Origin of the sequence: Pseudoflavonifractor capillosus (assembly GCF_016899775.1) — a bacterium.
Classification (GTDB): domain Bacteria; phylum Bacillota; class Clostridia; order Oscillospirales; family Oscillospiraceae; genus Lawsonibacter.
In genome coordinates this window covers 56,904-114,129 of record NZ_JACJJE010000004.1, presented here as the reverse complement: position 1 = coordinate 114,129, position 57,226 = coordinate 56,904, and the positions used below count along the sequence as shown (strand labels likewise).

52 protein-coding genes are annotated in these 57,226 nt (G+C 58.4%); 20 read left to right on the top strand and 32 right to left on the bottom strand.

Annotation, left to right across the window (positions count from 1 at the left end; translation table 11 throughout):
• The 3 genes from H6B31_RS02500 to H6B31_RS02490 form a co-directional block, all read right to left on the bottom strand.
• A partial coding sequence (locus tag H6B31_RS02500; RefSeq protein WP_204897047.1) for an IS1182 family transposase occupies window positions 1–1,121 on the bottom strand: 1,121 nt, incomplete at its 3' end.
• Window positions 1,122–1,234: 113 nt separating this feature from the next.
• On the bottom strand, window positions 1,235–1,678 hold the full coding sequence (locus H6B31_RS02495) for a serine proteinase (RefSeq protein ID WP_087287715.1): 444 nt from the start codon (window positions 1,676–1,678) through the stop codon (window positions 1,235–1,237).
• A 135-nt stretch (window positions 1,679–1,813) separates the two neighbouring features.
• On the bottom strand, window positions 1,814–3,190 hold the full coding sequence (locus tag H6B31_RS02490) for a uracil-xanthine permease family protein (RefSeq protein ID WP_191343049.1): 1,377 nt from the start codon (window positions 3,188–3,190) through the stop codon (window positions 1,814–1,816).
• 325 nt (window positions 3,191–3,515) lie between these two features.
• Between H6B31_RS02490 and H6B31_RS02485 the strand changes: the two genes are divergently transcribed.
• The 5 genes from H6B31_RS02485 to H6B31_RS02465 all read left to right on the top strand — a co-directional run bounded on the left by H6B31_RS02485 (window position 3,516) and on the right by H6B31_RS02465 (window position 8,350).
• Window positions 3,516–4,775 carry a diaminopimelate decarboxylase gene (locus tag H6B31_RS02485; RefSeq protein ID WP_204897045.1) on the top strand — a complete coding sequence of 420 codons (1,260 nt, stop codon included), beginning with the start codon at window positions 3,516–3,518 and terminating at the stop codon, window positions 4,773–4,775.
• A gap of 742 nt (window positions 4,776–5,517) precedes the next feature.
• Window positions 5,518–5,889, top strand: a complete 372-nt coding sequence (locus H6B31_RS02480; protein WP_204897044.1) for a CidA/LrgA family protein — start codon at window positions 5,518–5,520, stop codon at window positions 5,887–5,889.
• On the top strand, window positions 5,882–6,562 hold the full coding sequence (locus H6B31_RS02475) for an LrgB family protein (protein ID WP_204897043.1): 681 nt from the start codon (window positions 5,882–5,884) through the stop codon (window positions 6,560–6,562). The genes H6B31_RS02480 and H6B31_RS02475 overlap by 8 nt, the downstream gene beginning before the upstream one ends.
• A gap of 14 nt (window positions 6,563–6,576) precedes the next feature.
• Entirely contained in the window at window positions 6,577–7,626 is a 1,050-nt protein-coding gene (locus tag H6B31_RS02470) for a transglutaminase domain-containing protein (RefSeq protein WP_204897042.1), read from the top strand.
• A gap of 190 nt (window positions 7,627–7,816) precedes the next feature.
• Window positions 7,817–8,350: a putative ABC transporter permease gene (locus H6B31_RS02465; protein ID WP_204897041.1), complete on the top strand. Its 534-nt coding sequence runs from the start codon at window positions 7,817–7,819 to the stop codon at window positions 8,348–8,350.
• Between the two features lie 76 nt (window positions 8,351–8,426).
• Here the strand turns inward: H6B31_RS02465 and H6B31_RS02460 are convergent, their stop codons facing one another.
• The 7 genes from H6B31_RS02460 to H6B31_RS02430 form a co-directional block, all read right to left on the bottom strand.
• Window positions 8,427–8,597 (bottom strand): hypothetical protein, encoded by a 171-nt coding sequence (locus tag H6B31_RS02460; RefSeq protein ID WP_242972675.1) that lies wholly within the window; start codon window positions 8,595–8,597, stop codon window positions 8,427–8,429.
• A gap of 101 nt (window positions 8,598–8,698) precedes the next feature.
• Window positions 8,699–9,796 carry a redox-regulated ATPase YchF gene (ychF, locus tag H6B31_RS02455; RefSeq protein ID WP_204897040.1) on the bottom strand — a complete coding sequence of 366 codons (1,098 nt, stop codon included), beginning with the start codon at window positions 9,794–9,796 and terminating at the stop codon, window positions 8,699–8,701.
• A gap of 106 nt (window positions 9,797–9,902) precedes the next feature.
• Window positions 9,903–11,090 carry a tyrosine-type recombinase/integrase gene (locus H6B31_RS02450; RefSeq protein ID WP_204897039.1) on the bottom strand — a complete coding sequence of 396 codons (1,188 nt, stop codon included), beginning with the start codon at window positions 11,088–11,090 and terminating at the stop codon, window positions 9,903–9,905.
• 143 nt (window positions 11,091–11,233) lie between these two features.
• Window positions 11,234–11,446 carry an excisionase gene (locus H6B31_RS02445; protein WP_087366749.1) on the bottom strand — a complete coding sequence of 71 codons (213 nt, stop codon included), beginning with the start codon at window positions 11,444–11,446 and terminating at the stop codon, window positions 11,234–11,236.
• Between the two features lie 24 nt (window positions 11,447–11,470).
• The gene (locus tag H6B31_RS02440; RefSeq protein WP_204897038.1) at window positions 11,471–12,754 is read right to left on the bottom strand and encodes a plasmid recombination protein; all 1,284 of its coding nucleotides are present in this window, start codon (window positions 12,752–12,754) and stop codon (window positions 11,471–11,473) included.
• A gap of 347 nt (window positions 12,755–13,101) precedes the next feature.
• A complete protein-coding gene (locus H6B31_RS02435; protein WP_204897037.1) occupies window positions 13,102–14,466 on the bottom strand; it encodes a DNA primase family protein in 1,365 nt (454 codons plus the stop codon).
• Window positions 14,444–15,064 (bottom strand): CHC2 zinc finger domain-containing protein, encoded by a 621-nt coding sequence (locus H6B31_RS02430; RefSeq protein ID WP_087366691.1) that lies wholly within the window; start codon window positions 15,062–15,064, stop codon window positions 14,444–14,446. The genes H6B31_RS02435 and H6B31_RS02430 overlap by 23 nt, the downstream gene beginning before the upstream one ends.
• A 215-nt stretch (window positions 15,065–15,279) precedes the next feature.
• Between H6B31_RS02430 and H6B31_RS02425 the strand changes: the two genes are divergently transcribed.
• The 7 genes from H6B31_RS02425 to H6B31_RS02395 all read left to right on the top strand — a co-directional run bounded on the left by H6B31_RS02425 (window position 15,280) and on the right by H6B31_RS02395 (window position 24,766).
• A complete protein-coding gene (locus tag H6B31_RS02425; RefSeq protein ID WP_204897036.1) occupies window positions 15,280–16,125 on the top strand; it encodes a sigma-70 family RNA polymerase sigma factor in 846 nt (281 codons plus the stop codon).
• A 70-nt stretch (window positions 16,126–16,195) separates the two neighbouring features.
• Window positions 16,196–17,068, top strand: a complete 873-nt coding sequence (locus H6B31_RS02420) for a recombination protein NinG (protein ID WP_430691860.1) — start codon at window positions 16,196–16,198, stop codon at window positions 17,066–17,068.
• 593 nt (window positions 17,069–17,661) lie between these two features.
• A complete protein-coding gene (locus tag H6B31_RS02415) occupies window positions 17,662–17,871 on the top strand; it encodes a helix-turn-helix domain-containing protein (RefSeq protein WP_138303342.1) in 210 nt (69 codons plus the stop codon).
• Window positions 17,872–17,895: 24 nt separating this feature from the next.
• Entirely contained in the window at window positions 17,896–18,444 is a 549-nt protein-coding gene (locus H6B31_RS02410; protein ID WP_204897034.1) for a DUF6680 family protein, read from the top strand.
• Window positions 18,431–20,026 (top strand): site-specific DNA-methyltransferase, encoded by a 1,596-nt coding sequence (locus H6B31_RS02405; protein WP_204897033.1) that lies wholly within the window; start codon window positions 18,431–18,433, stop codon window positions 20,024–20,026. Before H6B31_RS02410 ends, H6B31_RS02405 begins: the two co-directional genes overlap by 14 nt.
• A gap of 14 nt (window positions 20,027–20,040) precedes the next feature.
• Window positions 20,041–22,665 (top strand): DEAD/DEAH box helicase, encoded by a 2,625-nt coding sequence (locus H6B31_RS02400; protein ID WP_204897032.1) that lies wholly within the window; start codon window positions 20,041–20,043, stop codon window positions 22,663–22,665.
• A gap of 31 nt (window positions 22,666–22,696) precedes the next feature.
• On the top strand, window positions 22,697–24,766 hold the full coding sequence (locus tag H6B31_RS02395; RefSeq protein ID WP_204897031.1) for an ATP-binding protein: 2,070 nt from the start codon (window positions 22,697–22,699) through the stop codon (window positions 24,764–24,766).
• A 73-nt stretch (window positions 24,767–24,839) separates the two neighbouring features.
• On the opposite strand, the gene H6B31_RS02390 is transcribed toward H6B31_RS02395, so the two are convergent.
• The 7 genes from H6B31_RS02390 to H6B31_RS02360 form a co-directional block, all read right to left on the bottom strand.
• Entirely contained in the window at window positions 24,840–25,085 is a 246-nt protein-coding gene (locus tag H6B31_RS02390; protein WP_346014026.1) for a 23S rRNA methyltransferase, read from the bottom strand.
• 219 nt (window positions 25,086–25,304) lie between these two features.
• On the bottom strand, window positions 25,305–25,553 hold the full coding sequence (locus tag H6B31_RS02385) for a DUF6061 family protein (protein WP_204897030.1): 249 nt from the start codon (window positions 25,551–25,553) through the stop codon (window positions 25,305–25,307).
• A gap of 630 nt (window positions 25,554–26,183) precedes the next feature.
• Complete coding sequence (locus H6B31_RS02380; RefSeq protein ID WP_204897029.1) at window positions 26,184–26,720, bottom strand: SMI1/KNR4 family protein; 537 nt, start codon at window positions 26,718–26,720, stop codon at window positions 26,184–26,186.
• 160 nt (window positions 26,721–26,880) lie between these two features.
• Entirely contained in the window at window positions 26,881–28,071 is a 1,191-nt protein-coding gene (locus tag H6B31_RS02375) for a M20 metallopeptidase family protein (RefSeq protein ID WP_204897028.1), read from the bottom strand.
• 434 nt (window positions 28,072–28,505) lie between these two features.
• Window positions 28,506–28,763, bottom strand: coding sequence for a spore coat protein (locus tag H6B31_RS02370; protein WP_191346274.1), 258 nt, complete (start codon window positions 28,761–28,763; stop codon window positions 28,506–28,508).
• A 13-nt stretch (window positions 28,764–28,776) separates the two neighbouring features.
• Window positions 28,777–28,962 (bottom strand): hypothetical protein, encoded by a 186-nt coding sequence (locus H6B31_RS02365; protein WP_087287636.1) that lies wholly within the window; start codon window positions 28,960–28,962, stop codon window positions 28,777–28,779.
• 35 nt (window positions 28,963–28,997) lie between these two features.
• A complete protein-coding gene (locus tag H6B31_RS02360; RefSeq protein ID WP_204897027.1) occupies window positions 28,998–29,576 on the bottom strand; it encodes a hypothetical protein in 579 nt (192 codons plus the stop codon).
• Window positions 29,577–29,739: 163 nt separating this feature from the next.
• On the opposite strand from H6B31_RS02360, the gene H6B31_RS02355 reads away from it, so the two are divergent.
• On the top strand, window positions 29,740–30,819 hold the full coding sequence (locus H6B31_RS02355) for a 6-phosphofructokinase (RefSeq protein WP_204897026.1): 1,080 nt from the start codon (window positions 29,740–29,742) through the stop codon (window positions 30,817–30,819).
• A 305-nt stretch (window positions 30,820–31,124) separates the two neighbouring features.
• Here H6B31_RS02355 and H6B31_RS02350 read toward each other — a convergent pair whose 3' ends face one another.
• The 6 genes from H6B31_RS02350 to H6B31_RS02325 all read right to left on the bottom strand — a co-directional run bounded on the left by H6B31_RS02350 (window position 31,125) and on the right by H6B31_RS02325 (window position 38,898).
• Window positions 31,125–32,216: a hypothetical protein gene (locus H6B31_RS02350; RefSeq protein WP_204897025.1), complete on the bottom strand. Its 1,092-nt coding sequence runs from the start codon at window positions 32,214–32,216 to the stop codon at window positions 31,125–31,127.
• A 57-nt stretch (window positions 32,217–32,273) separates the two neighbouring features.
• Window positions 32,274–33,155 (bottom strand): YitT family protein, encoded by an 882-nt coding sequence (locus tag H6B31_RS02345; RefSeq protein WP_191342695.1) that lies wholly within the window; start codon window positions 33,153–33,155, stop codon window positions 32,274–32,276.
• An 88-nt stretch (window positions 33,156–33,243) separates the two neighbouring features.
• A complete protein-coding gene (locus H6B31_RS02340) occupies window positions 33,244–35,490 on the bottom strand; it encodes a DNA gyrase subunit A (RefSeq protein ID WP_204897024.1) in 2,247 nt (748 codons plus the stop codon).
• Between the two features lie 485 nt (window positions 35,491–35,975).
• Window positions 35,976–36,449 (bottom strand): GNAT family N-acetyltransferase, encoded by a 474-nt coding sequence (locus H6B31_RS02335; protein ID WP_204897023.1) that lies wholly within the window; start codon window positions 36,447–36,449, stop codon window positions 35,976–35,978.
• Window positions 36,450–36,469: 20 nt separating this feature from the next.
• A complete protein-coding gene (locus H6B31_RS02330) occupies window positions 36,470–36,862 on the bottom strand; it encodes a hypothetical protein (protein ID WP_204897022.1) in 393 nt (130 codons plus the stop codon).
• A 50-nt stretch (window positions 36,863–36,912) separates the two neighbouring features.
• Window positions 36,913–38,898, bottom strand: coding sequence for a DNA gyrase/topoisomerase IV subunit B (locus H6B31_RS02325; protein ID WP_204897021.1), 1,986 nt, complete (start codon window positions 38,896–38,898; stop codon window positions 36,913–36,915).
• Window positions 38,899–39,051: 153 nt separating this feature from the next.
• On the opposite strand from H6B31_RS02325, the gene H6B31_RS02320 reads away from it, so the two are divergent.
• The 3 genes from H6B31_RS02320 to H6B31_RS02310 all read left to right on the top strand — a co-directional run bounded on the left by H6B31_RS02320 (window position 39,052) and on the right by H6B31_RS02310 (window position 43,544).
• On the top strand, window positions 39,052–39,525 hold the full coding sequence (locus H6B31_RS02320) for a hypothetical protein (RefSeq protein WP_204897020.1): 474 nt from the start codon (window positions 39,052–39,054) through the stop codon (window positions 39,523–39,525).
• 1,113 nt (window positions 39,526–40,638) lie between these two features.
• Window positions 40,639–43,284, top strand: coding sequence for a heavy metal translocating P-type ATPase (locus H6B31_RS02315; RefSeq protein ID WP_204897019.1), 2,646 nt, complete (start codon window positions 40,639–40,641; stop codon window positions 43,282–43,284).
• Window positions 43,281–43,544, top strand: coding sequence for a metal-sensing transcriptional repressor (locus H6B31_RS02310; protein ID WP_204897018.1), 264 nt, complete (start codon window positions 43,281–43,283; stop codon window positions 43,542–43,544). Before H6B31_RS02315 ends, H6B31_RS02310 begins: the two co-directional genes overlap by 4 nt.
• 522 nt (window positions 43,545–44,066) lie before the next feature.
• On the opposite strand, the gene tsaD is transcribed toward H6B31_RS02310, so the two are convergent.
• The 3 genes from tsaD to rimI all read right to left on the bottom strand — a co-directional run bounded on the left by tsaD (window position 44,067) and on the right by rimI (window position 46,216).
• Window positions 44,067–45,077 (bottom strand): tRNA (adenosine(37)-N6)-threonylcarbamoyltransferase complex transferase subunit TsaD, encoded by a 1,011-nt coding sequence (tsaD, locus tag H6B31_RS02305; RefSeq protein WP_204897017.1) that lies wholly within the window; start codon window positions 45,075–45,077, stop codon window positions 44,067–44,069.
• Window positions 45,078–45,180: 103 nt separating this feature from the next.
• Window positions 45,181–45,759, bottom strand: coding sequence for a GNAT family N-acetyltransferase (locus H6B31_RS02300; protein ID WP_204897016.1), 579 nt, complete (start codon window positions 45,757–45,759; stop codon window positions 45,181–45,183).
• Entirely contained in the window at window positions 45,752–46,216 is a 465-nt protein-coding gene (rimI, locus tag H6B31_RS02295) for a ribosomal protein S18-alanine N-acetyltransferase (RefSeq protein WP_346014025.1), read from the bottom strand. The genes H6B31_RS02300 and rimI overlap by 8 nt, the downstream gene beginning before the upstream one ends.
• 199 nt (window positions 46,217–46,415) lie before the next feature.
• Between rimI and H6B31_RS02290 the strand changes: the two genes are divergently transcribed.
• Window positions 46,416–47,375, top strand: a complete 960-nt coding sequence (locus H6B31_RS02290; RefSeq protein WP_204897015.1) for an S-layer homology domain-containing protein — start codon at window positions 46,416–46,418, stop codon at window positions 47,373–47,375.
• Window positions 47,376–47,477: 102 nt separating this feature from the next.
• On the opposite strand, the gene H6B31_RS02285 is transcribed toward H6B31_RS02290, so the two are convergent.
• The 5 genes from H6B31_RS02285 to H6B31_RS02265 all read right to left on the bottom strand — a co-directional run bounded on the left by H6B31_RS02285 (window position 47,478) and on the right by H6B31_RS02265 (window position 52,117).
• Complete coding sequence (locus H6B31_RS02285) at window positions 47,478–48,278, bottom strand: DUF368 domain-containing protein (protein WP_243418805.1); 801 nt, start codon at window positions 48,276–48,278, stop codon at window positions 47,478–47,480.
• Between the two features lie 42 nt (window positions 48,279–48,320).
• Complete coding sequence (locus H6B31_RS02280) at window positions 48,321–48,992, bottom strand: potassium channel family protein (protein ID WP_204897014.1); 672 nt, start codon at window positions 48,990–48,992, stop codon at window positions 48,321–48,323.
• Window positions 48,993–48,999: 7 nt separating this feature from the next.
• Complete coding sequence (locus H6B31_RS02275; RefSeq protein WP_204897013.1) at window positions 49,000–50,295, bottom strand: TrkH family potassium uptake protein; 1,296 nt, start codon at window positions 50,293–50,295, stop codon at window positions 49,000–49,002.
• A gap of 81 nt (window positions 50,296–50,376) precedes the next feature.
• On the bottom strand, window positions 50,377–51,000 hold the full coding sequence (locus tag H6B31_RS02270) for a DUF47 domain-containing protein (RefSeq protein ID WP_087291068.1): 624 nt from the start codon (window positions 50,998–51,000) through the stop codon (window positions 50,377–50,379).
• 64 nt (window positions 51,001–51,064) lie between these two features.
• Window positions 51,065–52,117, bottom strand: coding sequence for an inorganic phosphate transporter (locus H6B31_RS02265; protein WP_204897055.1), 1,053 nt, complete (start codon window positions 52,115–52,117; stop codon window positions 51,065–51,067).
• 544 nt (window positions 52,118–52,661) lie between these two features.
• Here H6B31_RS02265 and H6B31_RS02260 point away from each other — a divergent pair.
• On the top strand, window positions 52,662–53,036 hold the full coding sequence (locus H6B31_RS02260) for a BlaI/MecI/CopY family transcriptional regulator (RefSeq protein ID WP_204897012.1): 375 nt from the start codon (window positions 52,662–52,664) through the stop codon (window positions 53,034–53,036).
• Window positions 53,033–55,189, top strand: a complete 2,157-nt coding sequence (locus tag H6B31_RS02255; protein WP_204897011.1) for a M56 family metallopeptidase — start codon at window positions 53,033–53,035, stop codon at window positions 55,187–55,189. The genes H6B31_RS02260 and H6B31_RS02255 overlap by 4 nt, the downstream gene beginning before the upstream one ends.
• Before the next feature lie 102 nt (window positions 55,190–55,291).
• Here H6B31_RS02255 and H6B31_RS02250 read toward each other — a convergent pair whose 3' ends face one another.
• Window positions 55,292–55,843 (bottom strand): phosphatase PAP2 family protein, encoded by a 552-nt coding sequence (locus H6B31_RS02250; protein ID WP_204897010.1) that lies wholly within the window; start codon window positions 55,841–55,843, stop codon window positions 55,292–55,294.
• A gap of 165 nt (window positions 55,844–56,008) precedes the next feature.
• On the opposite strand from H6B31_RS02250, the gene H6B31_RS02245 reads away from it, so the two are divergent.
• Complete coding sequence (locus H6B31_RS02245; protein WP_243418804.1) at window positions 56,009–57,097, top strand: glycosyltransferase family protein; 1,089 nt, start codon at window positions 56,009–56,011, stop codon at window positions 57,095–57,097.
• The last annotated feature ends 129 nt before the right edge of the window (window positions 57,098–57,226 follow it).

The window sequence follows — 57,226 nt, the reverse complement described above, 5'->3', positions numbered from 1 at the left end:
GTGGTAAGGGCCTTTTTCCCTTGTTCATCGGCTCCGCATTTGTCTTTATAGGGACATGCCCTGCACTTGGAGGGGGTGGTTCGGTAGGTTCGCTTCCCCTCTTTGTTTGTAGTGGTATGGCGCAAAATGCCGCCGTGCGGGCAGGTAAAGGTGTCCTGTATCGGGTCATATGTATACTCCCACGGCTTATACCATTCCTTCTTCCCAGTGTATCTTGTATAGGGCATAACGGGGATTCTTTCGTTTTCCAATACTCTCTTTGCAATCCACGGCGTCTTATATGCCGCATCCATTACGATAAAATGAATTTCCTTAAAACGGCTCGTTACCTGGTCATACAGGTCATCCCAAGCTATGCTGTCATGTACATTTCCCGCTGTCACTTCTACACCCAGAATGAATCCATGTTTGTCACTGGCTGTATGGGCCTCGTAGGCAAACTGCCGCTCATGCTCCCCTTTTACGAACATTCCCGCATCTGGATCCGTGGTGGAGACTGTCTTCTCCACCGTTCCTCCACCTGGCGTTCCGTCTTCCTCATCGTCATCCTGTATTGGCTTTTTCCCCAGTCTTTCCCGCTCTTTGTTTACTTCTTCCCGCAGCTGCTTGGAATACACCTTTGCCGTTTTTGCCACTTGTTCTTTCTGGAATTTCTTTTTGTTTGCGCTGGCCTTGATATGGGTCCCGTCTATATAGACCGTGCGGGGATCTACCATACGGTTGTTCAGCGCCTTATTCAGAATATGCTCGAATATCTCCTGCGTCAATTCTTCCGGAAATCGTTGGCAGAAGGCATAACTCACCGTTGCAAAATGCGGTATCTCCTCCAGCAGTCCATACCCTAAGAACCACCGGTATGCCAGGTTTACCTGGATTTCCCGGTACGTCTGCCGCAGTGACGCAATCCCAAACAAATGCTGGATCAATACCATCTTGATCAGAACCACCGGGTCTGTCCCAGGCCGCCCATTCTCGTGACAGTAATATGGCTCCAACCTCTCATACAGCCACTCGTAGTCCATCACTTTTTCTATTTGCCGCAGCAGGTGTTCCTCCGGCACCAATGCCTCGATGTCCGTTATCGCTACTTCTCTCCGCGCGTCTTTCCTCCACTGTTCCATTTTTTCGCCCCCATATCTGTTTCTATTTTACCAGATATGGGGGCTTTGTGCTTGTTTTTTGACAGACTGAGAGGGCGGAGCCGCAAGGCTCCGCCCTCTGTCTGTCTTTTTTCTTATTCCTCGGGCTTGGCTTCCTCTTCGGCAGGGGTCTCCTCTCCTTCCGCCTCGGCGGCCTGCTCGGCCACGATCTCGGCCTCCACGGCCTCCTCCACCTCGTCGGCGTCGATGACCTCTCCATCCGCCTTGGCCTCGGCCTTCAGCTGGGCGATCCGCTCATTATTGGCCTCAATGGTGGCCTTGGCGGCGGCAATCTTCTCACAGGCGGCGGCATAGCCCGCGTCGGGAGTGGCTCCGTGCTCGGCATAGTAGAGCTTGCCCAGCTCCACATAGGCCTTCTTGATTCCGCCCTCCTCCGCCAGGTTGGAGGCGGAGAGCTTGGCGATCTCCGCCACACGCTTGGAGGTGGCCACACCGGCCTCCGCCAGGCGCTTGGACGTGGCGGCCACGCTCTGAGCCAGATCGGTGGCCATTTCAGTCAAATTATCCGAAAATCCCATGATTTCGTACCTCCTGTTTCGTACGGTTTCCCGTGTGCTGGCTTCATTCTAACGCATTTTATTCAGCGGCGCAAGGACCTTTGTCTGGATTTAATCGTTTTTTTAGGTTCTCTGTATCCGACTTTCAGATTTGCCTCAGACCTGGAAATTGACCGAGGTGTCTCCCTTCTCGTCCTCGCCGAACTCATAGTCCTTGCCCGGCAGAACGGCATTCAGAGCGATGCCGGCGATGGCGGCCACCGCCAGGCCGGACAGGCTCACCTCAATGGACCCCACGGAGAAGGTCACCGCCCCGGAGTAGTTGACTCCGATGGCCAGCACCATGATGATGGCGGCGATGATGACGTTGCGGCTGTTGGTGAAGTCCACCTGATTTTCCACAATGTTGCGCACACCCACGGCGGAGATCATGCCGTAGAGGACCATGGACACGCCGCCCATGGTGGCGGTGGGCATGGCGGACACCAGGGCCGCGAACTTGGGGGAGAAGGACAGCAGGATGGCCAGCCCCGCGGCGATGCGGATGACCCGGGGGTCATAGACCCGGGACAGGGCCAGCACACCGGTGTTCTCGCCGTAGGTGGTGTTGGCCGGGGCCCCGAACAGAGCGGCCAGAGAGGTGGCCATGCCGTCGCCCAGCAGGGTGCGGTGGAGGCCCGGGTCCTGGAGGAAATTCCGCTCGCAGGTGGAGGAGATGGCACAGATGCCGCCGATGTGCTCCACCATGGTGGCCAGGGCCAGGGGCATAATGGTCACCGCCGAGGTGAGCAGCATGCCGGAGTCCACATTGGGCCGGCTGAACAGGCCGAACAGGGTGTCCTCAAACCGGAAGGGCAGGCCGATCCAGGGGGCGTCCAGCAGGGCCTGGACCTTGGCCGGGTCCATGACCTCCATCCCCGCGGCCTGGCAGACGGCGGCCACTCCATAGGAGCCCACCACGCCCAGGAGGATGGGGATGATCTTCACCATGCCCTTGCCCCAGATGTTGCACACCACCACAATGGCAATGGCCACCAGGGCAATGGCCCAGTTGGAGCGGCAGTTGGTGATGGCAGTGGAGCTGAGGGTCAGGCCGATGCAGATGATAATGGGACCGGTGACGATGGGCGGGAAATAGCGCATCACCGCCTTGGTGCCGAACACCTTGAAGAGGGCGGCCAGCACCACGTAGAGGAGTCCTGCCAGCACCACGCCGAAGCAGGCGTAGGGGAGCATCTCCGTGTTGGAGGACAGGCTGCCGTCCTCATTGGCGATCATGGGGGCGATGGCCTGATAGCCGCCGATAAACGCGAAGGACGAGCCCAAAAAGGCGGGCACCTTCCACTTGGTCAGAAAGTGGAACAGCAGTGTCCCCAGCCCCGCAAACAAAAGCGTTGCGGAAACGGACATTCCCGTGAGCGCGGGAACCAGAACAGTGGCGCCGAACATGGCAAACATGTGCTGAGCGCCCAGCACAAACATTTTGGGCCGCCCCAGCTGCCGGGCGTCGTAGATGCCTTGGGGTTGATTCATGGTTGTTTCTCCCTTCTTTTTCATCTGTATCCACACAAAAAAAGACAATCACACGGTGATTGTCAGGAACACAAAGAGCAGAGCGCCATTGAAAGCATGTCTCCAAATCCGTCCATGGATACTCCCCTCTCCGCAAATTTTCTCTATTGTATCAGAGTTGGCGAGAAAACGCAAGAAAAACCTGTCCCGGCCTGCCCCCGCTTTTTTCTCTGCACGCCCCTCTTTTCATTGACTTTCCCGGGAAAACTGGATAAACTAATACTGATTTTGACCTGGAGGCCCGAGGGCTCCCAAGAGAAAGAGAACGCGTAAGGAGCGATGACCCATGAAAAAGCCGTTTGTCACCCTGGAACAGCTCCAGGAGATTGTCAAGCAGTACCCCACCCCCTTCCATCTGTACGACGAGAAGGGCATCCGGGAGAACGCCCGGGCCCTGAAGGCCGCCTTTGCCTGGAACCCCGGCTATAAGGAGTTCTTCGCCGTGAAGGCCACCCCCAATCCCCAGATTTTGAAGATTTTGAAGGAGGAGGGCTGCGGCGTGGACTGCTCCTCCCTGTGCGAGCTGATGATGTCCGACCGCTGCGGCTTCCAGGGCGGGGAGATCATGTTCTCCTCCAACGACACCCCGGCGGAGGAGTTCGCTCTGGCCGCCCAGCTGGGGGCCACCATCAACCTGGACGACATCACCCACATCGACTTCCTGAAGGACACCATCGGGTACATCCCCAAGAAAATCTCCTGCCGCTTCAACCCCGGCGGCACCTTCCAGCTGGGGGAGAGCAAGGAGGGCTTCCAGGTGATGGACAACCCCGGCGAGGCCAAGTACGGCATGACCCGGGAGCAGATCGCCGAAGCTTTCAAGCGCCTGAAGGAAATGGGGGCCGAGGAGTTCGGCATCCACGCCTTCCTGGCCTCCAACACCCTGTCCAACGACTACTACCCCGCCCTGGCCAAGATTCTGTTCCAGCTGGCGGTGGACCTGAAGAACGAGACCGGGGCTCACATCACCTTCATCAACCTGTCCGGCGGCGTGGGCATCCCCTACCGCCCGGAGCAGCCCGCCAACGACATCGCCGTTATCGGCGAGGGGGTGCGGCGCGCCTATGAGGAGGTGCTGGTCCCCGCGGGCATGGACGACGTGTCCATCTGCACCGAGCTGGGCCGGTTCATGCTGGCCCCCTACGGCCATCTGGTCACCAAGGTGCTCCACCAGAAACACATCTACAAGGAGTACATCGGGGTGGACGCCTGCGCCTCCAACCTGATGCGCCCGGCCATCTACGGGGCCTACCACCACATCACCGTCATGGGCAAGGAGGACGCCCCCTGCGACCACAAGTACGACGTCACCGGCTCTCTGTGTGAGAACAGCGACAAGTTCGCCATCGACCGCATGCTGCCGGAAATCAATATCGGTGACCTGCTGGTCATCCACGACACCGGCGCCCACGGCCACGCCATGGGCTATCAGTACAACGGCCGCCTGCGCTCGGCGGAGGTCCTCCTGTGCCAGGACGGCTCCACCCGCCTCATCCGGCGGGCCGAGACGCCGGAAGATTACTTCGCCACCGCGATCTGGGATTAAATTTCTTTTTGTAGGGGCGGCCCATGTGGCCGCCCGCGTGGGAGGGTTTTCGCCCTCTGTAGGGCGCGACGACTCGGCGCGCCGCTCCTATGGTTTTCCGCAGGGAATTTCGCCGCCTGCGGGCGGCGAGTTCCTTTGCCCATGGCGGCTCGTCGTCGCAAAGTCCGCTTGTCTCCGTTTCCGCCTGACGGCGAAAACTGCGCTCGCTCCCTTGCTCCTCCTCTTCCCGGCGAACCCGCTGTGCTGGGCTTCGCCGGGAGGCACGGGAGATTAAACAAAACGCCACCGGGGACGGCTCCGATGAGCACTCCGTGCTCATAGTCGCCTACCCTACCCCCTCTGGCCCTTCGGGCCATCTCCCCCTGACAGGGGGAGTCGGCCCCGGACCCCGTTTACGAGGGACGCCTTCCTGATAGGTTGTGCAAAATTTTCGGCGCGCAAAATCTGAGTGGCTGGTCCAAATCTCCGCCGGGCCACTGGGCCCTGGGTTTGCAAAAATTGCATTCGGTGCGGTCCCAGCTCTGCGCCTGGCTTTGCCGAGCCAACGCTTTCGGTGCGTATTCTGGCGGGCGCATGCTATGCGCCCCTACTAGCTTCCTGTGGGCTGTAGGGGCGGCACACTGGGCCGCCCGCCCTTCCAACACGTCACTCCCCACACATTGTTTCGTCAGGACGGGGCCCGCCCCGCCCTGAACTTTTGCCGTTTCCACAGAAATTTGATCAACAAGGAGAGAATCATTCCATGAATATTATGGGCGAGCTTGCCCTGATCTTTGGGATCTGTCTGGTGGGTGAGGGGGTGGCCGCCCTTCTCCCGGTGGCCTTTCCCGCCAGCGTCATCAGCATGGTGCTGCTGATGGTCCTGCTGCTCACCGGCGTGGTGAAGGACCGGCACATCCAGACCGCCTCCCACTTTCTGGTGGCCAATATGGCCTTTTTCTTCCTGCCCTCCTTTGTGGGGCTGCTGGAGCATATCGAACTGCTGAAAAGCCAGCTGGTCCCCCTGCTCCTCATCATCGTGCTCACCACGCCGGTGGTCTATCTGGTCACCGGGTGGACTGTGCGGCTGCTGATGCTCCGCCATCGGAACCGGAAGGAGGACCGCCATGCTTGACGCGATTCTGACCTCCCCGTTTTTCGGTCTGGCCCTGTCCGCCGCCGCCTGGTGCGCCGGGCTGTGGGTCCAAAAGAAAACCGGGTGGGTGCTGTGCAACCCCCTGATCATCGCCGGCGTGCTGATTATCGCCATTCTGGCCGTCTTTCACATCCCCTTGGAGCACTACAACCAGGGGGCGAGCCTGATCCAGATGATGCTGGGTCCGGTGACGGCGGTGCTGGCCCTGAACATCTACCACCAGCGCGCCGTCCTCAAGGAGTATTTTCTTCCGGTCCTGGCCGGGTGTCTGGCGGGCACCCTGGCCAGTCTGGGCAGCGTGCTGGCCCTGTGCCGCCTGTTCCAGCTGGAGGAGGTGCTCACCGCCTCCCTCCTGCCCAAGAGCGTCACCACCGCCATCGCCCTGGGCATCGCCGAGAGCCAGGGCGGCATCCAGGGGGTGGCCGCGGCGGCGGTAATCCTGGCCGGTCTGGTGGGGGCGGTGTTCGCCCCCCTGTTCGCCAAGTGGTTCCGCATCACCGACCCGGTGGCGGAGGGACTGGCCATCGGGGCGTGCAGCCACGCCCTGGGCACCACCAAGGCCATGGAGATCGGCGAGATTCAGGGGGCCATGAGCTCCATCGCCATCTGTGTGTGCGGGATCTTCACCTCCCTGCTGGCCCTGTTTCTCTAAAAGGAGGGCCCTGCATGGAGTTCTACTACTACAGCCGCATGGGAAAGACCTGGCAGAGCGCCTACCACGCCATTCTCACCGGCCTGGAGGAGCTGCGCCCCGCCTTCCCCGTCCCCCGGCTGGAGATGGAGGAGCTGGGTCAGATCCTATTCCAGCTCCGCCTGGACCACCCGGAGATCTTCTACGTCACCGGCTTCTCCTGCCGGGTCCACCCCGCCGCCTCCACGGTGGAGTTTCTGCCCCAGTACCTCTTTGACAAGGGGAAGATCCGGGAGCACCAGCGGGCTATGTCCGCCCGGATTGCCAAGCTGGCCCGCCCCGCCATGGACAAGAGCGAGGGCGAAAAGGAGCGGTACATCCACGACTTTATCTGCCGGAACGTGCGGTATGACAAGCTGAAAAAGCCCTACTCCCACGAGATTCTGGGCCCCCTGGGCCAGGGGGTGAGCGTATGCGAGGGCATCGCCAAGGCGGTGAAGGCCCTGTGCGACGCCCTGGGGCTGTGGTGCATCGTGGTCATCTCGGAGAACAACCCGGACAAGGGCATCCGCTACCGCCACGCCTGGAACATTGTGAGGATCGGCGGGCAGTATTATCATCTGGACGCCACCTTTGACAACTCCCTGGGGGGAGACGGGGTGATCCGGTACGACTACTTCAATCTGGACGACAAAAAAATCTTCCGGGACCACGAGCCCATTCTCACCCATGCCCCCGCCTGCACCCAGGGGGACCGGTTCTTCTACCGGGAGCAGAAGCTGTCCTTTACCAAACAGGAGGATGTGGGCCGGCGGGCCCTCCAGGCCATCCGCAAGAAAAAGCCCCTGATCTTCCACTGGCGGGGCGGCTATCTCACCCGGGACGTGCTGGGGGAGCTGGTCGCCCTCCTGGAGCGGACCGCCCAGGAGAAGGGGCTCCACGCCCAGGTGAAGGTGAACTGGCCCCAGGCGGTCCTCCAGGTCTCCTTCGTCCCCCAGTTGCCCGGCTCCGCCCTCACGCCCCAGCAGGCCAACGAGGGGGAGGACGCTCCCGCGCCTCTGGGCGATCCCCTTCCGACCCTGTAAACGCGGCTTCGCCGCTGTTCCGTCCCCCGGCCTCCTCCACGGCGGCCGGGGGCGTTGTTTTTCCAGGGCTCCCCGCGTATGATTCATGGAGCGGCCTCTCATCCTAACTCTGTCCGGCGGGAGACGGAGCCACTCCGCCTCCCGGGCCGAATCTGGGCGGAGACAGGTCCGCCGTTCAGGAGGATGCGGGATGGAGTGGTTCTGGTATTTTCTCTTTTACAGCTTTCTGGGCTTCCTGCTGGAGGTGGGCTACGCCTGGTGGACCGGCGCCCCCCTGGACCGGAAGTGCCTGCTTCTCCTCCCCCTGTGCCCGGTATACGGCCTGGGGGCCTGCGCGGTGCTGCTGCTCCCCAGCGCGGTGCTCCGCTCCCCCGCCCTCCTGGTGATTGTGGGGGGGCTCACCGCCACGGCGGTGGAGTACGCCGTCTCCGTCTTTTATCAAAAGGCCTTCTCCGTCTCCTTCTGGGACTACCACAGCCAGATCGGCAACCTCAACGGACGGGTCTGCCTCCCCTTTACCCTGGCCTGGGGGCTTCTCCTGCTTCCCATGGTCTACTGGGTCCACCCGGCGGCCGCCCGGCTGTTTGCCATGATCCCGCCCCCGGTGTTCTGGGCGGCCCTGGCCGCGTTTACCGCCGACGGGATCGTCTCCTCGGTCATCCTGCGCCGCACCGGGGACCGGACCCGGCTGCGGTGGTACCGGGCCGCGGGGCGGCCCCAATAGGCCCTCTCTTTCCCGCCCTGGACCACTTTGCAACAATAAAAAACAGCCGCGAAATGCGGCTGCTTTTTGTCCCTTGTTACTCCTCGTAGTCCTCATACTCCGAGGCGCAGGCCTTCTGCTGGACCTTGGTCTTGGCGTAGTCCCCCAGTTCGGCCAGCTTGTCCCAGTAGGCGATGATGGCGCAGATGACGCCGGCGGCGGTGAGGGACAGGGCCACGATCTTCAGCACGAAGCGGGCAACTTTCATAAGGCAATTCCTCCTCATACGGATTCTGTTGTCCATAGTGTACACGATGGACGGAGAAAATACAACTGTTTTTTCAAAATTTGTCCGGCGTACCCCGGTCCTTACACGTTGAACCGGAACAGGATAATGTCGCCGTCCTGGACGATGTATTCCTTGCCCTCGGAGCGGATGAGGCCCTTCTCCCGGGCGGCGGCCATAGAGCCGCAGGCCATCAGGTCGTCGTAGGCGATCACTTCCGCCCGGATAAATCCCCGCTCAAAGTCGGAGTGGATCTTGCCGGCGGCCTGGGGCGCCTTGGTGCCCTTGGTGATGGTCCAGGCCCGGCACTCGTCCTCGCCGGAGGTCAGATAGGAGATGAGACCCAGCAGGGTGTAGCTGGCCTTCACCAGCCGGTCCAGGCCGGACTCGGGCACGCCCAGGTCGTCCAGGAACATCTTCTTCTCCTCGGGCTCCAGCTCGGCGATCTCCGCCTCCAGCTTGGCGCACACGGGGATCACCTGGGCCCCCCCCGAGGCCGCCCGCTCCTTCACCTGCTGGTAGTAGGCCACCCCCTCCGGGTCGGAAAATCCGTCCTCGTCCAGGTTGGCCGCATAGATCACCGGCTTCAGGGACAGCAGCTCCGAGGTGGCGATGAGGGCCGCGTCGTCCTCGTCCACCTGGCCCAAGTAGCTCCGGGCGGACTTGCCGTCGTTGAGCCAGCCCTTCAGGCCGGTGAACACCTCCACCTCCCGGAGAAACTTCTTGTCCCCCTTGGCCGCCTTCTGGGCCTTGTCGATGCGCCGGTCCACCATTTCCGCGTCGGCCAGGATCAGTTCCAGGTCGATGGTGTCCATATCCCGGATGGGGTCGGTGGAGCCCTCCACGTGGATCACGTTCTCGTCGTCAAAGCAGCGCACCACGTGGACGATGGCGTCGGTCTGGCGGATGTTAGCCAAAAACTTGTTGCCCAGGCCCTCCCCCCGAGAGGCCCCCTTCACCAGTCCGGCGATGTCCACGAACTCGATCACCGCCGGGGTAGTCTTCTTGGGGTGATACATCTCAGACAGCTTGTCCAGGCGGGCGTCAGGCACCGCCACCACGCCCACGTTAGGGTCGATGGTGCAGAAGGGGTAGTTGGCGCTCTCCGCGCCGGCGTTGGTAATGGCGTTGAACAGGGTGCTCTTTCCCACATTGGGGAGACCCACGATACCTAATTTCATATATCTCAACTCTCCTTGATTTTTCTCGTATTTTCAATGGTTTCCGGGTTTGGGGGGATGTCCACCGCACCAATTCCGCACCAATTTTTCAGCAGCGCACCATTTTTCAACTTGCCAGACTGGTGTTTTGCTCAAACTGTTTGATGGCGTTGGTCAGGGAATCATCCGTGACATGGACATAGCGGTCCATGGTTGTTTTGATGCTGGAATGACCGAGCAACCTTTGCAGGACTTTCGGCAGCACTCCGCTTTCAATCGCACGGGTCGCATAGGTGTGTCTCAAAGCGTGCATACAAAACCGTTTGATTTTGGCCTCATCGCAGAGTTTGTACAGATGCGTGTCATAGGAACTGTTTTTGGCGGGTTCTCCGGTACGATAATTGATAAACACCAAATCTCTCATACAGAGATACTGGGTCTCTCCGGTACGGCGATCCACATATTCCAGAATTTGAGACAGCAGTTCTGATTCTTTGCGAGTGTGACGTTCTTCGTAGCAAGATTTTAATACATCGTATGCACGGGTTGTCAGCGGAATGGTGCGGTAGCTGCTATTGGTTTTGGGAGGACCGGCACGCCAGATTCCTTCACTATGGCGGTATTCCAGCGTTTTGCTGACGGTCAGCGTCCGCTTTTTCCAGTCAATAGAATCCCAGGTCAATCCGATCATTTCCGAAGTCCGCAGCCCGGTCTCCAACAGCAGTATATACTGCCTGTAATTGTGAGATCGCTTTGCGGTTTCCAGAAAAGCTGCCTGTTCTTCTACAGTCAGGAACTTAATGTCATCCACGGCACGGACCGGCTTTGAAAAACGAACTCCGTCCATGGGATGTTTGATGAGCATATCGTTCATGACTGCTGCACGGAACATGATTCCCATGGCAATATACGCCTGACGGATGGTAGAACCTGCATAAGTTGCTTCCATCTTGTTCAGAACGATCTTGCAATGCATCGGTTTGACATCACACAAGCGCATACTTCCGATGACCGGCTGGATGTTCACTCGATACCGTTCCCGGTAATTTCTCTTGGTATTGGGTGCCAGATCTGCAATCAGATGAGTGATCCAGAACTCAAACCAGGAATCCACCGTCATTTCGGAGGAAGGATTGTGAACATCGTGCTTATCCTCGTACTGTGCATCGGCAAGCCAGTTGCGAGCTTCCGGGAGCGTATCGAAATGCTTTTCCTTGCGGGAACCGTCCTTTGCGGTATATCTTGCGGCGTACTTACCGTCTTTTCTCTGGCAGATACCCTTTCCACATTCTCTGCCTTTTAAGTTTTTGCCCATATAATGAACTCCTTTCCTTAGAGTAGGAAACGTGAGTTCATCACAACACTCTACTCTAACACAAAAACACAATTTTTTCAATATATTACGCCGTTTTTGGTGCGCACCAATCAGTGTCCGGCGCACCAAAAACGGCTGTTTTGTCAAATCGCAACCCGACCTTCGATAAACTCCTCAAAAGCCTTGCGCTTTACCAATTTTTTAGTGCCCACATACAGGACAAAGGGGCAGTTGGGTTGTTTCAGCATCTCATCGATTTTGTTGATTCCGATGTTGCTGTATTCGGCTGCCTCACGAATGGAGAGCAGCATCTTACGATCAATGGGCAGGTTCGTTGCCTGCTGGTTCTGATTCATCATAGGCAGTAAAATTCCTTTCTTTCAGCGTTCCATATCTTGCTTGCGGCGAATAGGTTTGGTCGGTTGCCTTGCTTGTCGGGTCCGGGTCAAAATGGCATCAAAAAAAGCCCGTACCTTTTCAGGTGCGAGCTTGACGGCGTCCAGATACGGCTGGATCTCTTTCTTCAATTCTTGATATGCGTTGTACAGGGCATCGTATCTCTGTTTCCAGATGGCGGCACTCCATTGGGCGCTGCGCAGCTTTTCTTCCAAGCGGCTGTTTTCCGCTTTGACCAGAAGACCAGTGACTGCATAGTCCTTGAGGATATTGCACTGGGATGGAGTGAGTGTGATATTGCCGGTAATGGTCTTTTTCCCCATGGAGCGAATTTCCTGCACAGTCAAAGCAGCGGTGCGCTGCTCTTTCGCCTGCTTTTGCAGGGATTGTAACTCCTTTTCCTTTTTTTCAATGGCGGCCTGCGTGTTATTTAAGGTCTGCTCCGTCTGAGCGATCTGAGCGGTCATGGTCTCCAGACGCTGCTTCTCCTGTGCCACCTTGAATTGGGTCACTGTCAGATGTTCCTCGGTGCTGCCACGCTCTCCACGCTCCACATCGGTATATCCGGCAGCTTTCATATAGTTGAAAAAATCGTCTTGTAGAACACTGTACGATGTCCGCAGGACTTTCTTTCCCTTGGCGGTCAAAAGCGGATTGCCCTGCTCATCCAGAGCCACCTTGGATTCCCACTTTTTGCTCCGGCTGACCTGCATAATGGTCTCCTTGACCGTTCCCACAAGGGATTTATCCTTGCACCGCTTTGACCAGAGAATTTGCTTTTCCACCACCGGGATATAGACCACATGAAGGTGGTAGTGGTATACATCCTTTCCCAGAGCTTCCGACATAGCCCGGTTGCGCTCATCAGCGTGCATGACAGCGGAGAGAATATACTGCTCACCACCCACGATCTCTACGGCTGCTTTGTATGCGTCGGTGTAAAATTGTTTGGCATATTCATAGCCGCCGTGATTGTGGAAGTAAGCGGAGTTCACATCGAAAATCAGTTCCCCGTATTTTACCGCATCGGCCTTCAGGCCACGGGTGGAGATAACGCCATCGGCAATCATCTGATCGAACATGGCAGCATAGCTGTCGGTGGGGGTTTTGAAGTGAATATTCCGGTGGGTCTGGCTGGTATCAATATCCTGGTTGGAGTAGTTGTCCTTTTCTCGTTCATTGTGTTCCTGCACCTTTGCCACATCATCAAGGGTGGGCAAGTCCTGATTACGGGCAAAGGTACGGTCGATTCCGTCATTTCTGGCCATACAAGTCAGCTCCTTTCAGCTCAGCAGCAGACGGCTGGGGGACGGGGATGCACTTCCTGCGGGAAGTGTAATAACCCACTATGACACTTTCATCCCGAAGGGCTGCAAAGTGCCGTGGGCTCTCCCGAGGGGGGATTGCGGTCATTGCGATGACCGCTGCTGAACTGCCCGGAAACCATCTGCATCGTTTCCTGTTGTTCAGCCCGGACAGCCGATGTTCTGCCAAACACCAGCCATCCGGCAGCAAACAAAGGCGTGGTTTGTCTGCCGTTTGGGGTGCGATACGAGAGTCCCCTATAGAACGGTTTTGGGTGAAATGCTGTGTACATACGTACAAAAGCACTGAGTTACTCGGCCTGCCTCGGTACGTACGTATCTTCCGAAACATTGGAAAATCCGTTTATATAAGGTCTGGCAATCGCTTCAATTCCGAAAAATCCCCACACCCGCCGCCCGGCGATGTTGGTGATTCTGTTGCAGTATTCCAGATTGTACTTGCCCTGATTGGCGATCACAGCATCACTAAAGCTGCGCCGCTTCAGCGCCGTAAGATTGTTTTCCTCGCACCACATCTGGTAAATCTCATACAGTTCTTTAGAACTGATGGTACTGTCTGCTTTCAGCCGAATATATCCCTCGGATTCCAGAAAATCAAAAATATTATTATTGTCCCGTTTGACAGCCTCCCGGTTGTCTTTAGTGCGCTGGCTCTCGGTAAACTTGAAGTTGTTGGCAGCCAGCCTTTGCAAGCCCTTACAGGCCCACAGCAGGATGCCCTCCACCTCGGCCTTCATTTTCTCGGCCAGGTCGGGATCATCCACACGGCCAGTAGGCTTATCTTTTGTGGTCAGCACCAGCTGGCGGCGGTAGAACCCGTCGCTCCTGTCAAACAGTGCCTGCAAATCGCCGTTAGAGAAGGCCAGCAGCCGGGCGCACATCCATCCCTGATAGCTCTGCTTGCCCTTGCGCTCCAAATCCATCTTGCCCTGGGCGGTGACGATGGATTTTACATAGTTGGTCTGGCGCAGGGCTTCCATCCGCATATCGTCATCCACACACAGGAGGATATGCTCCAGGTCGGCACGGGCAAATCGGTTCTCGGATATTTTCCCGATGCTGCCATCCTTCATGTTGGAGCCGAACAAAGTTCCCAGCACAGCGCCGATCTGACTCTTGCCTTCACCGCCGTTGCCTTTGATGACCATCATCCGCTGGCCCTTGTTGCTGGGGATCAGGCAGTAGCCGATGTATTCCTGCAAGGTGGGGATGTCCTCCGGGTAGAGCAGGCCGTCCAGAAATTGCAGCCAGAGGACGGGTTTCGGGGCGTTGGGGTTGTAGGCCACGGGGAACCGGTTGCGGACGATTTCAGATTTTCCCTCCACAAATTTTCCGTCCAGAAAAAGCGTCCCGTTGGAGAGGTGAATCCGGTCAGCCTTCGGTGGAAAATCCTCCACCAGCGCCGCCAGCTTCATCAGCTCCACAATGTTGCTGATTTTGCGGGGGATATTGCTGACCGCACAGCATTTCAGCTCCTCAAAAATCTCTCCCCGCAGGGGCAGCTCATCGGTTACACGGCCTTCGGGCGTGAAAAAAGCCCCGTTTGTGAAGAGAATCTTGTGCGTCTGCAAGAACTCCTCACAAAACAGGGCTTCGTTGATGTTTTTTCCATCAAACCAGACGGGCATTCCGTCAGGCGGATTGTTTTTCTTCATAGGGCGTTTCCTCCTTCTGTTGTCGTTCCAGCCGCTCCTCCAAGCTGGCAATCAGGTCCTCTTTGTTCAGCATTTCTACGATTCTTATCCGCTGTTCCAGTTCGGCGGCAATGAGCAAATCCGCCAGATACTCCACATAGTCCAGCATTTGGCAGGCTTCCACAAACCGGTCATCCAAAGCATCTTCCGGCACCTTGGGCGCATACTGTACCTTCCAGCGTTCTAAAAGATGCAGATAATCGCACAGCACCCGAAGGCAGCGCATTTCCTCCTGCCGGTATGCCGTCAGCAGGGGGCGTTTCGGCTTGGGCAGAGCAATGGCCGCCGGAGGCTTATCCGGGTCAATTCCGAAGTTCTGGGCCAGTTTTTGTGCCGCCTTGAAGCTGCTCAAACCAAAGAGCCTTGCCACAAGGTCAATCACATCGCCGGTGGCCCCGCAGCCGAAGCAGTAAAAATACTTCTCATTCAGCTTCATGCTGGGGTGCCGGTCATCGTGGAATGGGCAGCGGCACATCCCGCTGCGATTGACCTGCAAGCCGTAATGCTCCGCTGCATCCCGCACTCGAATCGTTTGCTTCACCAGCTCAAACAGCGTCATTTTCGCTCCCTCCCCTCTGAAAAATGCTTGGATGCCGTTTTTTTCATAGAACCTCTCTTTCTTGCGCTTCCGGCGCAGCTGTTGTATAATGTTGATATGGTTCCGAAAAAAGTAATCTGCTTTCAGATTATCCTTTCACTAATAGGAGAAATCCCGGGTGTAAAACGGAACCATTTTTTGAAAAATCATAAAAATTTTTTGAAGGAGGTGGAGTCATGGCGTATCCCACAGATGACGAGCTTCTGGATACCGAAGATGGCTTCACCGGATGGGATGAGGACGCCTCTGCCGGATCAGCGGAGGAAACGCTGGAACAGGCCCTTGCGGAAGAACGCCTGGCAGAGCTGGAAAGCGAGCTGGAACAGGACGAGCATCCCGTTGATTATGATGCCGAGTTGGAGAACGAGGAAGAAGAAGCTGCTCCGGTCAGCGAAAAGCGGCTGAAGCGGGAGATACGGGCCGAAGCCATGCGCCGGCTGGAGGAAGCGGCCCGCACTGAAAGCGATTTCCGGGTGGTCGTGGACGAATGGAACAAGCTGGACCGGAACCGGGAGCGCCGGGAGCGGGACCACGAAAACCTCCGTGGGGATGTGCCGCTGGAATACCAGGCGGTGCCGGAGCCAAAGCTCATTCCCCGATGGATGAACAACCCTGCATACCGGCAGTTGATGGCCGGAAACTTTCTGGATATTCTGTTTGACTGTCCCTATGAGATGCACCAGCTGAGTGCCGACCCATTTATCTCCGGCATGATCGAAACTCTCAGCGAGGAACACAAGGAAGTCCTGTATTTTCTCTCTTTGCGGCTCTACAGCACCACCCGGCTTGCTGCCATTCGTGGGCAGTCTGACCGCAATATCCGCAAGCTGCGGAAAACCATCCATAAAAAATTGCAGCGCCAGATGTATGAACATCTGTGCTGCAAACCGGAAAATAGCCTGACCTTGCGGGAGCGCCGGTTTTTGGAGGAATACTCGAAAATCGCAAAGAAACAGGGCAAGGACGCCGTGATCAGGCGGGAGAACAAGACCAAACGCAGAAAAAAGAAAAACCGCCCCTGATGACAGGGACGATGAAACAGAAAGGGCACGCATAATGAAGAATCTATTTGAACAATCCCGTTCTCATTGGGTGCGCTACGATCATTATGAGCTGAAAACAGCGGAAGATGGCAAGCGGTACATCACCCCCGGCAAAAACGCAAAGCCGGATGTCTACAATCCGCTGAAAGAGGTCCCGAACATTGTGCTGGATGCATTGAATGTGGGGATGCTGCTGATGGGGCGTAAACCAGAGGCAGAAGTGGAAAAGGCGGTGATGGAGTTTGTCACCCGGTACGGCCTGCTGGGGCTGATGACCGCTCTGCCTACCACACCGACCTTTATGGACTACGAGGCGGTGTACCTGCCGAAAAACCATTTCATCAAGGAAGAATCCATGGCGACAGACCAATATCTGTCCCTCTTTTACCCCTTCGACCAGCTGGATGTGGTGAAGAAGGGCATTGAATCCACATGGAATGTGTCCGGCGACCGGACGATGGTTGCCCTGACCATGACCTTCATGGATGAGCCGATGGCGAAAAACATGAGCTTCCAGAGGGCGTATGCGGAACCCTATGACTGGGTTGCCCAGCAGTTCAAGGATTGGGCATTCACCCTGTCCACGTCCATCCTCTACTACAATGATTATGACTCCATAGATGAAGATGCACGGGGACTGTACCGCAAGGCTATGGCTGCCTTCGGCGGGATCGCCCCCAGCTACCACATCGAGCTGCTGGATAAGCCAACCATTTATTGGGACTTTCATTCGCTGCTGCTGGGTATCCAGATGATGTTCAGCTTCATGCTGGTGGACAATGACCAGCCCCTGCGCCTGTGTAAGCATTGTCAGAAGGTGTTCCTGGGCAGCCGGTCCAACGCCGCTTTTTGCAGCCCACGGTGCAAGAACCAGTACAATGTCTATAAGAGCCGTGAGAAATCCAAGGGAGAAGTAGACTAACGAGGGTGCGGTCACTGCGGCGGGACGGGAGTTGATATACCTCCGCTTCCTTTTTCGGTCAGTCGGATTTTGCCCGCTGTGCAAATCCTGATTTTGTCCATGGGTGTACAAAATTCGCCTGCCCTACTGCCACCGGGAAGCGTCTGTCTACCGTCCATCTGCCCGGATTGCAGATGCCGCAACCAGCCCCTTCCCGGCGTCAGCCGGAAGCAAAGGTATAACACACTAGACTTTCCTACGGAAAATCGTGTGCCAACAGGGATGCTGCTCGCCCCTATTGGAAACCCAGAGCCAAAGTGACGGCGTCCCTCTGGACTCCCTGCTTGTCCGTGCAGTGGCTATCCATCCTGCTCCCGCACGCTGGATACGCTCCTGCCCGAACAAGTAAAACAGGCACAGAGATTTGCCCGGATAGCGGGTAGATTTCTGTGCCTGTTTTTGTTCAGCGGCGGCTGGGCAAAGAATACGCGGAAGCCTTGCAGAACCCGCGGTCTTGGTTGGAGATTTTCGTATTGGAGTGCGAAAACCGATTGTCCCAAACCCCTATATCTGGTATAATAAAACAGTCGAATTCTCTGACCGGAGGTACCCATATGGCCATCTCTTACAATAAGCTCTGGAAACTGCTCATTGATCGCAAAATGAGCAAGGCAGACTTACGCCGAGCGGCTGGAATCGCTCCCAATACGATGACAAAACTAAACCGCGATGAAGAAGTGACCCTAGAAACACTCGGAAAAATTTGTGGTGTGTTAAAAGTCAATGTAGGAGATATTGTGGATATTTTTCCTGATGCTCCATAACAAGATAGAAAGAGAGGGAGATCTATGACTCCATTTGAAATTGTAACTGCCATTTTGAACTTGCTTGCACTTATCCTGATTCCCATAATAGCCGTGATAATTGGTCAGCATTTGCAAAATGTTTCAGCAAAACGAAAAGATAAAATGGACGTGTTTAAGACGATGATGATGAACAGAATCGGCTGGTCCGTTGAAGGTACACGAGCCATGAACATTATTGATATTGTTTTTTCGGATGATAAAAATGTTCGACAGGCTTGGAGTGAATATTATCATGCTCTTTGTGTCAAGGACCCAGATGAAATACAGTTAAAGCAAATGCAGCAAGCACAAGATAAATTACTTGAGAAAATGGCTATTTCTCTTGGATATAAGGATAAAATCACATGGGAAACCATTCAGAATCCTTATATTCCGAAAGGGATGATGGAGGCAATGGATCAGCCACAGATCATCCAAAAAGGACAGACAGAGCTTGCAAAGGTAGCTGGTGCGTTTGCTCAAATGATAAATACTAACGCAGCCAATCAAGCACCAAACCGACAGGAGGACAATCCCCATGCCAACACTTGAATGGATTGGAAAAGATAAGGTGGTAAACCACTACCAAGAAGTGCCCTACCGGGTGCTGGAGCGCCAGTACAGCTATGATGAAGCTGGACAGCACGCCGAGGACAACGGCAGCGAAAACATGATTATCCACGGCGACAATCTGGAGGCGCTGAAAGCCCTGCTGCCCCGGTACGAGGGCAAAGTGAAGTGCATTTATATTGATCCTCCCTACAACACCGGCAACGAGGGATGGGTATACAACGATAACGTCAATGACCCCAAGATCAAAAGGTGGCTGGGAGAAGTGGTTGGCAAAGAGGGCGAGGACCTTTCCCGGCACGATAAGTGGCTGTGCATGATGTACCCCCGTTTGAAGCTGTTACAGAGGCTGTTAGCGGAGGATGGGGCTATTTTTATCAGTATTGGCGATGATGAAAATGCAAGTCTTAAGATGATTTGTAATGAAATCTATGGCGACAACAACTTTATTGATACGATCATTTGGCAAAAAATATATACCGTTAAGAATTCAGCACAGTATTTTTCCGGGATGCACGACTATATAATTGTCTATTCAAAAAATAAGTCTCAATTTCACCGGAACTTGCTTCCAAGAACGGTAGATCTTGATAATAGTTACACCAATCCTGATAATGACCCTAGAGGTGTTTGGACTACTAATGCAGTTCAAGCAAGAAACTATTATGCTCAAGGAAGTTATGAAATCATTTCACCTTCAGGAAAGAAATTTTTGCCGCCTTCGGGCACTTATTGGAGAGTGTCACAAGAAACATTTTTAGCACTTGATGCTGACAAGCGAATTTGGTGGGGAAAAAATGGAGACAGCGTTCCAAGAATTAAAAAATTCCTTTCTGAAGCTAAGCAGGGTGTAGTTCCCACAACGTTGTGGTCGTATAAAGATGCAGGCCAGAATGCAGATGCAAAACAAGAAATCCGAAGAATCTTTGAGCATGAATCTGAAATATTTACCACTCCAAAGCCTACGCGCTTAATAGAGCGCATACTTCAAATTGCCGCTGATCCTGATTCCATCATTCTCGACTCCTTTGCTGGTTCTGGCACCACTGCCCATGCGGTTCTGAACATGAACAAGACCGACGGCGGCAACCGTAAATTCATCCTGGTGGAAATGATGGACTACGCCGACAGCATTACCGCCGAGCGTGTCAAGCGGGTGATTGACGGCTATGGAGAGGACAAAAAAGCTGTGGAAGGCACCGGCGGCAATTTCAGCTACTATGAGCTGGGGCCTGTGCTTCTGCTGCCAGATGGCAACCTCAACGAAGAAGTAGGCCCACAGAAAATCCGGGAATACGTCTACTATATGGAGACTAAAGAGCCCCTGCCCGCCGAACAGCCCACGGACGAGCCCTACTTCATGGGCCTGTGCCGCAACACCGCCTATTACTTCTATTATGAGCGGGAAAGTGTCACTACGCTGGATCACGCCTTTTTAGCTACTATTCAGACCAAAGCCGAGGGCTACACCATCTATGCTGACCTGTGCGCCATCTCGCAGGAGACGCTACGCCGCCACAACATCACCTTTAAGAAAATCCCTCGGGACATTGCCCGGCTGTAAAGGAGCGTGAAGAAATGGAACTGAAATCTTATCAGAAAGAAGTCATTGCCGATCTTGCACGCTACCTGGAGCTGGTGGTGGAGCTACAAAGCCCGGCAAAGGCGTATCAGGCCCTCTGGAACGAAAAGAATGTTCTGGTGGGCTTCGGCGGTATGCCGAATTATGTGAATGTACTTCCCGGTATGCCCCATGTGTGTGCCAAGGTGCCCACCGGCGGCGGCAAGACCTATATCGCCGCCAGTTCTCTGCGGACCATTTTTGACGCCATGCCCCAGCGCCGGGCCAAGGCCGTTGTATGGCTGGTGCCCTCTGAGGCCATTCTGACCCAGACCCGTAAGGCGCTGGAAAATCCAGACCATCCCTACCGCCAGCGGCTGGATGTGGATTTTGGCGGGCGAGTACAGGTGTACTCCAAGGAGCAGGCCCTCATGGGGCAGAACTTTACCCCCTCTGCTGTGACAGAACAGCTTTCCTTGTTTGTGCTCAGCTATGATTCCTTCCGTACCAGCAAAAAGGAAGGCCGCAAAGCCTATCAGGAGAATGGTTATCTGGCCGAATTTGCCAAGTGGATGGACGATCCGGCGGTCTTGCTGTCCGATACTGATGAGACGGCGTTGATCCAGGTGATCCGCTATCTGAATCCGGTGGTCATCGTGGACGAGAGCCACCATGCCACTTCGGATTTGAGCGTGGAAATGCTGCAAAACTTCAACCCCAGCTTTGTGTTTGACCTGACTGCCACCCCCAAGAAGAAAAGCAATATCATCTCTTTTGTGGACGCTGCACGGCTGAAAAAGGCCAACATGGTCAAGCTACCGGTAATCGTCTATAACCGTAAATCTCAGGCTGATGTGTATGGGGATGCTATCGCCATTCGTGCCAAACTGGAGGCACAGGCTAAGCGGGAGCAGAAAACCAGTGGGCGCTATATTCGCCCCATCGTTCTGTTCCAGGCCCAGCCCCGCAACAATGCGGACAGCACCACATACGAAAAAATCAAAAAAACGCTGGTGGACGGCGGTATTCCTGAAAAGGAAATCGCCATCAAAACCGGCGATAAGGACGAGCTGAAAAATGTGGACTTGCTGTCCCCGGACTGCCCCATCCGGTACATCATCACCGTCAATGCTCTGAAGGAGGGCTGGGATTGCCCCTTTGCCTATGTACTGGCTACGGTGGCAAACCGCACTTCTACTGTGGATGTGGAGCAGATTTTGGGCCGTGTGCTTCGGCTGCCCTACACGCAGAAGAACGGCAGTGAAGTGCTGAATCTTTCCTATGTCATCACATCTTCCGCAGACTTCCACCAGACACTGGAGAAGGTCGTGGCCGGGCTGAACAGCGCCGGTTTCAGCAGCCGTGACTACCGGGCACAGGATGTGGACGTGCCCGTTATGGTACCTGCCACCACAGAGACAGAGCAGCTTCCCATTGTAACCCCTCCCGCTGACGAACCGGATCTGCCGGAGGTAGACGGCTCGGATTTGAAGGCACGTTTTGAAGCGGCCACACAGGAGGCGGAGCAATCTGTGCAGGATGGAACGATGCAGTCCGACCCCATGCTGTCACAGGCCCTGCAACAGAACAAAACCTATGAGGATGAGATCAGCCAGGCTGACAACACCGCTTTGAGCCAGGCTCCATCGGAGGTGCGCGACAAAATGAATCAGTTCCGAATGAATGAGGAATTTGCAGACGAAGCCTCTGCCGTGCGCTTCCCCCAGTTTATGCTGGAGACTGGCCCCAGCCTGTTTTCGGAAGCCCACGAAACCCTGGAACTGGAGCACTTGGAGGGTGGCTTCTCTCTGCGGGACAAAGATGCTCATGTAGATTTCACTACGGTCAACGCTGAGATGGCACGGGTGGATGTAGACGACAGCAAAGACAGCACCGCAAAGGCGTGGCGTCTGTCCGGCGGCGACAGCGCCTTTTTCCGAGAGTGGTTCAACACCCAGCCCTCGGAAAAACGGCTTTCTCTGTGTAAGGGCATTATCAAGCAAAAGCTGTCCAAGATGAACTGCGTTAACGACCGGGAGCTGGATGAGTACATCGACCGGGTGATCGGTACCATGAGCGAAGATCAGCTCTCCGAGCTGGAGCAGTCGCCGTATCCTTATGTCGTAAAAATCCAGGGGAAAGTGAAGGAGCTGATTGCCCAGCATCGCTCCGGCGTCTTTGATACCTGGCTAGAGCAGGACAAGATTTCCTGCCTGCCCAACTATGCGCTGCCAGCGGTGATCTCCCCAACGGCATTTACCTCGATGGTGCCGAAATCGCTCTATACCGCCGAAGAAGATATGAACGAGTACGAGTTCAAGGTGGTGTGGGCACTGTCAGAAATGGGTAACGTCAAGTGGTGGCACCGCAATATCTCCAGACTGGGCTTCCAGATTAACGGCCCCGTTCATGCTTACCCTGATATCATCGTGATGCTCCACAGTGGAAAGATACTGATGGTGGAGACCAAGGGAGATCACCTGGATAATGATGAGTCCAAGGAGAAAGCCAAAATCGGTGACCAGTGGGCAAAGCTGGCCGGAAAACAGTACAAGTATTACATGGTGTTTGAGACCAAGCAGCCAGACTATCCGGGAGCGTATTCTATGGAGCGGTTTATGGAGATTGTGAAGGGATTGTAACACCCCAAAATATATGTTGGAGGTTTAAATAATGGGAACCATTAAATCAGAAATAATGAATCTCTTTCTGGCCGAACATCCTGAGCAAGAAAGTATCCTGAAGCCTTTCCTAAACGGTTTCGACATAAATTATGCAGAAGTGAAGTCCATTAATAACACTACAATCTTTTCATATATGATAAAGCCAGAAGACTTTATGAAAGAAGCTTTTGGCCTGGAGAAAGAAATTTTATTAGTATATTCGCCTTTTGATACTTTAGAGCCACGCGCTCTACAGGCTGCAAATATGCTGTTTAAAATGTTCCCATACATGAACCGAATAGATACACTTAACTTTTTTATGGTTTCCAAAGATCCTGCAATACAAAATTATGCAGGAATAATGTCTTTTTCTGAGGAAAAATCTCGTTCGCTAGTTCCCTTTTTATATTCTGATTTAATTTCAAGTACTAGCGATAACTGGTATGTTAGAAAAATCTTAACGAAAAACTTTTATGACGTAGATTTGTTTGGCTATACTCTTCCGATTAGAGACGAGGCTTCCTTTTTTGGGCGGCACCAAATTGCTGCACGATACATTGATGCGATTCGCCGATGCGAAAACCGAGGTATCTTTGGGCTACGCAAAACAGGTAAAACATCCTTTTTGTTTAAGATTGATCGAATTATTCGGGAACAGCATCTTGGGTTTGTATTTTTTTATGATTGTAAGTCTCCATCATACAGAAAACTTCACTGGAACGAACTCCTTGGAGAAATATGTAGCAATATAGCCAAACGATTAAAAATACGCATTAGAAAAGAATATGATGAACAAAACATCATTAAGAGTTTTCGATATGTTGTGAAAACAGCATCAGACAAGAACAAAAAGATTATTATTATGTTTGACGAAATCGAATATATTTCGTTCAAATCTCCGCTTGATGAACACTGGAAGACGGAATTTATAGACTTTTGGCAAACAATTTGGTCTGTTCAAAGCCTTCATCGGAATCTGGTGTTCATATTATCTGGTGTTAACCCAAGTGTTACAGAAATCGATACAGTTAATGGCGTTCAAAATCCGCTATTTAGTATAGTGCAATCGGAGTATTTACATGGATTATCTGAAGATGAAGCGAGAACTATGATTCGGACTTTAGGGCGCAGAATGGGTATCAAATTTGAATTTGATTCCGTGAAACTTTTATACGATCAATTTAATGGACATCCTATGCTTCTGCGCCTAGCGTGTAGCTACATTAATCGTCAATATAATGATCCAGATAAACGCCCCATTACGGTTACGGCAGATAACTTAAAAAAGCTACAAGATGATATTGATGTAGAATTAGCTTACTATTTCCGTCATATTGTCTCAGAAATCCAAAAATTCTACCCTGAAGAGTATGAGATGTTTGAGTTGCTAGCTTCTGGACAAACATCGGATTTTGTGGAGTTATCTGCAATTACAGAGTATACAAAACATCTGTACAGTTATGGCTTAGTTGGTCGTGAGAATGGAAAGTTGCCATATGTTAAAATGCCTGTGGCTGGCAGATACGTAGCTATGGAATTAGCCAAGAGGGAAAAGAGAACAACCCTATATCGAATTGTTCCTCTTGAAAAACGAAATCAATGGGTCGCACAGCGTGTGAAGTCAATTATACGTGATTTGCGTCAACTGGAAACAGCAATATCTAATGCAGGAACGTGCAAACTTTTTGGCGAAAACTCTTTCCCCGAGGCAGATAGATTCGTAAATGTAGGACCAGTGTCTAACGAGCCAGAATTTGAAAATTTCTTCAATATTTGTAATCGTTGCTTCGTTGAGTCAATCGAAAAATACGGCAAATCATTGGGGAAAAAGAAATATTTCTGGAATGAAATCAAGTCAACATATCCGGCTTTGTTTGACGTACTACATCGAATAAAGGTTTATCGCCATTCTAGCGACCACCTAGAACTAAACCCCGATGTCGCTAAGAAGTATAAAGAATTTTGGAACGAGGATACAGCTGGCGTTACCGACTTTGAAGAACAACGGTTTGTGATTCAACAAAAGCTATTAGAAGCCTTTTTGTCCGCAATTCAAACAGAAATAGATTCTATATCCTAAACAATACTCCGCCCAAAGTATACTTTGGGCGGAGTATTGTCGATTTTATATTGAATCTATTATTTAGCGCCTGCTAAATCATTTTAAAATGCTTTAGTGCATCCATAATCGCCGCTTCTTTTTCCAGCGGGCACTGCGGCACTTTGGCATCTTCCTTCTTCGATAGATTATAGTTTTGGCCAATATCCAGACCGCACTTTCGCTTGATCTGTGAGATATACAGGCTGGACACCTTCAGGCCGTACTTTTCCGGCACATACTCCTTGATTTCTTCATAAGTGGCCTTGCTCTCCACTGTTGTCAGATCCAGCTCGTCCATATCCAACTCGACCTCGATATGTTCCTTTGAATTAAGTTTGAACAAAAGACATACCGTCTCCACCCGTCGCGGGCAATGAGTTCCTCTTTTTCCAGTTGCTTTTCGCTGGGCTGGGGGTCAAATTCCGAGGCTCCGGGGAAGTAGGTCGCGGTGAACCGCAGCTTTTGCGGTGAGATCCGCTCGTAGGTCCAGAAGAAGTTACCCGTCTTGTCTTATCTATCAATTCTCAAATGGTTTATATACGGTCACAGTTTTCAGATATTTTACGGGATCACCGTTCAGTACCAGGTCCGCATACTCAGCAGGAGCGTTATAAAGCAGCCAGTCCAGCTCAGAGCGTTCATACATATTGTCGGCCACTTCATTCTCCATGGCGATGGTATCAATGGAAATCATGCTGCCATCGACATATTTTAACTCGACACAAGCAGTGTCGATATTGAATTCACAGGATAGTAAATGGTTCACAGCGTTAATCTCCTTACAGCTTTCATTTTTAACAAATAATCTGTCGTGATGAACCCGCTTCCCGAATGTTGATACCCACACTCCGCACCAATTCCGCACCAATTTGTCATGAAAGTATATGTAGATGCATGGACTTATGTAACGGAAAAGTTCGTAAATATGGGAAATATTGAGCTTTATGAAGGTGTATTGAGATATGAAAAGGCCGATTATCCACCGATTCCTAATTTCACAGCAGTTCCTCTTTTCTGCGGGGATTTTTTATCATGCCTGTTTATTATATCGGATTTTCCAGTCCCTTGCAAGCCCCGGTCCTTACCCTCCCATCTAAAAAAACGTTGGGATTGCCGTGAAGCTTAAAAATTTCCGTCGTTTTAATGGAAAATCTAACTGCTGATTCAAAGTGCGTGCGGCTTTTGCTCCTGCCCTTGTTTTGGTGGTTCGCTCCTTTCCGCTCAATTTAAGAGCAAGTGAAAGAAATAAGGTACGTAGCAAATGATTACAGCACCTATTACGCAAGCTGTTAAAACATAAATTACTTCTTCCCGTTTCTCCTTTTGTAAGCTCTACTTTTCTTCATTATGAGGTGTTGCCATAACTTCTAAACTATGACACCCAGTTTCCGTAAAATCAATAAATTTGTTTTCCAGTTAACCAAGATTCCACAAATTTAAGAAATGTATTAGGCGCATAACAAGGAAATATTCCTATATCAGAAAAAAACCACATATTACCTCTTTCATTTCCTGTCAGAATTAGGTTTAAACTTCCTCCATCTCCTGTACAGATAAGCGCTATATTTCCATATTGAACTGGTAGAAGTAGGCGATCGACTCTTTGATTCCATTCCTCATCTGATTCATTGGGCAGGGGATTTGTATCATTATCTTCCCAGATCCAAGGTTCCGTATATAAAAATTCTTTGGCCAAAAATTCATTATCATCAATTACGGTTCTAAAAGACTTCATTTCTGGATACCAATGGTTATTATTAAAATACCTGTCCCAACCGTCTCCAACTTCTGTAAGGAATTTAACATACTCACTTGGAAATGTTATTTGTAATTTTGATTCCGCATCTTTTATGGCGCTTATTTCAACCGCTTTTCTCGGTTGAATGCCTTTTTGCTGCATTATCATTTTAATACTCTCAATTAGACTATTCATGTATCATCACACCAACCGTGATTCAAATTACAACACAATATCAAAACGTTTTTCTCAAAGCACAATAAATTACTTCCCCGTGCCTCTCTCTGTTAAGCCCTGCTATTTGGTAAAACCACCAGAGTTTAGACTATCACTGCTTATCTTGAAAAGGGCCTTCTCACCTGTTTGGCGACAGATCGTCCAGAGCGAACTGGGTCAGCAGGGCAATCCCCGGGAGCAGCGCCTCGTCGGGGAAGATGTTCTCCGCCACATGGAGCCCCAGGCCGCTCTGGGGAAGCCCCTCCTGGGCGGTGCCAAGCTGGAACTGCACTCCCCGGTTTCCGCACTCCTCCAGCAGGCAGGAGAAGTCGTCCGACCCCATGGACGGGGCCCGGCCCGTCTCCACGCAGTCCGGTCCCAGCACCCGGTCCGCCGCCCGGTGCAGCAGCCGGCAGCTCTCCGGGTCGGTGACCAGCGGGGGGACGCCCAGCTCCACCGCCGCCGTGCAGCTCCCGCCGAAGGTCCGGCAGAAGTCCTCCCCGATCCGGGCGATGGCCTCCAGGTGCTGACGCCGCACCTGGTTGTCCAGGGTGCGCAGGGTCCCCCGGAGGGTGACGGTATTGGGAATAATATTGGGGGCGGTGCCGCCGTGGATCTCTCCAAAGGTGAGCACCACCGGGTCGGTGGGGTTGTTGTTCCGGCTGACCAGGGTCTGGAGCTGCATCAGCAGCCCGGCGCTGAGGACCACCGGGTCCACGCACAGCTCCGGGTGGGCGCCGTGGCCCCCCTTCCCCGTCACCTCCAGGCGGATGCTGTCGCAGCTGGCGTTGGCGATCCCCTCCCGGATGGAGATGGTCCCCAGGGGCAGGTCGGGGGCGCAGTGGAAGCCCACCACCGCGTCAGGCGTTCCATCCCGGAACAGGCCCTGGCTCAGCATGGCGGCCGCCCCGTCAAAGGTCTCCTCCCCGCACTGGAAGATCAGCAGCACGTCTCCCCACAGCTCCTCCCGGTGCCGGGCCAGCAGCTTGGCGCAGCCCAGCAGGGCGGCGGTATGGACGTCGTGGCCGCAGGCGTGGCACACCCCCGGCGTCTGGGAGGCAAAGGGCAGCCCGGTATTCTCCAGGATGGGCAGGGCGTCGATGTCCTCCCGCAGGGCCAGCAGCTTCCCGGGGTGTCCGCCCCGAATCCGGGCCGCCAGCCCGGTGGGGAAGCCGTAGTCCAGCACCTCCGCCCCGTATTCCTCCAGGCAGGCCCGGATGAGCCGGGTGGTCTCCACCTCCCGGTGCCCCAGCTCCGGGCATCGGTGTAGCTTATGCCGAATGGCCTGGATCTCCGGATAGACCGCCCGGACCTCACTGCGTACTTCCATGGGTTCCCGCTCTCCCTTCTATGTGTCTGCCCCGCCGATCCCGGCAGGCTCCTGTTTTGTTTCCTATTATACCTGCATTGGGTGGAAAAGAGTAGCCCGGAAATGAGATTTTTCCAGGAAAGGTCCGCCCGCGCAAAAAACAGGACGCGGCCGTCTGCCGCGTCCCGTCAGGCTGTCGGAAAAGTCCAGGGACTTTTCCGACAGCCTGCAAAAATGCCGTTACTTTTGCGCCGCTGTGCAGCGCAAAAGTCCGCGCTTCGCGCGCCGAGAGCCTTGCGCAGCAAGACTCCCGGCGCATTCAATCCCATTCGAGGCGGGCGGCTGCCCCCTCGAGCTCCCCCGCCCATGCTCAAACAGATTCTGTTCCGCACAGGCTGTTCGACAAGTTGACGGGACGCGGCCGTCTGCCGCGTCCCGTCGCTGTTTTCTGCCGCTCATGCGGTGGGCTGCTGATTGGAATACTTGGTATAGGCCTGGTCGATCTTGTCGGTCTGGGCCTGCTCGGGGCTGTACCATCCCCGCTCCTGGGCCAACTGGAAGAGCTCGGTCTGGCTGTGGTGGCTCTGGTTGAAGAGGCGGAGGAACTCGTCCCGCAGGGGAATGCTGACACACTCCGAGGCGAAGGTGTCATAGTTGGCGGCCATCTTCTTCTCGCTGCACAGAAAATCGGTGATGCGCTCCTGATCGGTCATCCCGTTCCCCTCCTTATTTCAAATAGCCCAGCAGGGTGGTGTAGTTCTGACGGTGCTGGTCCGCCATGCTCTGGAGCTTTCCCTTCAGCCCGTCGTCCTGGCACTCCTGGACGGCGGACAGATACTTGCAGTGGAGCACCTTCTCAAAATCCAGCTGGTCGGACAGGGCCTGCAGCTCCTTGGTGGTCAAAATCGGCATGGTATCTCCTCCTTATGGCGTCAATCAGGCTTTCTTCAGTCTGCCCCCTCAGTATGTCCCCCCTCCGGCGGTTCTATGCGGGGCAGGACGGGCGTTCCCTCCAGGTCGAAGGCCCACACCAGCCAGGGCCGCCCGCCCCGGTGCTCCACCCTGGCCAGACAGAATAAAACCGGAATGGGAAAGGGCCGTTCCGGCCGGAAGGGCGCGGACAGCAGGCACAGCGCCCCATCTTTTCGCGCGCAAAAGCCGGAACGGCCCCGCAGGCTCTCCTTCACCAGGGGGTCCCGGCACAGCCGCTCCGGGCGGGACTCTGGGGCCCAGGCGCTCCCCGCCCCCTCCGCTCCGGGAAAGGGGTAGGTGAGCACGCAGTTTCCCCCCGTCACCGGCCAACACCCCGCCTGCTCCAGGCTGGAGCGGCTCACCGTCCGCCTCAGCCGGAGCCCGCCCGCCTCCGGCACAAGGGTGCCCAGCAGCAGGCTCCCCTGCCGCCCCCGGACCCAGGCCTTGTACAGCCCCCGGCCGTCGTCCGGCCGCGCCGCCTCCAGATGGACCCTGGGCCCCTCCTCCCGCAGGGAGAGGGTCCCGCCCCCCTCCATGCGCCATAGCTCCGACACAGCCCGTCCCCCTCTCTCCCTTTCGCACCTTCTCCTGTCCAGTGTATGCCTGCCCCCGGAAAAAAAGAGGGGGATTTTTCCTCTTTTCTCTTGACAAATCCCGGGAAAGGTCCATACTTTTGTTCTGGACCGATCATTTGACACAAAGGAGGCAGCATTCAGTATGAAAAAACGTGTGGGTATCCTGACCTCGGGGGGCGACTGCCCGGGGCTGAACGCCACTCTGCGGGGGGTGGCCAAGGCCCTCTATCAGCGCCTGGGCGAGGACCATGTGGAGATCATCGGCATCTCCAACGGCTACTCCGGCCTGATCAACGGGGACTGGCGGGTGATGCAGCCCAGCGAGTTCTCCGGCATCCTGACGGTGGGCGGCACCATCCTGGGCACCAAGCGCACCCCCTTCAAGCTCATGCGGGTGGTGGGCGAGGACCACATCGACAAGGTGGAGGCCATGAAGAAGAACTACGCCGAGATGAAGCTGGACTGCCTCCTGTGCCTGGGGGGCAACGGCACCCATAAGACGGCCAACCTGCTCGCCGAGGAGGGGCTGAACATCATCGGCCTGCCCAAGACCATCGACAACGACATCTTCGGCACCGACGTGACCTTCGGCTTCCACTCCGCCATGGAGATCGCCACCGAGGCCATCGACCGGGTGCACACCACCGCCGGCAGCCACAGCCGCTGCATGGTGGTGGAGCTTATGGGCAACAAGGCCGGCTGGCTCACCCTCTACGCGGGCATCGCCGGCGGGGCGGACATCATCCTCATTCCCGAGCTGCCCTACTCCATTGAGAACGTGTGCGCCGCCATTGAGAAGCGGGCCGCCCAGGGCAAGCGCTTCTCCATTCTGGCGGTGGCCGAGGGGGTCTACGATGTGAAAGAGGCCCGCATGAAGAAGAAGGAGCGGATGGCCAAGCGGGCCGAGCAGGGCTACACCACCGCCACCAACCGCATCGCCAAGGAGATCGAGGAGCTCACCGGCATCGAGACCCGTATCTGCGTCCCCGGCCACATGCAGCGGGGCGGCAGCCCCTCTCCCTACGACCGGGTGCTGGCCACCCAGTTCGGCTCCTACGCCGCCAAGATGGTGGAGGACGGCAACTACGGCATCACCGTGGCCATGAAAAACAACCACGTGGGCGAGAACAAGCTCAAGGACATCGCCGGCAAGAGCCGCCTGGTCCCCGAGGGCCACGGCATGCTGGAGGTGGCCCGACGCATGGGCATCAGCGTGGGGTAATTGCTTTTATACCGTAAAAAATAGGAGTTCCTGTTTCAGGAACTCCTCAGTTTGTCGAAAAACCTCTGTTTAGACGAATCCGCCCGAGTATTGGCGGGGGAGCTCGAGGGGGCGGCAGCCCGCCTCGAGTGGGATCAAATGCCCTGAATGCCTTGCAGGGCAAGGCGTTCAGCGAGCGCAGCGAGGACTTTTCCGCCGTTGAACGGCGGGAAAGTAACGGCATTTTTCAGGCTGTCGGAAAAGTCCTTGGACTTTTTTGACAGCCTGAGGAGTTCCTGTCTCAGGAACTCCTATTTTTATGATTGTTACGTCTCTTCTTCCGCCGCGCACACCGGCACCCGCTCGCTGTCCCAGGTATAGCCTGCCTCGGCCATCTCCTGGTCGGTGCGGAAGACGACCTCCCCCGACTGGGTCAGATCCACGTGCCGGTAGCCGCCGGCGGTCTGGACCACATTCCACAGGTGGGAAACCCCGTTCCACTGGCCGTCCACCACCGTGCAGGAGAGGGCGGGCTGGGTCCTCTGGCACAGCAGGGCCAGGGCCAGGGCCATCCCCTGGCTGTCGGCCGTCCCCTCCAGCAGCGCGTCGTAGGCGGTGGAGCCGCCCCCCTCCTGATAGGAGCAGGTCTGGCGCACCAGCCGGACCAGCTGGGAGAGCACATCCTCCTGGACGCCCGCCTGGGTCAGCAGGCGGTCCGCCTCCCGCTGAAGGGAGTTGCGCCGGCTCTCCAGGGTCTGGCGGGACTGGTGGTAGGTGAGCAGCACCTCCACGATCCGCCGCTGTCCCGTCTCCGGGTACATGGTGATCTGGGCGTCCGGGAAATCCAGGGCGGAGGCCGGATTGGACAGGTATGCCTCCCGCATCAGCTGCCGGATGTACTCGCTGTCCTCCTCAAAGTAGCTGATGCGCAGCACCACTTCGCTGGAGAAGTCCGAGAGGGCCTCGCTGAGCTCGCTGCGGATGGCGGCGGTGCCGGTGGCGTCCACAATGGCAGCCACCTGCTCCCGGGTGCGGCGGTAGGTGATCTGTACATTCGCCTCATAGCTGCCCACGATGGGGGTGACGCTGTACTTGATGTACTCCACCGCATAGGCCCCCAGGGGGTCCTCCTGGACCACCTCCAGACAGGCCTCGTCCAGCATCTGCTGGATCGCCGTCTCGTCGCTGTCCCCGCCGTCAAAGCGGATGGCTCCCCCCTCGGTTCCCCGGCCGATGAGGTAGATCAGGGCGTTCACCAGCTCCTGATAGCTCCCCACCCGGATGGTGTTGCTCTCCCCATCGGCCTGCGGCGTGGCGCTGTGGGGCGTCACGCTGGTGTAGTCCCGATTCAGGATGGCGGAGCACCCGGTGGTCAGCGCCATCAGGGCGGCCAGCGCGCCGCAGAGCCATCGTTTCATCCCAGGGTCCTCCTTCCTCCGTCCGGTTCCGTCCCCGCGCTCCTTTCAGGGAGGGGATCAGATGTCGTTCTTCTGATAGGTCTTGAAGCCGTTGCCCGTCACCTCGTGGGCGTCGCACACAATGATGAATGCCTTGGGGTCGATCTCAAAGATGATCTCCTTCAGATTCACGATCTCCTTCTGCTTGAAGGCGCACATGAGCACCAGCTTGTTCTCCCCCGAGTAGGCGCCCTTTCCCGGCAGGACGGTGACGCCCCGGTCCATCTGGCCCACAATGGAGTCGGAGATCTCATGGGCCTTCTCGCTGATGATGTAGGCCACCTTGGCGGTGTCCAGGCCGTAGAGCACCATGTCGGTGACATAGGCGCACACCACCTGGGCAATGAAGCCGTACAGAGCGGTGGTCAGGTTGCCGAAGGCCAGGGCCACCAGCACCACCACCGCCGTGTCGATGACCAGCAGCATATTCCCCATGGAAATCCAGGGCAGCTTCAGCTTCACCAGCCGGGCGATCAGATCGGTGCCGCCGGTGGTGGCCCCTTTGGCAAAGATGATGCCCAGGGACAGCCCGATCAGCGCGCCGCCGCACACCGCGGCCAGCATCTGGTCCATGGGCTGAAAGTCGATGATCAGGGCAAAGGCGTCCACCGCCACAGAGGACACCACCATGGAGTACAGGGAGGTGACCAGCAGATGGCCGCCGATGAACTTCCACCCCAGGATAAACAGGGGGATGTTGATGACCAGCACAAACATACCGATGGGGATGGCGGGGATAAAGGCGTTGACCACCTGGCCCACGCCGGTAATGCCGCCATAGCCGATGAGGTTGGGGGTATAGAACCAGTCAAAGGCAAAGCCGTACAGGATCGACCCCACCGTGATCCAGAAATAGGCGGAAGCGGTCCGCTTCCAATCCACTTTTTTCAGTGCACTCATAAAATTTTCTTCTTCCTTTCCATCCTGCGGGCAAATAACCCGCTCCTTCCGATTCTATGTTCTGCAGAGCAGAGAGTCCTACTCCTTACTACTCCAGCAGGGACATCTGCTTCTCCCCCCGGTCCTCCTCCTTCAGGAGGGCGCCGGCCACCGGCAGGCTCCGGGCCCGGTACCGGGCGGCGTTGACGATGGCCGTCTCTCCAAGAGGCAGGGCCTTCTCCACCACCCGCTTGGGCTTCAGGGTCATCACATTGACCCCCTGGGTGGTGCGGGTGGTCTTGGGGGCCAGGAGGGCGGTGTGGAACACCATGCACCGGCCGTCGCTGGAGTAGACCGCCAGCTCGAAGTCCTCCCGCACCAGGAAGGCCGCCGCCAGGGGCGCCTTGTCGGAGTAGGCCCCGGTAAGCTTCTTCCGGCGGGTCTGGGTCTGGTAGGCGGCCAGCTCCACCCGCGCCACCTTGCCGTTGGCAAAGACAAACAGCAGCTGCCCGGAGTAGTCCCCGGGGATGCAGGCCCACACCACCCGCTCCTCCGGGTCCATGGCCAGCTTGGTGGGCAGGTAGTCGCCCAGGACGCTGGCCTTGGAGTCGTCGAAGTCGGACATGCGGGTCTTGTAGCACTGCTGCTTGTCGGTGAACACCAGCAGCTCGTCCCGGTTGGTGCCCTCCCAGCTGAGCCAGGGGCCGTCTCCCTCCTTGTACTTCTGGTCGCTGGCCATCCGCAGGGACTGGGGGGTGATCTTTTTGAAGTACCCCTCCTGGGAGAGGAACAGATTCACCGGGTAGTCCGGGGTCTCGTCCTCCTCCCCCTGGTCCTCGTCGGCCTGGTAGTCATAGAGGATCTCCGTGCGGCGGGGAACGGCGTACTTCTTCTTCACCTGGGTGAGCTCGTCCATGATGATCTTCCGGATGCGCTTGGGGTCGTTGACGGTGACCTCCAGGTCGGCGATCTCCGCCTCCAGGGCGTCCACCTCCTGGGTGCGCTTGAGGATATACTCCTTATTGATGTTCCGCAGGCGGATGTCCGCCACGTACTCCGCCTGGACCTGGTCGATGCCGAACCCGATCATCAGGTTGGGCACCACCTCCGCGTCCTCCTCGGTCTCACGGATGATCTTTATGGCCCGGTCGATGTCCAGAAGGATGCGCTGGAGGCCCTTCAGGAGGTGCAGCTTGTCCTGCTTCTTCTTCATGTTGAAGTAGACCCGCCGCCGCACGGATTCAGCACGCCAGGCGGTCCACTCCTCCAGGATTTCCCGCACCCCCATCACCCGGGGCATGCCGGCGATGAGGATGTTGAAGTTGCAGGACTGGCTGTCCTGGAGGGGGGTCATGCGGAACAGCTTGGCCATGAGCTTGTCCGGGTCGGTGCCCCGCTTTAAGTCGATGGCCAGTTTCAGGCCGGTCAGGTCGGTCTCGTCCCGCATGTCGGCGATCTCTTTGATCTTCCCCGCCTTCACCAGCTCGGCCACCTTGTCCATAATGGCCTCCGAGGTGGTGGAGTAGGGGATCTCGTAGACCTCGATCAGGTTCTCTTCCTTCACATACCGCCATTTGGCCCGGACCTTAAAGGAGCCCCGGCCGGTGCGGTAGATCTCCCCCAGGGCCGCCGGGTCGTAGATCAGCTCGCCCCCGGTGGGCAGGTCGGGGGCCTTCAGGGTGGCCATGATGTCGCAGTCCGGGTTCTTCAGATAGGCGATGGTGGTGTCGCACACCTCCCCCAGGTTAAACCCGCACACATTGCTGGCCATGCCCACGGCGATGCCCTGGTTGGCGGACACCAGTACGTTGGGGAAGGTGGTGGGCAGCAGGGAGGGCTCCTTCAGCTTGCCGTCGTAGTTGTCCACAAAGTCCACCGTGTCCTGGTCGATGTCCCGGAACAGCTCGGCACAGATGGGGTCCAGCCGCACCTCGGTGTACCGGCTGGCCGCCCAGGCCATGTCCCGGGAGTACACCTTGCCGAAGTTGCCCTTGCTGTCCACAAAGGGGTGGAGCAGGGCCCCGTAGCCCCGGCTGAGGCGTACCATGGTGTCGTAGATGGCCGCGTCCCCGTGGGGGTTTAACTTCATGGTGGCCCCCACCACGTTGGCCGACTTGGTGCGGGGCTTGTTCAGCAGGCCCATATCGTACATGGTGTACAGCAGCTTCCGGTGGCTGGGCTTGAAGCCGTCGATCTCCGGGATGGCCCGGGAGACGATGACGCTCATGGCGTAGGGCATGTAGTTTAGTTCCAGCGTCTCGGTGATGGGCTGCTCCAGCACCTCGGCGTGGAGGCCCATCACGTTGGAGTTTTCCACTTTTGGCTTTTTGTCGTTGGGTTGTTTCTTCTTTGGCATTACATTCCGTCCTTATTCTTCATCCATACACTTTTTATATCATTATATCAATCAAATGGAACATATCTCATCTCTTGCAGGGGATTTCGCCCTGCGGGGCGAGTTTCTTTCCCAGCGATGGGAAAGAAACCAAAGGATCGCCGGGGGACGCGGCCGACGGGCACTTCGTGCCCATAGGACCGCTTACCCCCGGTCCCCCATTACAGGAGTTACCCCTTCGGTCGAGCAAATATTTCCGGCGCGCAAAATCTGAGTGGCCGGTCTAAATTCCCGCCGTAGGGGCGGGTCCGTGACCCGCCCGTGCCTTCCCCTTTAGGCCGATTCCTCCTGTCAGGGGGAAATGTCCCAAAGGGACAAAAGGGGTAGGGGCAAGTGCCGAGCGCAGCGAGGCGGATGAGGTCGTAGGGGCGGCACACTGGGCCGCCCGCGGGCTGATCTGGGGCCGGCCCCTGCGAAAAGCACCGTATGGGGAGCGAAACGTCCCCCTAAAACCGTCCCTCAGATGAAACGTCCGGCAACACGCGCCGCATATACAGCAGCGGATACGGCCCGCCCTGCTCGTCCCGCTCCGTGCGCCGGTAGGTCTGAAATCCCATGTGCTCATAAAATCCGATGGCCTGGGGATTCTGCTCGTTCACCGTCACTTCCTGGACCGCGTACCGATCAAACCCATATTGAAGCAGGCGCTTTCCGTATCCTTTCCCCCGGGCCTCCGGGGCCAGAAACAGCATCTCCAGCTTCTGCTCCCCGATTCCCATAAAGGCCGCCGGCGCTCCGCCCTCGTCTTCCAGGACGATCAGGTGGGGGACCTGCTCCAGCGCTTGGGGCACGTAGGGCTTGATTTTGGCAATCTCCTCCCCTGACAGGAAGGTGTGAGTGGCCTGGACCGACCACTCCCATATGATAAGCAGCTGGGCAATCAATTCCGGGCCCCGTTCGTTGATCTCAACGGCTGTCATATCCGCTCCCCTCTGCGCCGTCAGGCGCCCTCTTCCAGCAAGTGTCGCAATTCGTTCATAGAAATCTCCCACTGTGCAGTATTGTCCGGATCAGCGATACACGTCTCCAAGGCGCCGCACAATTCGACCAGATAAGGCTTCGCCTGCTCCGATTCATAGACCAGAACACCCATCACCGCATTGGCATCAATCTGGCCGTTGAGGTTTTCCAACTTGGCTGCATTAACCATTGTCTGAAATTCCGCTGCTCCGTACCAGTAATCGCCTTCATCCCCATAATTCAGATAATCTAAAAAGCGCGCACGGGCTTGCAGCATACCCTGGAGCCGCAGATCGTCAACCTGATAAGGCGTCTCTCCCCGCTGCCATAAAAAACGCACGCCAGGGCCAGCAGCACAGACAGAGCCGGCCAAAATTTATGCCTCATGGTTCTCTCCTTTTGCATGCCTAAAGATTGAACGTACTATGAGATATCCGCCAGCTCCAGATACTTATATCCGTTGTCTGCGATGTGGTTTTTCCGGCCCTGGAGGTCGTCCCCCAGCAGCAGGTCGAAGATCTGGGCGGTGCGCTCCACATCCTCGGGCATGACCTTGATGAGCCGCCGGGTCTCCGGGTTCATGGTGGTCAGCCACATCATGTCCGGCTCGTTCTCACCCAAACCCTTGGAGCGCTGGATGTCGTACTTTTTCCCCTCCAGAGAGGCTACAATGTCGTTTTTCTCCTTGTCGGAGTAGGCAAACCAGGTCTTCTCCTTGCAGGTGATCTCGTACAGGGGGGACTCGGCGATATACACGTACCCCTGCTGGATGAGGGTGGGGGTCAGACGGTAGAGCATGGTGAGGATCAGGGTGCGGATCTGGAAGCCGTCCACATCGGCGTCGGTGCAGATGACCACCTTGTTCCACCGCAGGTTGTCCAGGTCGAAGGCGGACAGGTCCTTCACGTGCTTGTCCTTCACCTCCACCCCGCAGCCCAGCACCTTCAGCAGGTCGGTGATGATGTCGCTCTTGAAGATCTTGGCGTAGTCCGCCTTCAGGCAGTTCAAAATCTTGCCCCGGACGGGCATGATCCCCTGGTACTCTGCGTCCCGGCTGAGCTTGACCGCCCCCATGGCGGAGTCGCCCTCCACGATGTAGAGTTCCCGCTTGGACACGTCCTTGGTGCGGCAGTCCACGAACTTCTGCACCCGGTTGGAGATGTCCATGGAGCCGGTGAGCTTCTTTTTGATGTTCAGACGGGTGCGCTCCGCCGTCTCTCGGGAGCGCTTGTTAATGAGGACCTGTTCGGCGATCTTCTGGGCGTCGAAGGGGTTCTCGATGAAGTAGACCTCCAGCTGGGAGCGGAGGAAGTCGGTCATGGCCTCCTGAACGAACTTGTTGTTGATGGCCTTCTTGGTCTGGTTCTCATAGGAGGTCTGGGTGGAGAAGTTGTTGGACACCAGCACCAGGGCGTCCTGGATGTCGTTAAAGGTGATCTTGGCCTCGTTCTTCTGGTACTTCCCCTGCTGCTTCAAATAGGAGTCGATGGCGGAGACGAAGGCGGACTTCATGGCCTTCTCCGGAGAGCCCCCGTGCTCCAGCCAGGAGGAGTTGTGGTAGTGCTCGATGACGGACACCTTATTGGAGAAGCAGAAGGAGACCGACAGCTTCACCTTGTACTCCGGCTTGTCCGCCCGGTCCCGGCCCTTCCGCTCGGTCTGCCAGAACACCGGCTGGGTGAGGGGCTCCTCCCCGGCCAGCTCGGTGACATAGTCCAGAATGCCGTTCTCATACTGAAAATCCGTGGTGGAAAATTTATTAGGGGCGGTCTCCTCCCGAAAGCGGAAGGTGACCCCGGCGTTGACCACCGCCTGGCGCTTGAGCACGTCGGTGTAGTAGTCCACGGGGATGTCGATGTCGGTAAAGACCTCCAGGTCGGGCTTCCAGCGGATGGTGGTGCCCGTCTTTTTCCCCCGGTCGGTGGGCTCCTTCTTCAGGCCGCCGATATTCTCGCCCTTCTCAAAGTGGAGGGAGTATTTGAAGCCGTCCCGCCAGATGGCGGCGTCAAAGTATTCGCTGGCGTACTGGGTGGCGCAGGAGCCCAGGCCGTTCAGACCCAGAGAATACTCGTAGTTGTCCCCGTCGCCCCCATATTTGCCGCCGGCGTACAGTTCGCAGAACACCAGCTCCCAGTTGTACTTCTGTTCGTTCTCGTTCCAATCCACCGGACAGCCCCGGCCCTGGTCCTCCACCTGGATGGACTTGTCCAGATAGCGGGTGACGGTGATCAGGCTTCCGTGTCCCTCCCGGGCCTCGTCAATGGCGTTGGAGAGGATCTCAAAGACCGCGTGCTCACAGCCCTCCAGGCCGTCGGAGCCGAAAATGACCCCCGGGCGCTTCCGCACCCGGTCGGCCCCCTTCAGCGCGGAGATGGACTCATTTCCGTAATTCGCTTTTTTTGGTGCCATAAATTCGCTGCCTCACTGTTCTATCGCATACTATAACAGGATAATGATACTCATTTCCCGGCGGAAAGTCAAGGAAAGGCCCGGTTTCCACGGGGAACGCCGCATAAAAATTTCTGTTTCATCCAAACTGTATCCCAAAAGGGGGCGGCAGATTTGGGTCCTTTTCAGGTGATTGAGGAGCAGGAGGGCATTGAGGCGGACATTCTCCGCCGCCTGGCCCGCCACGGCCGCAGCCTGGGGCAGATTCCAACCGCGGACCACCCCGCCCTGCTGGTGGTCTCCCCAAGGGCGGCGGCCCACGGGGACGGACGGCCCGAGCGCTGCCGCATGGCCCTGCTGCCGGGGGACACCACCCTCCCGGGGTGGGACCTCCAGGCGGCCAGCGCCGTCAGCTACGGCTCCGGCCCCAAAAACACCCTCACCCTGTCCAGCCGGGAGGGGCGGAAGCTGTGGCTGGCCCTCCAGCGGGAGCTGGTCACCATCCAGGGCCAGGTGGTGGACCGGCAGGAGTTCCCCTGGATGTTGGACCACGGCGCCTCTCCCCAGTCCGCCCTGGCGGTGGCGGGAGCCCTCCTCCTGCTGGGCGTCCCGCCGGACCAACTCTCCGTCCCCCGCTTCCCGGCATAGCAGGAAATTGTATCCGCCTATTGACAAACCTAGTTTCCTGGTATACAATCATGGTACCCCTCCCCCGGGGGGTGTTGTTCTTTGAGTTTGCGTTGGTCTCAACGTGTGCTTAAAACTTCGATGGGCGGCCCGGTGTGCCGCCCCTGCGGGTTGAAACGATTTCCTCACGGCGGGCGGCCGCAAGGGCCGCCCCTGCGGCAGAAAACGGACCATTTCGAGAAATGGCGGGAGGGGCAAGCCCCTCCCCTACAACAGGGCCGGGACGGTTTCCGTTTTGCGTAGGGGAGCCCCTTGGGGCTCCCGCCGGTGGATTGCCCAAGCCAAGAAGTTACCCTCATCCGCCCCAGTGTGAGCACTGGGGCACCTTCCCCCTTGAAGGGGGAAGGCTCGGCGGGCGCACAATGTGCGCCCCTACGGTAGGAGATAGACCGGTATCGTTGGTTTGGCAAAGCCAGGCGTACCAATGGACCCGCACCGGCTGAAATTTTCCACCCAAACAGGCCGCCGAAGGCGGCCCCCAACGCAAAGCCCAGCGAAGCGGGTTTGCGTTGGAGAGGAGGAGCGATGGAGTGAGCGAGCTTTGTCCGGCAGGACGAAGCGAGGGATACGAAATCCGCGACGACGAAGTGGCCCGGATTGAATTGCAGAAAATCACTCAGGTTTTGCGCGCCGGAAATGACGCAACACCTTTCAGGAGGGGCCCCCGTAAATGGGGGTCCAGGGGGTGAGCGAATATGAGCGCGAAGCGCTCATCCTGAGCTCATCCCTTGGTGCCTCTCAAGGTGAATTGGCCCGAAGGGCCAAGAGAAGGTGGCCTGGCCCATTGGCTTCTTTCTGGGCATCCAGAAAGAAGCTCGCCGCCCGCAGGCGGCGAAATCCCCCCGCAAAAAACCACCGAAGCGGCGCGCCGGGTCGTGGCCCAGGCCAGCCTCTCTTGCCCCTGCGGGGCAATTCACCTTCTCGCACCCTACGAGGTGGCCGAAACCTGCCCCCTCATCCGTCACGGCTTCGCCGTGCCACCTTCCCCCCAGGGGGAAGGCTTAAAAAGAGCGGGCAACGAAACTCCCTTCCATCCCCTTACCACTCCAATTCAAAAAAGTTTGGTGATCTCCTATGAAGCAAAAATTCAACGTCACCGGCATGACCTGCTCGGCGTGCTCGGCACATGTAGAGAAAGCCGTCAACAAGCTGGACGCCGTGCGCAAGGCGGAAGTCAGCCTGATGACCAACTCCATGACAGTGGACTACGACGAGAGCGCCCTCACCCCCGACAGCATCATCCAGGCGGTGGTCCACGCGGGCTACGGGGCCTCCCTGCCCCAGGCAAATAAGGATGCGGCCCAGGCCAAGACGGAGCGGCCGGAGGCCCAGATGGAGGCCGAGCTGTCCTCCATGAAGCACCGTCTCATCTGGTCCTTTGTGTTCCTGATCCCCCTTTTCTACATCTCCATGGGCCACATGTTCGGTGCCCCCCTCCCCGGCTTCCTCACGGGGCTGGAGAATGCGGTGGCCTTCGGCCTGACCCAGCTGCTGCTCACCCTGCCCATCATGTACATCAACGACAAATACTACCGGGTGGGCTTCAAGACTCTGGCCCACTTAGGGCCCAATATGGACTCCCTCATCGCGGTGGGCTCCTCCGCCGCGGTGATCTACGGCATCTTCGCCATCTACCAGATGGGCTACGGTCTGGGCCACAGGGACTGGGCTCTGGTGGAGCAGTACCATATGGATCTGTACTTCGAGTCCGCCGGCATGATCCTCACCCTCATCACTCTGGGCAAGTACCTGGAGACCCGGTCCAAGGGCAAGACCAGCCAGGCCATCACCCGGCTCATGGACCTGGCCCCCAAGACCGCCAGCGTCCTCCGGGACGGGGTGGAGGTGGAGATCCCCGTGGAGGAGGTCCGGGTGGGGGACCGCATCGTGGTCCGGCCCGGCCAGTCCATCCCGGTGGACGGCGTCATCGTGGAGGGGACCTCCGCCGTGGACGAGTCCGCCCTCACCGGCGAGTCCCTGCCTGTGGACAAGGGCCCCGGCGACAAGGTGGCCGCCGCCGCCATCAACAAGTCGGGCTCCTTCACTTTCGAGGCCCTGCGGGTGGGGGAGGACACCACCCTGGCCCAGATGATCCGCCTGGTGGAGGAGGCCTCCTCGTCCAAGGCCCCCATCGCCAAGCTGGCCGACAAGGTGGCCGGCGTGTTCGTCCCTATCGTCATGGTCATCGCTGCCGTCACCGCGGTGGCCTGGTTCTTCGCCAGCGGCTATGACATCACAAAGGCCCTCACCACCGGCGTGGCCGTGCTGGTCATCTCCTGCCCCTGCGCCCTGGGTCTGGCCACCCCCGTGGCCATCATGGTAGGCACCGGCAAGGGGGCCGAGAACGGCATCCTCATCAAATCCGCCGAGGCTCTGGAGACCCTGCACACGGTAAACACTGTGGTGCTGGACAAGACGGGCACCCTCACCCAGGGCAGGCCGGTGGTCACCGACGTCCTCCCCGCCGACGATATGGACGAGGAGGGGCTGCTCATCCTGGCCGCCTGTCTGGAGGGCCCCTCCGAGCACCCCCTGGCCACCGCCATCGTGGAGGAGAGCAAGAAGCGGAACCTCCCCGTCACCACAGTTGGAAACTTTACCGCCCTCCACGGCCGGGGCGTCCGGGCCACCCTGGGGAACCGCACCTGTATGGGCGGCAACCTGGCCATGATGGAGGAGGCCGGAGTGGACCTGGGGAGCTTCCCCGCAAAGGCGGAGGAGCTGGCCGCCCAGGGCAAGACCGCCCTGTACTTCGCCGATGAGCACCAGGTGCTGGGCCTCATCGCCGTGGCCGACACCCCCAAGCCCACCAGCGCCGGGGCGGTGGCCGCCTTCCGAAAGCTGGGCCTGGACGTGGTCATGCTCACCGGCGACAACCAGCGCACCGCCGACGCCATCGGCAAAGAGCTGGGCGTCACCCAGGTCATGGCCCAGGTGCTCCCCCAGGACAAGGAGCGCAAGGTGAAGGAGCTCCAAGAGCAGGGCAAGAAGGTGGCCATGGTGGGCGACGGCATCAACGACGCCCCCGCCCTGGCCCGGGCCGACGTGGGCCTTGCCATCGGGGCGGGCACCGACGTGGCCATCGAGAGCGCCGACATCGTGCTGATGAAGTCCGACCTGATGGACGCGGTGGCGGCGGTGGAACTGAGCCGGGCCACCATCCGGAACATCAAGGAGAACCTGTTCTGGGCCTTCTTCTACAACTCCATCGGCATCCCCCTGGCCGCCGGCGTGTTCTACGCCCTGGGCATCACCGACTTCATGCTCAACCCCATGTTCGGCGCCGCCGCCATGAGCCTGAGCTCCGTGTGCGTGGTGACCAACGCTTTACGCCTGCGCTTTTTCAAAAGCAAATTCCGCACCCAAGCACCCCAATCCCAGCAAACTGAGAACGTCCCCGGCCCCGCCGGTGATGACAGCGGCACAGCTCCCGCCTGTGCGCCTTGCACCCAGAGCTGTCCCGTTGATTTGGAAGAAAGCACCCAAGCAAATGAAGGAGGAACTGAAACCATGACCAAGACACTGAACATTGAAGGCATGATGTGCGCCCACTGTGTGGCCCACGTGGAGAAGGCCCTGTCCGCCCTGGGGGGCGTGACCTCCGCCAAGGCCGACCTGGAGAACAAGTGCGCCACCGTCACCCTGGCCGCCCCCGTCTCCGACCAGGAGCTGAAGGACGCGGTCACCGAGGCGGGCTATGAGGTGGTGTCCATCCAGTGAAGGCGGACCACACCCAGGTCACCCGCCTGCTGAAGACCGCCCGGGGACAGATCGACGGCATTCTCAAAATGATCGATGAGGACCGGTACTGCCTGGACGTGTCCCACCAGCTGATGGCCACCCAGTCCATTTTGAAAAAGGCCAACCGCATGGTGCTCAAGGCCCACATGGACTGCTGTGTCCGGGAGGCGGTGGAGAGCGGGGACCCGGAGAAAAAGCTGGAGGAGCTGGCGGTCCTGCTGGACCAGCTGGCCGACTGACCGGCCCACAAAAATGCCGTTGCTTTCCCGCCGCACAGCGGCGGGAAAGTCCTCGCTGCCCTCGCTGAACATCTTGCCAAGCAAGGCATTCAGGACATTCGATCCCACTCGAGGCGGGCTGCCCCTCGAGCTTCCCCGCCAAAACTGAGGGCGGCTGAATCGGGACCACTCCCGGCTCAGCCGCCCTTTTGATTTCCACACACCAATACAGAGGAGGGGAGTTCCTGGAACACAGGAACTCCCCTCCTTAAAATTTCCACATTACCCAAGGGCAATGTCCCGGGTAGCGTAGGCGTTCAGATCCAGGCCGGCCGTGCGGCCGGCCTTCCACTCGTAATACCCCTGGCACCCGATCATGGCGGCGTTGTCCTCCCCAGAAAGCTCCGCTTTCTGGGGACCCCGTCTTTTTTCAATGCTCGGGACGGCAGAGCCGTCCCTCCGCCAAGGTTTTCGCTGGGCGAAAACGCTTGTACGGCGCTTCGCGCCGCCCCATCTGCGATGGGGCCCCGGCGACAACGCCGCTCACCCCAGGGCGATGTCCCGGGTGGCGTAAGCGTTCAGCTCCAGGCCGGCCGTATGGCCGGCCTTCCACTCGTAATACCCCTGGCACCCGATCATGGCGGCGTTGTCGCCGCAGTATTTCAGCTCGGGCAGGAACAGGCGGTCGCCGCTCTCCTGGCAGGCGGCGGTAAGGTCCGACCGGATACGGCTGTTAGCCGCCACGCCGCCGGCCACCGCCACCCGGCCATACCCCCTCATGCGGGCGGCGGCCATCACCCGGGGCACCAGGGACTCGCTCACCGCCCGGCCGAAGCTGGCGGCGAAGTCGGGCAGGTTCAGCTCCTCCCCCTTCTGCTGGGCGTTGTGGATCAGATTCAGGCTGGCGGTCTTCAGGCCGGAGAAGGACATGTCCAGGTCGTGGCCCGCCACATGGGCCCGGGGCAGCTCATACCGGCTGTCGTCCCCCCCGCGGGCCAGGCGGTCCATGGGGCCGCCCCCGGGGTAGCCGATACCCAGCACCCGGGCCACCTTGTCAAAGCACTCCCCCGCCGCGTCGTCCCGGGTCCCCCCCAGCACCTCCATGTCCGTGTAGGACTTCACGTCCACAATCAGGGTGGTGCCGCCGGAGACGCACAGGCACACAAAGGGTGGCTCCAGGTCCGGGTGGGTGATGTAGTTGGCGGCGATGTGTCCCCGCACGTGGTGCACCGGGATCAGGGGCAGGTCCAGGGCCATGGCCGCCCCCTTGGCGAAGTTCACCCCCACCAGCACCGCCCCGATGAGCCCCGGGGCGTAGGTCACCGCCACGGCGTCCAGGTCCCCCTTGGTCAGGCCCGCCTGGGCCACCGCCTGCTCCGCCAGGCCGGTGACCGCCTCCACATGCTTCCGGGAGGCGATCTCGGGCACCACGCCCCCGTAGATGGTGTGCATCTCGATCTGAGAGGCGATGCAGTTGGACAGCACGGTCCGCCCGTCCCGGACCACCGCGGCGGCGGTCTCGTCGCAGGAGGACTCGATGGCTAGGATATTCATAAAAGGTTCCCCCTTTTCAGACTGTTGAAAAAGCGGCAGGCCGCTTTTTCCAGTTTGCTTTCACAAAATTTTCACCGCAGAAGGGCTCTCCCAATCGGCCGGTTTACTCCGGCCGGTCCCACGGGATCTGCACGAACCGCCGGAACACAGCGCCGGGAAAGTGCCCCTGATACAGGGTGCGGTAGGCCGCCAGCAGCTCCGGCTCCTCCCCGGCTCCGGCGGCCAGCAGGCGGTAATGGACGCCGAACAGCCGGCTGTCAAAGCCCGCGTACCGGAACCCCGCCCGGCGGTAGAAATCCAGGCGGCGCTCCTGGAGCGACCGCTCCCCCGGCTCCGCCGCCTCCGGGGCCTCCACCTCCGCCAGGATGGCCGCCCTCTCTCCGTAGATCCGGCGCAGCTGGGCCAGCATGCGGCTCCCCCAGCCCTGTCCCCGGCGGTCCCGGGGCACCCCCAGGTAGTCCAGAAGGACCGCCCTTCCATCCACGGTCTGCCACAGCAGGGCGTAGGCCGTCAGCTCTTCCCCCTGATACAGGCCCCAGACCGGATAGCGGCCCGCCCGCATGTGCCGCTGGATGGTGCGCAGGGGCTTGAGCTCCGTGGGTGGGAAGGTCCCCTTCAGCTCCCGGCGGTAGAGGAGGCCCACCTCCTCCGGTCCCAGCGGCCTCAGCTCCGGCTCATTCATGCTCGGTTCCGATCCGCTTGAAGTAGCGGGTCATAATGATGGCATCCTCGGCGGGCTTGGTGTAATAATTTTTCCGCCGCCCCGCCTCCTCAAAACCGTGTTTCCGGTACAGGGCGATGGCCGGGGCGTTGGAGGCCCGCACCTCCAGGGTGAGGAAGGCCAGGTTGGCCTCCCCAAAGCGGCAGAACACGTCCAGCAGCTCGTCCGCCACCCCGTGGCGGCGGGCGTTGGGCTCCACGGCAATGTTGTCAATATATCCCTCATCCAGCACCACCTGGAGTCCCGCGTAGCCCAGCACGCCTCCCTCCTCCGACTCGGCCACGATAAAGCTGGCCTGAGAATCAAAGAGGGCCTCGGTGAGCATGGCCTCGCTCCAGGGGGTGGAGAAGCACTCCCGCTCCAGGGCGGCGATCTGTTCAATGTGGCTGCGGTCCATGGGCACGATGTTATATTCCACGAAAATGGCACTCCCTTCCGGCCCGGCAGCGCCGGTCCCAATATTTCATAAAATCTTCATGTTTATCCGCTTGTTATTTCTTATGTAATCCGGTAAAATGGTACTTGATTTCCAGTCCGGCATTTCGCCGGTCCACCTGTCATTTTGTCCGCGTGAACCTCCGCGGCCCAATTTTTTACAGAAAGGACTCCTGCTTACCATGAAAAAGGTCCTGACCCGGATTCTCTCTGGCGTTCTGCTGTGCGCTCTGCTCACTACGGGAGCGGCGGCCGCCACCCTTCAAAGCGGCCAGGCGGCTTATCAGCTCTCCCTGGACCCCCTGGGCACTGAGCCCTTCTCCTATTCGGATACGGAGACCTACTCCGCCACCCTGGTCCCCATCGGGACCCGGGTGAGCAGCGAGACCGGCGCCCTTCTGCTGGTGGAGATCTTCACCTACTCCGAGAGCAGCGGCCACTGGGCCCTGAACTCCCTCCTGTCCGGTCAGAGCGACCTGGTGGTCCGGGATTCCGCCCATCTCTACCACGTGTCCACCCTCTCCGGCAGCGGCCAGAGCAGCGAGACCCTGGACCGGGGGATCTGGCTGAAGGCCCCCAGTTCGACCTCGGGACAGCCCGTCTCCGCCACCGGCGAGCCGGTGGACGAGTGGGCCCTCAACCTGGTCAACCAGGCCATCGCCGGCGGGCTGATGCCCGACCACCTGAAGGGGCAGGACCTGCGGGAGCCCATCACCCGCCTTCAGTTCGCCGCCCTCGCCGTCCGGCTGTATGAGACGGCCAGCGGCCAGTCCATCCAGGTCCCCGGAGAAAATCCCTTCACGGACACCTCCGACTCGGAGGCGCTCAAGGCCTACTCCATGGGCTTTACCGCCGGCACCTCCGACTCCACCTTCGGCCCCGGGGAGCTTCTCACCCGGGAGCAGGCCGCCGTCATGCTCACCGCTGTTTACCGGGCCCTGGGCGGCTCCGTTCCCGACGGCACCCCCTCCTTCTCAGACGGAGGGGACATCTCCTCCTGGGCCAGAAGCAGCGTGGCCTTTATGTCCCAGAGCGGCATTGTGGCCGGCTACGGCGACGGCCGCTTCGGACCCCAGGACACCGCCCAGCGGCAGGCCTGCCTCATCATGGCCCTGCGCATCCTCCAGAATCAGACCGCATAACAGAGCGGGGCTGTCCCCTCCCGTGCCGCCCCGGCACCGGAGACCAGCCCCGCTTTTTTCGTTCTGCGCTTCCGTCCGGCCTCTCATCCAGGCCGGGCTTTTTTATAAGCTGGAGACCTTATAGACCACGCCGAACCCGGCCACGAGAGTGAGCGCACACACGATCCATTCCGCCCCCGCCGGGACGCCCGGGAAGATGGTAGGAATGGACGCCACCACAAAGCCCAGAATAATCAGGTAGGTGGCCCGGGGGTAGACCTGCATCAGATGCTCCAGCGCCTTGGTGGTGGCCACCACCCCCAGAATTCCCCCCAGCCCCAGGGGGATGAGGTACTCAAAATCCAAATTCCCGATGGCCTGGATGGTGGTGCTGTACATCCCCAGCACCAGCAGCAGGTAGGACACGCTGATCCCCGGCAGAACCAGGGCCACCGCCGCCACCACGCCGGACACCACCAGCATGGCGTAGCGCTCCAGGCCGCCGCCGCTCATCTGGTCCATGGTGGGCAGCTTGGCCAGCACCCACACAATGATCATTCCCGCCACCACATAGACCGGGACCCGCCAGTGAAAGGAGGTCACCTTGGCCTTCTGGAAGGTCATGGGCACGCTTCCGGCCACCGCCCCCATGAAGAAGAAGCTGGCTGGCTTGGGGAAGAGCTCCATCAGCTGGAGCAGGGGTTTGGACAAGAGAAAAATCCCCGCTCCGGCCCCCAGGCAGAAACAGAACAGCAGCCAGAAATTGGCCCGCTTGCTCTGAAAAAAGGTGCTCACCGCGTGGATCAGCCGGTCATAGACGCCCAGAATGATGCACATGGTGCCGCCGCTTACCCCGGGAACCAGCATGGTCCCCCCTACCACGGCCCCCTTGGCCGCTACGATCAGATGCTGCTTGAAATCCAAAGTGATGCTCCTGTCTGTTCTTTGAGGCGATTCTCCCCTGTGTCAGGGACGAATGTCCTGTTCAAAATGGTCAATTTTATCTACTTTCCCGATGACCGCGATGATGTCCTCCGCCGCAAAGCGGTACTGGGGGGAGAACTCCACGTTTGTCTGGTGGTCCCGCTCCACGGCGATGATGTTGATGCCGTAGACCCGGCGCACGTCCAGCTCCTGGATGCTGGCGCCGATCAGCTTTCCGCCCACCTGGATGCGCCGCACCTCCACGTCGTCGTCCAGGGAGATGTAATCCAGCATGCTGCGGGAGATCAGCCGCTTGCCGATGCGCACGGCCATGTCCGCCTCGGGGTAGACCACCGTGGCCCCCAGCTGCTTGAGCACCTCTCCGTGCTCCTGGCTGTTGGCCTTGGAGATCACATGGGGAATGCCCATCTTGATCACCTGCATGGTGGTGAGAATGCTCACATCCAGCTGCTCTCCGATGCAGATGGTGACCGTGTCGCAGTTCTGCACGCCGGTCTCCTGGAGGCTCTCCTCGTTGAGCATCCCCACCACAAAGGCGTAGTCGGTGTATTTTCGCACCGCCTTCACCTTCTGCTCATCCTTGTCCACGGCAATGACTTCCTGGCCCGCCTCGGCCAGCGTCTTCACCAGGGCGGTGCCGAACCGCCCCAGACCGATGACCCCGAACGAGGTCTCTGACTGCTTTCTTCTCATAGCGCTCCTATCCTATTGTAATCATTTCTTCGGTGTACCGGATGCTGGGGTCGGGCCGGTCGATCCACAGGGAGAACAGGGTAAAGGCCCCCAGACGTCCGATGTACATGGTAAATATCAGCACCAGCTTGCTGGCCACGCTCAAATCGGGGGTGATGCCGGTGGACAGTCCCACTGTGCCGAAGGCGGAGACCTCCTCAAACAGCAGCCGCACAAAGTCCAGCTCCGGCTCCAGCACGCACAGCAGGAAGGTCCCCACGCACACCACCACCACGGACAGCAGGGCGATGACTCCCGCCTTGTCGATGGCCTCTCCGGGCAGCGTCCGGTGGAAGCCCCCGGGCTTCTTCTTGGTAAAGACGGCCCGCACCTGCTGCATCAGGGCGAAGAAGGTGGTGGTCTTGATGCCGCCGCCGGTGGACCCGGGGGAGGCGCCGATGAACATGAGCAGGATCAGGGTGAACAGCCCCGCGTTGGTCAGCTCCCCCATGGAGTAGGTGGAGAAACCGGCGGTGCGGGCGGACACGCTGTGGAAAAAGGCCCCCAGCCAGGTCATGTCCTCGGTAGCCTTCAGCAGCAGAGTGCCCACGGCCAGCAGGGCCGCCGTGGTGGTGATGACCACCTTGGAGTGGAAGGTCAGCTTCCGGAAGCTCCCGGCCCTGCGGATGTCCAGCATCACCAGAAAGCCCAAGCCGCCGAAGATGATCAGGGCGCAGGTGACCAGATTCAGCAGCACGTCGCTTTGATAGGGGATGAGGTTCTGCATCCCGCCCAGGATGTCAAAGCCCGAGTTGTTGAAGGCGGCCACCGAGTGGAACACGCTGGTCCACAGGGCCCGGGGCAGGGGGTAGTCCTGGGAGAAGGTGAGAAAGCTCAGGACGGCGCCCGCCCCCTCAAAGCACAAGGTCACTTTCAGCACCCACTGGATCAGCCGCACCATTCCCTGAAAGCTGTCCACATTCAGGGCCTCCTTCACCAGGGAGCGGCCCTTGATGCTCACCCGGCGGCCGGCGGCCAGAATCAGTCCCACGCCCACCGACGTGACCCCCAGACCGCCGATCTGGATCAGTCCGGCCAGCACCGCCTGTCCAAACACCGTAAAGTTGTCATAGGCGTCCACCGCGATGAGACCTGTGACGCAGACTGCACTGGTGGAGGTGAACAGCGCGTCGATGTACGCCACCTCCACCCCCGGCCGGATGGAGATGGGCAGCATCAAAAGGGCGCTGCCAATCAGAATCACCGCCGCAAAGCCCAGGGCAATGAGCCGCCCGGGGGGCTGCTTTTTTAAAAACCGTATCATAGTGCGAACTGGGCCGCCCGGCCGGAAGGCGGGACGGCTTCGTCCTCCTTTTCCATATGAACTCTTCCAGATCTCATCCGATCAGGAATTCTTCATGACCACGCTCTCCACCGTGTCGGCCACGTGCTCGCAGGCATCCACGCACTTCTCCAGATAGAGGAAGATCTCCCGCCACACGATGATCTCAATGGGATCGGTGCAGGTGGTGTGGAGGGTGCGCATGCTGTTGATGAACTGCTGGTCGGCCTCCTCCTCCAGGGTGTTGATGCGGATGATGTGGTCCCGCAGGCCCTTGGAGCGCTTGAAGTCGGCGAACTCCTGAGCCATGAGCTTGGCCTCCTCACAGCAGCGGATCACCAGCCGGGACAGCTCCAGGGCCTCCGGCCGGATCTTCTGCACGTTGTTGCAGTAGACCCGCAGCAGCACGTCCTCGATCTTGTCGGTGACCTCGTCGATGTTCTGGCTGAGGAGGATGATGTCCTCCCGCTCGATGGGGGTGATGAAGGCCTTGGCCAGCACGTTGAGCAGCTCGTGCTTCTTGTCGTCGGCGGCGTGCTCGATGTTGTGCATCTCGTCCAGCGTCTCTTTGATCTGGGCGGGGTCAAACTCCCGCATGGACCGGTCCAGCAGCTGGGCCGCCTTGCAGGCGTCGTCCAGACAGGCCGTAAAGGTTTCAAAATAATATGCGTCTTGCTTCTTTGCCATTTCCGTCTCACTCCTGAATCAAATCTTCAAATGGGGACCCAAACAGAACCGGAACGCTCCGGAATCACAGGATGGTCATAAACAGCTTGGCCATCACAAAGCTGATGAGGCCGCAGCCGGGGAAGGTAAACACCCAGGTGAGCATCATGTCCTTGACCACGCCGAAGTTGATGGCGGACAGCCGCTTCACCGCGCCCACGCCCATGATGGCGCTGGTCTTGGTGTGGGTGGTGGACACCGGAATGCCGAACACGCTGGACAGCAGCAGGCAGAAGGCGCCGGCCAGGTCGGCGGAAAAGCCCTGGTATTTCTCCAGGCGGACCATGTCCATGCCCACCGACTTGATGATCTTCTCTCCGCCCACGCTGGTGCCCACGCCCATGACCGTGCTGCACACGATCATCAGCCAGACGGGGATGATCACGCCCTCCACGCTGCTCTGGCCGTTGCTGAAGGCCACGCCCAGGAAGAGCACGCCGATGAACTTCTGGCCGTCCTGGGCGCCGTGCATGAAGCTCATGGCGGCGGCGCCGAAAATCTCGCCCGCCTGGAAGAAGCGGTTGGTCTTATGCCGGTTCATCCCGGCGCAGATGATCGTAATCAGCTTGCAGATCACCCACCCGGACAGGAAGCCCAGGGCCAGGCTCAGGAACAGGCCGTAGATGACCTTGATCCACTCGTCCGGGTTGACCCCGTCCAGGCCGCCGTGGATGGCGATGGCCGCGCCGGTGAGGCCGGCGATCAGACTGTGGCTCTCACTGGTGGGGATGCCGAAGTAGGAGGCCCCCACGCTGTACACCACGATGGAGAACAGAGCCGCGCACAGGGCGATCTGCGCCTCGTGGGTATTGCTTCCAAAGTCCACCATGTTGCTGATGGTGGAGGCCACCGCGCTGTTGATGTGGGTCATGATGAGCACGCCCAGGAAGTTGAAGACCGCGCTGGTAATAATGGCCTTCCGGGCCCCCAGGCAGCGGGTGGTGATGCAGGTGGCAATGGCGTTGGGCGCGTCGGTCCAGCCATTGACGAAGATGACCCCCAGGGTCAGGAGAACGGTCACCAGCATGACCGGGTTTGTGGAGATCGCCTGTAAGAAATAAGAGAGCGAAACATCCATATCCATAGTCCAGCAAAACCCCTTTTATTTTTCTATGCCTTGTTTGAAAAGTGGAAATGTGCCCAACGACGAGGGATTTTCCGCCAGGCAAGGCAATTTGACGCGGCAATCCTTGGTGGATTGCAGGGAAAATGAACGCGGCATGGTGGGAAAAGGCCCGCCGTTTTGGCATGTTGACATTTTTCAAACATGGCTCAGGAGCAAAAAAAGAGCAGGACCTCTTTCCCTCAAAAGTCCTGTCCATCTCCGGGGGAAAGGCACTGAAATTCTCTTTCCCATTCCGACGCTGTGAATCAAAGGAGGCGCAGTTTCCTGCCCTCTGCGACAGACTCTACCTCGATATTCCAGCACATATACGATAGCATCAAAGGGACCGTTCGTCAATAGTAAAATGTATGTTAAGATGGGTTCGCTTCCTGTTAAGACCGGGTTCATTCCGCCGGTTTGGACCGCCGCCCTCCGCCGGAAGTTTTGGTTGACAACGTAGACCTTTTGTGGTATGTTTGGTTTACAAAGTAAACTTATAAAAAGGAGGCGTGCGAATATGGCGGAGACGATGCTCACCAACAGCGAGTGGTATGTGCTGGACTGTCTGTGGGAGCGCGCCCCCCAGACGGTCACCCAGCTGGTCCCTATTTTAAAGGAGAAGGTGGGCTGGGCCAAGAGCACCACTATCACCACCCTGCGCCGGATGGAGGACAAGGGGCTGGTCCGGGTGGAGGTCCGGGGCCGTGCCAAGCACTACTTCCCGGCGGTGGAGCGGGAGAAGGCCGCCCGCCAGGAGACCCGCTCCTTCCTGGACCGGGTGTACCAGGGGAGCGTGGGCCTGATGGTGTCCTCCATGGCCCGGGAGAAGGCCCTGACCAAAGAAGAAATTGAGGAACTGTACGCCATTTTAAAGGAGGCGGAGGGAACATGATGGAGCTGCTCATCTCCTGGTGCGTCACCTCGTCCATTCTGCTGGCGGTCTTTCTGCTCCTGCGGGGGACACTGTTCCGAAAGCTGTCCCCCCGGGTGCGGTATGCCCTGTGGGGGGTGGTCCTCCTGCGGCTGCTGGTGCCCTTCCAGATTCCGGGCCTCTCCCTCCCCGCCGCGGTGGCGGACCTGACGCCGGAGCTGTCCACCATATCGGAGCGCCCTATCTTCCCGAACACGATCCTGGTACGCCCCATCAATCCCTCCGTGAGTTTGGATGAGGAGGACCAGGCCGACTTGCCTCATTCCGCGTCCACCATAGAGAGTAACCTCTCCGAATATTATCATTTCGGCGGCCCCACACTCAGCGACGGAGTTCAGGTTGTGTGGGCGGCGGGGGCCGGCGTGGTCCTGCTGGCGGTGCTGGCCGCCAACCTGCGGTTTGCCCAAAAACTCCGCAGAGGCCGACGGCCCCTCCCCACAGCAGGCTGTCCCCTGCCGGTGTATGAGGCTGAGGAGCTGTCCTCCCCCTGTCTGTGCGGGGTGCTCCGCCCCGCCATCTACCTTACCCCGGAGGCGGCGGAGGACAGAACAGTCCGCACCCATGTGCTCTCCCATGAGCTCACTCACTTCCGGCACAGGGACCACATCTGGTCCCTCCTCCGGTGCCTGGCCCTGGCCCTCCACTGGTATAACCCCCTGGTGTGGGCGGCAGTCATCTTGTCCAAGCGGGACGGAGAGCTGGCCTGCGACGAGGGGACCATCCGGCAGCTGGGGGAGGGGGAGCGCATCCCCTACGGCCGCACGCTGATCGGGCTGGTGGCCCGGCGGTCCGGGGCGGGCGGGGTGCTGTCCTGCTCCACCACCATGACCGGAGGAAAGAAAACCGTCCAGCGGCGGATTGCCCAGCTGGTGAAACAGCCGGAGACAAAGAAAACCGCCCTCTTTCTGGCGGCGGCCGCCCTGGCCCTGGCGGCGGTGTTTGTGTTTGCGGGGGAACGGGACCAAGCCGTTCCTGACCCAGACTCCATCTACAGTGACTTTAAGTATCATGTATCTGTCGCCCAGGCCGTCCACCTGGGGCAGCCCCTCTATAGCAGCGGTGCCGACCCCACCCAAATCACGGACCCGGACCTTCTGGCGGAGGCAAAAGAACTGCTGAACCAGGTTCACGACTTGTTGAACTTCTCTGATGAGGTGTTGGAAACCGATTGGCCATCCCGTTTTCTCTCCTCTACCCCCCTTACCTTCTGGTATGAGCGGGGCGGAGAGATGGAAGCGGCCACCTATTATCTTTATCGAGATTCAAATTCATCCGATCCGGAGACATACGTCCTGAACCCTGACTCAGAACATCTGGCCTGTTTTCCTGCCGCTGTTTTCCCAGACGGGATTATTGAGCAAATAAGAGTTCTTCAGCAGGAGCAGCGCACCCTGCCCCAGGTGCAGTACCGGGTGGAGCACGCCACATTCAAGGCCCAGCTCACGGAGCTGTTTTTGAACGACCCGGAGTGCGTGGCCCAGAACCAGTCCCCGGACTATGACATGGAGGACTGGCTCACCAACTGGACCACCTTCTATGAGGTGAGCTACGGCGCGCCCTGGTGGGACCCGTCCGCCCCGGAGGGCTGGTACGCCCGGGCCATGGACGCGGGGAGCTGGTACTCCATCGCCATCCCGGACCACCTGGCGGACGCGGTGCTGGAGGTTTGCCGGGAGGCGGCTCTCTGCCCCAGCTCTGAGGAGCTGTATGCGGCTTTGCAGGGCGAATCTCCTGTCTGTTTCACCCCCTCCCCCAAGGCGGACTTTTTCTATCGAATTAGTGACCGGAACGTTATCGCCCAAATTTCCAGTTTCCTTCTGGATGAGACCGTTACCGGCATCGACCTCTCCCGTTCCCCCGGCCGGGTAGCCGTCGGGGAATCCGACTGCATCATATCCCTCGCGCGAGACGGGGACACAGAACTGCATGTGTATTTAGAGGAGCGGGACGGGGGATGCCTCCTGGCCTGCGGGCCTCTGGGGGAGGACAACGAGGAGAACGCCTCCCTTCCCGTCCTTCGGGTGCTGCCCTCCGGGACAAGTACGGCAATTCGTCAGGCAGTGGACGACTGGTACGCCCGCCAGCCTCAGTCAGACAGTGCCCCCGCAGATTAAGGTCCCGGCCCCGCACCCCCCTTGAAAAGCAGCAAGGCTCCGCCTGAGTGATCCTCAGGCGGAGCCTTGCCCTTTACCCGCGGGCGGCCACAAGGGCCGCCCCTACAGTTGTTTATGCGCTCTCTCCCACCGCCGCGCCAGGGCCAGAGCAGCCAGGGCGGCCAGGGAGCCCACCAGCGCCCCGGCCAGCACGTCGCTAGGGTAGTGGACCCCCACATACAGCCGGGACAGGCCCATGCACACGGCGCTGACCACCGCGGCGATCCGGGCCCACCGGGCCGAGCAGGTCCCCGCCCAGGCCAGACCGGCGGCGAAGGCGGCGCAGGTGTGCCCCGAGGGGAAGGAGTTGGGGTCCCCGGAGGTGAGCAGGGGGATGAGTCCCTCCACCGCCGTGTAGGGCCGGGGCCGCTGGATCAGGGGCTTCACCGCCACATTGGTGCACAGGAACCCAATGGCCAGCGCCAGCAGAGACACCGCTCCCACCCTCCGGGTGGGCCTCCAGCACAGCAGGGCCAGGGACAGCACAATCCACAGCAGCCCCCCGTTGCCCAGGGTGGTGTAAAACTCCACCAGGGGGTTGAGCCACCCCTGGCGGACCGTCTCCTGAATCCACAGCAGAATGGTCTCGTCCACGGTTTGTATGACTTCCAGCATGGATTTTTGGGACCTCCTCCCTTGACCCCGCATGCCGGGGCCGATATAATAAGTAAGGAATATCAGTATCTTTTTTACACGGTTTTAACCGTGTCTGCGTATTATACCTGCTTTTTCCGCTCCGCGCAAGGGCGTTTTGGAGCGTGTTTTCCTAGGAGGCCCCCATTGAAACAGATCGTCTGTCTCTCCAACGAGCCCTGGAGTCCCTCCCCCGGGCGCACCCAGCAGCTGGTGGCCCGGCTGAAGGACGTGCAGGTGCTCTACTTCTCCCCCGCCGAGAGCTGGCGGGATCAGCGCTTCCGGGGCAAGGGCCGGGCGGTGAAGCCCAACATCACCACCTACACCCTGCCCCCGCTCCTCCTCCCGGTGGACGAGCGGTACGGGGAGCTCTTTCAGCTGGGCCAGCGGAAGCTGGCCCGGTACATCGCCGGGAAAATAGCCAAGCACCGGTTCCGCGCCCCCCTGCTGTGGACCACCTGCCCGGAGCAGGTCCACCTGCTGGACCGGCTGGACTACGACGGGCTGGTGTACGACTGTGACCGGGAGTGGGACGACCTGCCCCCCGCCTGGGAGGGAGTGCTCTCCTCCACCGCCGACGTGGTGTTCGCCGCCTCCCAGGGGCTGGCCGACCGGCTCTCCCCGTGCAGCAGCAACATCGCCCTGCTGCCCAACGGGACCGCCCACCCCCTGTTCGCCAAGGCGGCCCGGCCGCCGGAGGACCGCCCGCCCCGGCGGACCACCCCCACCTTCGGGTGGGCGGGGACCATCCACCCCGACCTGGACCTGTCCCCCGTCCTGCACGCCGCCCACGCCCATCCGGAGTGGAATTTTCTGCTCCTGGGCCGCCGGGAGCCCAACCCCCTGGTGAAAAAGCTCAAGCGGCTGCCCAACGTGTCCTTTCTGCCCCCCTGCCCCCAGATGGAGGTGCCCGCCTACCTGGCCCGGTGCCAGGTGCTGATGGACTTTCTCCGGGAGGAGCAGCCGGACAGCGACGTGATCCCCACCCGCATGTACGAGTACCTGTCCACCGGGCGGCCCATCGTGGCCATGCTGTGGCCCGACCAGGTGGAGCCCTTCCCCGACGTGGTGTACGGGGCCCACTCCAACCGCGAGTTTGTCACCCTGTGCGAACACGCCCTGGAGGAGCTCCCCTCCCTGGTCACCCAGCGCCGTCTGGACCACGGGGCTCAGGCCGCCTGGTCGGTGCGGGCCGGGAGGGTCTCCCGCATTCTGGCCACCGCGGGGCTGCTTTGACCGCTCTTGTGCAGGAGGCCGCCAACTTTTTTGTCTGAATCGGCGTTCCCCATTGTTCAAGCCTACGAATTTCCGCCGTCCTCTTGCAAACCCCATGTTTTTTCGATAAAATAGGTTCCTAAAACGATG

Excerpts from the sequence above, each read along its gene's own strand:
- H6B31_RS02495 (WP_087287715.1), bottom strand. The coding sequence starts at position 1,678 with ATGGGATTTTCGGATAATTTGACTGAAATGGCCACCGATCTGGCTCAG.
- H6B31_RS02490 (WP_191343049.1), bottom strand. The coding sequence starts at position 3,190 with ATGAATCAACCCCAAGGCATCTACGACGCCCGGCAGCTGGGGCGGCCC.
- H6B31_RS02485 (WP_204897045.1), top strand. The coding sequence starts at position 3,516 with ATGAAAAAGCCGTTTGTCACCCTGGAACAGCTCCAGGAGATTGTCAAG.
- H6B31_RS02480 (WP_204897044.1), top strand. The coding sequence starts at position 5,518 with ATGAATATTATGGGCGAGCTTGCCCTGATCTTTGGGATCTGTCTGGTG.
- H6B31_RS02475 (WP_204897043.1), top strand. The coding sequence starts at position 5,882 with ATGCTTGACGCGATTCTGACCTCCCCGTTTTTCGGTCTGGCCCTGTCC.
- H6B31_RS02470 (WP_204897042.1), top strand. The coding sequence starts at position 6,577 with ATGGAGTTCTACTACTACAGCCGCATGGGAAAGACCTGGCAGAGCGCC.
- H6B31_RS02465 (WP_204897041.1), top strand. The coding sequence starts at position 7,817 with ATGGAGTGGTTCTGGTATTTTCTCTTTTACAGCTTTCTGGGCTTCCTG.
- H6B31_RS02460 (WP_242972675.1), bottom strand. The coding sequence starts at position 8,597 with ATGAAAGTTGCCCGCTTCGTGCTGAAGATCGTGGCCCTGTCCCTCACC.
- ychF (WP_204897040.1), bottom strand. The coding sequence starts at position 9,796 with ATGAAATTAGGTATCGTGGGTCTCCCCAATGTGGGAAAGAGCACCCTG.
- H6B31_RS02450 (WP_204897039.1), bottom strand. The coding sequence starts at position 11,090 with ATGGGCAAAAACTTAAAAGGCAGAGAATGTGGAAAGGGTATCTGCCAG.
- H6B31_RS02445 (WP_087366749.1), bottom strand. The coding sequence starts at position 11,446 with ATGAATCAGAACCAGCAGGCAACGAACCTGCCCATTGATCGTAAGATG.
- H6B31_RS02440 (WP_204897038.1), bottom strand. The coding sequence starts at position 12,754 with ATGGCCAGAAATGACGGAATCGACCGTACCTTTGCCCGTAATCAGGAC.
- H6B31_RS02435 (WP_204897037.1), bottom strand. The coding sequence starts at position 14,466 with ATGAAGAAAAACAATCCGCCTGACGGAATGCCCGTCTGGTTTGATGGA.
- H6B31_RS02430 (WP_087366691.1), bottom strand. The coding sequence starts at position 15,064 with ATGACGCTGTTTGAGCTGGTGAAGCAAACGATTCGAGTGCGGGATGCA.
- H6B31_RS02425 (WP_204897036.1), top strand. The coding sequence starts at position 15,280 with ATGGCGTATCCCACAGATGACGAGCTTCTGGATACCGAAGATGGCTTC.
- H6B31_RS02415 (WP_138303342.1), top strand. The coding sequence starts at position 17,662 with ATGGCCATCTCTTACAATAAGCTCTGGAAACTGCTCATTGATCGCAAA.
- H6B31_RS02410 (WP_204897034.1), top strand. The coding sequence starts at position 17,896 with ATGACTCCATTTGAAATTGTAACTGCCATTTTGAACTTGCTTGCACTT.
- H6B31_RS02405 (WP_204897033.1), top strand. The coding sequence starts at position 18,431 with ATGCCAACACTTGAATGGATTGGAAAAGATAAGGTGGTAAACCACTAC.
- H6B31_RS02400 (WP_204897032.1), top strand. The coding sequence starts at position 20,041 with ATGGAACTGAAATCTTATCAGAAAGAAGTCATTGCCGATCTTGCACGC.
- H6B31_RS02395 (WP_204897031.1), top strand. The coding sequence starts at position 22,697 with ATGGGAACCATTAAATCAGAAATAATGAATCTCTTTCTGGCCGAACAT.
- H6B31_RS02390 (WP_346014026.1), bottom strand. The coding sequence starts at position 25,085 with ATGGACGAGCTGGATCTGACAACAGTGGAGAGCAAGGCCACTTATGAA.
- H6B31_RS02380 (WP_204897029.1), bottom strand. The coding sequence starts at position 26,720 with ATGAATAGTCTAATTGAGAGTATTAAAATGATAATGCAGCAAAAAGGC.
- H6B31_RS02375 (WP_204897028.1), bottom strand. The coding sequence starts at position 28,071 with ATGGAAGTACGCAGTGAGGTCCGGGCGGTCTATCCGGAGATCCAGGCC.
- H6B31_RS02370 (WP_191346274.1), bottom strand. The coding sequence starts at position 28,763 with ATGACCGATCAGGAGCGCATCACCGATTTTCTGTGCAGCGAGAAGAAG.
- H6B31_RS02365 (WP_087287636.1), bottom strand. The coding sequence starts at position 28,962 with ATGCCGATTTTGACCACCAAGGAGCTGCAGGCCCTGTCCGACCAGCTG.
- H6B31_RS02355 (WP_204897026.1), top strand. The coding sequence starts at position 29,740 with ATGAAAAAACGTGTGGGTATCCTGACCTCGGGGGGCGACTGCCCGGGG.
- H6B31_RS02350 (WP_204897025.1), bottom strand. The coding sequence starts at position 32,216 with ATGAAACGATGGCTCTGCGGCGCGCTGGCCGCCCTGATGGCGCTGACC.
- H6B31_RS02345 (WP_191342695.1), bottom strand. The coding sequence starts at position 33,155 with ATGAGTGCACTGAAAAAAGTGGATTGGAAGCGGACCGCTTCCGCCTAT.
- H6B31_RS02340 (WP_204897024.1), bottom strand. The coding sequence starts at position 35,490 with ATGCCAAAGAAGAAACAACCCAACGACAAAAAGCCAAAAGTGGAAAAC.
- H6B31_RS02335 (WP_204897023.1), bottom strand. The coding sequence starts at position 36,449 with ATGACAGCCGTTGAGATCAACGAACGGGGCCCGGAATTGATTGCCCAG.
- H6B31_RS02325 (WP_204897021.1), bottom strand. The coding sequence starts at position 38,898 with ATGGCACCAAAAAAAGCGAATTACGGAAATGAGTCCATCTCCGCGCTG.
- H6B31_RS02315 (WP_204897019.1), top strand. The coding sequence starts at position 40,639 with ATGAAGCAAAAATTCAACGTCACCGGCATGACCTGCTCGGCGTGCTCG.
- tsaD (WP_204897017.1), bottom strand. The coding sequence starts at position 45,077 with ATGAATATCCTAGCCATCGAGTCCTCCTGCGACGAGACCGCCGCCGCG.
- H6B31_RS02300 (WP_204897016.1), bottom strand. The coding sequence starts at position 45,759 with ATGAATGAGCCGGAGCTGAGGCCGCTGGGACCGGAGGAGGTGGGCCTC.
- H6B31_RS02290 (WP_204897015.1), top strand. The coding sequence starts at position 46,416 with ATGAAAAAGGTCCTGACCCGGATTCTCTCTGGCGTTCTGCTGTGCGCT.
- H6B31_RS02280 (WP_204897014.1), bottom strand. The coding sequence starts at position 48,992 with ATGAGAAGAAAGCAGTCAGAGACCTCGTTCGGGGTCATCGGTCTGGGG.
- H6B31_RS02275 (WP_204897013.1), bottom strand. The coding sequence starts at position 50,295 with ATGATACGGTTTTTAAAAAAGCAGCCCCCCGGGCGGCTCATTGCCCTG.
- H6B31_RS02270 (WP_087291068.1), bottom strand. The coding sequence starts at position 51,000 with ATGGCAAAGAAGCAAGACGCATATTATTTTGAAACCTTTACGGCCTGT.
- H6B31_RS02265 (WP_204897055.1), bottom strand. The coding sequence starts at position 52,117 with ATGGATGTTTCGCTCTCTTATTTCTTACAGGCGATCTCCACAAACCCG.
- H6B31_RS02260 (WP_204897012.1), top strand. The coding sequence starts at position 52,662 with ATGGCGGAGACGATGCTCACCAACAGCGAGTGGTATGTGCTGGACTGT.
- H6B31_RS02255 (WP_204897011.1), top strand. The coding sequence starts at position 53,033 with ATGATGGAGCTGCTCATCTCCTGGTGCGTCACCTCGTCCATTCTGCTG.
- H6B31_RS02250 (WP_204897010.1), bottom strand. The coding sequence starts at position 55,843 with ATGCTGGAAGTCATACAAACCGTGGACGAGACCATTCTGCTGTGGATT.